47 protein-coding genes (1 of these 47 only partly in view) are annotated in these 57,671 nt (G+C 70.4%); 18 read left to right on the top strand and 29 right to left on the bottom strand.

The features are described 5' to 3' along the window. From ASE44_RS14910 to trpS, 3 genes are all read left to right on the top strand, one after another. A protein-coding gene (locus ASE44_RS14910; RefSeq protein ID WP_056781612.1) for a YihY/virulence factor BrkB family protein crosses the window boundary here: on the top strand, positions 1-813 show its 3' portion. 471 nt of this gene lie to the left of the window's left edge; 813 of the gene's 1,284 nt are visible here — the last part of the coding sequence; its start codon lies beyond the left edge, outside the window; it ends in the stop codon at positions 811-813. Positions 814-861: 48 nt separating this feature from the next. Then, a complete protein-coding gene (locus tag ASE44_RS14905) occupies positions 862-1,707 on the top strand; it encodes an exodeoxyribonuclease III (protein ID WP_056012940.1) in 846 nt (281 codons plus the stop codon). Between the two features lie 70 nt (positions 1,708-1,777). Beyond that, the gene (trpS, locus tag ASE44_RS14900) at positions 1,778-2,782 is read left to right on the top strand and encodes a tryptophan--tRNA ligase (protein WP_082456119.1); all 1,005 of its coding nucleotides are present in this window, start codon (positions 1,778-1,780) and stop codon (positions 2,780-2,782) included. A 116-nt stretch (positions 2,783-2,898) separates the two neighbouring features. Here the strand turns inward: trpS and glpK are convergent, their stop codons facing one another. From glpK to ASE44_RS14885, 3 genes are all read right to left on the bottom strand, one after another. After that, positions 2,899-4,413 (bottom strand): glycerol kinase GlpK, encoded by a 1,515-nt coding sequence (gene glpK, locus ASE44_RS14895; protein ID WP_056781610.1) that lies wholly within the window; start codon positions 4,411-4,413, stop codon positions 2,899-2,901. Positions 4,414-4,511: 98 nt separating this feature from the next. Continuing rightward, positions 4,512-5,264, bottom strand: a complete 753-nt coding sequence (locus ASE44_RS14890; protein WP_082456118.1) for an MIP/aquaporin family protein — start codon at positions 5,262-5,264, stop codon at positions 4,512-4,514. Positions 5,265-5,413: 149 nt separating this feature from the next. Then, positions 5,414-7,150: a glycerol-3-phosphate dehydrogenase/oxidase gene (locus tag ASE44_RS14885; protein ID WP_056781608.1), complete on the bottom strand. Its 1,737-nt coding sequence runs from the start codon at positions 7,148-7,150 to the stop codon at positions 5,414-5,416. Between the two features lie 134 nt (positions 7,151-7,284). Between ASE44_RS14885 and ASE44_RS14880 the strand changes: the two genes are divergently transcribed. The 7 genes from ASE44_RS14880 (at position 7,285) to ASE44_RS14850 (ending at position 15,883) form a co-directional block, all read left to right on the top strand. After that, the gene (locus ASE44_RS14880; protein ID WP_056012949.1) at positions 7,285-8,271 is read left to right on the top strand and encodes a sugar-binding transcriptional regulator; all 987 of its coding nucleotides are present in this window, start codon (positions 7,285-7,287) and stop codon (positions 8,269-8,271) included. Positions 8,272-8,611: 340 nt separating this feature from the next. Beyond that, a complete protein-coding gene (gene ribD / locus ASE44_RS14875; RefSeq protein ID WP_235522660.1) occupies positions 8,612-9,730 on the top strand; it encodes a bifunctional diaminohydroxyphosphoribosylaminopyrimidine deaminase/5-amino-6-(5-phosphoribosylamino)uracil reductase RibD in 1,119 nt (372 codons plus the stop codon). Then, the gene (locus ASE44_RS14870) at positions 9,711-10,409 is read left to right on the top strand and encodes a riboflavin synthase (RefSeq protein ID WP_056781604.1); all 699 of its coding nucleotides are present in this window, start codon (positions 9,711-9,713) and stop codon (positions 10,407-10,409) included. Before ribD ends, ASE44_RS14870 begins: the two co-directional genes overlap by 20 nt. Next, positions 10,406-11,683, top strand: coding sequence for a bifunctional 3,4-dihydroxy-2-butanone-4-phosphate synthase/GTP cyclohydrolase II (locus ASE44_RS14865; protein WP_056781601.1), 1,278 nt, complete (start codon positions 10,406-10,408; stop codon positions 11,681-11,683). The genes ASE44_RS14870 and ASE44_RS14865 overlap by 4 nt, the downstream gene beginning before the upstream one ends. A 79-nt stretch (positions 11,684-11,762) precedes the next feature. After that, positions 11,763-12,233 carry a 6,7-dimethyl-8-ribityllumazine synthase gene (gene ribH / locus ASE44_RS14860; RefSeq protein WP_056781598.1) on the top strand — a complete coding sequence of 157 codons (471 nt, stop codon included), beginning with the start codon at positions 11,763-11,765 and terminating at the stop codon, positions 12,231-12,233. Positions 12,234-12,437: 204 nt separating this feature from the next. Further along, positions 12,438-13,784 (top strand): MFS transporter, encoded by a 1,347-nt coding sequence (locus ASE44_RS14855; RefSeq protein WP_056012961.1) that lies wholly within the window; start codon positions 12,438-12,440, stop codon positions 13,782-13,784. A 170-nt stretch (positions 13,785-13,954) separates the two neighbouring features. Then, positions 13,955-15,883, top strand: a complete 1,929-nt coding sequence (locus ASE44_RS14850; protein WP_056781595.1) for an ABC transporter ATP-binding protein — start codon at positions 13,955-13,957, stop codon at positions 15,881-15,883. Positions 15,884-15,952: 69 nt separating this feature from the next. On the opposite strand, the gene ASE44_RS14845 is transcribed toward ASE44_RS14850, so the two are convergent. Together ASE44_RS14845 and ASE44_RS14840 are read right to left on the bottom strand one after the other, a co-directional pair. Beyond that, complete coding sequence (locus ASE44_RS14845) at positions 15,953-16,705, bottom strand: hypothetical protein (protein ID WP_056781593.1); 753 nt, start codon at positions 16,703-16,705, stop codon at positions 15,953-15,955. Positions 16,706-17,082: 377 nt separating this feature from the next. Beyond that, positions 17,083-18,894: a phosphoenolpyruvate carboxykinase (GTP) gene (locus tag ASE44_RS14840; RefSeq protein WP_235522676.1), complete on the bottom strand. Its 1,812-nt coding sequence runs from the start codon at positions 18,892-18,894 to the stop codon at positions 17,083-17,085. Between the two features lie 177 nt (positions 18,895-19,071). Between ASE44_RS14840 and ASE44_RS14835 the strand changes: the two genes are divergently transcribed. Further along, positions 19,072-20,529: a helix-turn-helix domain-containing protein gene (locus tag ASE44_RS14835; protein ID WP_056781587.1), complete on the top strand. Its 1,458-nt coding sequence runs from the start codon at positions 19,072-19,074 to the stop codon at positions 20,527-20,529. On the opposite strand, the gene ASE44_RS14830 is transcribed toward ASE44_RS14835, so the two are convergent. Further along, on the bottom strand, positions 20,514-21,701 hold the full coding sequence (locus tag ASE44_RS14830; protein WP_056781583.1) for a DUF4192 family protein: 1,188 nt from the start codon (positions 21,699-21,701) through the stop codon (positions 20,514-20,516). The two genes, ASE44_RS14835 and ASE44_RS14830, sit on opposite strands and share 16 nt — an antisense overlap. A gap of 223 nt (positions 21,702-21,924) precedes the next feature. Between ASE44_RS14830 and ASE44_RS14825 the strand changes: the two genes are divergently transcribed. Beyond that, entirely contained in the window at positions 21,925-23,631 is a 1,707-nt protein-coding gene (locus ASE44_RS14825; protein ID WP_056781580.1) for a thiamine pyrophosphate-binding protein, read from the top strand. Between the two features lie 64 nt (positions 23,632-23,695). Beyond that, positions 23,696-24,490: an alpha/beta fold hydrolase gene (locus ASE44_RS14820; RefSeq protein ID WP_235522659.1), complete on the top strand. Its 795-nt coding sequence runs from the start codon at positions 23,696-23,698 to the stop codon at positions 24,488-24,490. Between the two features lie 25 nt (positions 24,491-24,515). Here the strand turns inward: ASE44_RS14820 and ASE44_RS14815 are convergent, their stop codons facing one another. From ASE44_RS14815 to ASE44_RS14805, 3 genes are all read right to left on the bottom strand, one after another. Continuing rightward, positions 24,516-26,777, bottom strand: coding sequence for an efflux RND transporter permease subunit (locus ASE44_RS14815; RefSeq protein ID WP_056781577.1), 2,262 nt, complete (start codon positions 26,775-26,777; stop codon positions 24,516-24,518). 92 nt (positions 26,778-26,869) lie between these two features. Next, complete coding sequence (locus ASE44_RS14810) at positions 26,870-27,445, bottom strand: isochorismatase family protein (RefSeq protein WP_056781574.1); 576 nt, start codon at positions 27,443-27,445, stop codon at positions 26,870-26,872. A gap of 96 nt (positions 27,446-27,541) precedes the next feature. Further along, positions 27,542-27,736 carry a hypothetical protein gene (locus tag ASE44_RS14805; protein WP_056012984.1) on the bottom strand — a complete coding sequence of 65 codons (195 nt, stop codon included), beginning with the start codon at positions 27,734-27,736 and terminating at the stop codon, positions 27,542-27,544. A gap of 77 nt (positions 27,737-27,813) precedes the next feature. On the opposite strand from ASE44_RS14805, the gene ASE44_RS14800 reads away from it, so the two are divergent. Both ASE44_RS14800 and ASE44_RS14795 read left to right on the top strand, forming a co-directional pair. Next, complete coding sequence (locus tag ASE44_RS14800) at positions 27,814-28,674, top strand: endo alpha-1,4 polygalactosaminidase (RefSeq protein ID WP_056781570.1); 861 nt, start codon at positions 27,814-27,816, stop codon at positions 28,672-28,674. Continuing rightward, entirely contained in the window at positions 28,671-29,576 is a 906-nt protein-coding gene (locus ASE44_RS14795) for a LysR family transcriptional regulator (protein ID WP_056781564.1), read from the top strand. The genes ASE44_RS14800 and ASE44_RS14795 overlap by 4 nt, the downstream gene beginning before the upstream one ends. A 12-nt stretch (positions 29,577-29,588) precedes the next feature. Here the strand turns inward: ASE44_RS14795 and ASE44_RS14790 are convergent, their stop codons facing one another. The 14 genes from ASE44_RS14790 to ASE44_RS18280 all read right to left on the bottom strand — a co-directional run bounded on the left by ASE44_RS14790 (position 29,589) and on the right by ASE44_RS18280 (position 47,309). Further along, positions 29,589-31,055: an LCP family protein gene (locus tag ASE44_RS14790; protein WP_082456116.1), complete on the bottom strand. Its 1,467-nt coding sequence runs from the start codon at positions 31,053-31,055 to the stop codon at positions 29,589-29,591. Positions 31,056-31,144: 89 nt separating this feature from the next. Further along, complete coding sequence (locus ASE44_RS14785) at positions 31,145-32,290, bottom strand: CPBP family intramembrane glutamic endopeptidase (RefSeq protein ID WP_235522658.1); 1,146 nt, start codon at positions 32,288-32,290, stop codon at positions 31,145-31,147. A gap of 74 nt (positions 32,291-32,364) precedes the next feature. Continuing rightward, positions 32,365-33,354, bottom strand: coding sequence for a LacI family DNA-binding transcriptional regulator (locus tag ASE44_RS14780; RefSeq protein WP_056781561.1), 990 nt, complete (start codon positions 33,352-33,354; stop codon positions 32,365-32,367). A 77-nt stretch (positions 33,355-33,431) separates the two neighbouring features. Beyond that, positions 33,432-34,352: a hypothetical protein gene (locus ASE44_RS14775; protein WP_200921125.1), complete on the bottom strand. Its 921-nt coding sequence runs from the start codon at positions 34,350-34,352 to the stop codon at positions 33,432-33,434. A gap of 117 nt (positions 34,353-34,469) precedes the next feature. Next, positions 34,470-35,882: an L-fuculokinase gene (locus tag ASE44_RS14770; RefSeq protein ID WP_082456115.1), complete on the bottom strand. Its 1,413-nt coding sequence runs from the start codon at positions 35,880-35,882 to the stop codon at positions 34,470-34,472. A gap of 437 nt (positions 35,883-36,319) precedes the next feature. After that, positions 36,320-38,728: a hypothetical protein gene (locus tag ASE44_RS18600; RefSeq protein ID WP_157580014.1), complete on the bottom strand. Its 2,409-nt coding sequence runs from the start codon at positions 38,726-38,728 to the stop codon at positions 36,320-36,322. A 170-nt stretch (positions 38,729-38,898) separates the two neighbouring features. Continuing rightward, positions 38,899-39,957, bottom strand: a complete 1,059-nt coding sequence (locus ASE44_RS14760) for a DUF4432 family protein (RefSeq protein WP_056781556.1) — start codon at positions 39,955-39,957, stop codon at positions 38,899-38,901. An 84-nt stretch (positions 39,958-40,041) separates the two neighbouring features. After that, positions 40,042-40,809: an SDR family oxidoreductase gene (locus tag ASE44_RS14755; RefSeq protein ID WP_235522657.1), complete on the bottom strand. Its 768-nt coding sequence runs from the start codon at positions 40,807-40,809 to the stop codon at positions 40,042-40,044. Between the two features lie 67 nt (positions 40,810-40,876). Continuing rightward, positions 40,877-41,623 carry an SDR family oxidoreductase gene (locus ASE44_RS14750; RefSeq protein WP_056781550.1) on the bottom strand — a complete coding sequence of 249 codons (747 nt, stop codon included), beginning with the start codon at positions 41,621-41,623 and terminating at the stop codon, positions 40,877-40,879. Continuing rightward, positions 41,620-42,462 (bottom strand): class II aldolase/adducin family protein, encoded by an 843-nt coding sequence (locus ASE44_RS14745; RefSeq protein ID WP_082456114.1) that lies wholly within the window; start codon positions 42,460-42,462, stop codon positions 41,620-41,622. The genes ASE44_RS14750 and ASE44_RS14745 overlap by 4 nt, the downstream gene beginning before the upstream one ends. Next, positions 42,459-43,940: a rhamnulokinase family protein gene (locus tag ASE44_RS14740; RefSeq protein ID WP_056781546.1), complete on the bottom strand. Its 1,482-nt coding sequence runs from the start codon at positions 43,938-43,940 to the stop codon at positions 42,459-42,461. The genes ASE44_RS14745 and ASE44_RS14740 overlap by 4 nt, the downstream gene beginning before the upstream one ends. After that, positions 43,937-44,941, bottom strand: a complete 1,005-nt coding sequence (locus ASE44_RS14735; protein WP_056781543.1) for a 1-phosphofructokinase family hexose kinase — start codon at positions 44,939-44,941, stop codon at positions 43,937-43,939. Before ASE44_RS14735 ends, ASE44_RS14740 begins: the two co-directional genes overlap by 4 nt. Further along, on the bottom strand, positions 44,938-45,723 hold the full coding sequence (locus tag ASE44_RS14730; RefSeq protein ID WP_056013003.1) for a DeoR family transcriptional regulator: 786 nt from the start codon (positions 45,721-45,723) through the stop codon (positions 44,938-44,940). Before ASE44_RS14730 ends, ASE44_RS14735 begins: the two co-directional genes overlap by 4 nt. Next, complete coding sequence (locus tag ASE44_RS18280) at positions 45,720-47,309, bottom strand: FGGY-family carbohydrate kinase (RefSeq protein ID WP_056781542.1); 1,590 nt, start codon at positions 47,307-47,309, stop codon at positions 45,720-45,722. Before ASE44_RS18280 ends, ASE44_RS14730 begins: the two co-directional genes overlap by 4 nt. 132 nt (positions 47,310-47,441) lie before the next feature. On the opposite strand from ASE44_RS18280, the gene ASE44_RS18595 reads away from it, so the two are divergent. Together ASE44_RS18595 and ASE44_RS14715 are read left to right on the top strand one after the other, a co-directional pair. Then, complete coding sequence (locus ASE44_RS18595; RefSeq protein ID WP_056013009.1) at positions 47,442-48,212, top strand: DeoR/GlpR family DNA-binding transcription regulator; 771 nt, start codon at positions 47,442-47,444, stop codon at positions 48,210-48,212. A gap of 55 nt (positions 48,213-48,267) precedes the next feature. Further along, positions 48,268-49,086: a class II fructose-bisphosphate aldolase gene (locus tag ASE44_RS14715; protein WP_056781539.1), complete on the top strand. Its 819-nt coding sequence runs from the start codon at positions 48,268-48,270 to the stop codon at positions 49,084-49,086. 38 nt (positions 49,087-49,124) lie between these two features. Here ASE44_RS14715 and ASE44_RS14710 read toward each other — a convergent pair whose 3' ends face one another. The 6 genes from ASE44_RS14710 to ASE44_RS14685 all read right to left on the bottom strand — a co-directional run bounded on the left by ASE44_RS14710 (position 49,125) and on the right by ASE44_RS14685 (position 54,771). Beyond that, positions 49,125-49,424, bottom strand: a complete 300-nt coding sequence (locus ASE44_RS14710; RefSeq protein ID WP_056013012.1) for a hypothetical protein — start codon at positions 49,422-49,424, stop codon at positions 49,125-49,127. Positions 49,425-49,574: 150 nt separating this feature from the next. Beyond that, the gene (locus tag ASE44_RS14705) at positions 49,575-50,570 is read right to left on the bottom strand and encodes an ABC transporter substrate-binding protein (protein WP_056013014.1); all 996 of its coding nucleotides are present in this window, start codon (positions 50,568-50,570) and stop codon (positions 49,575-49,577) included. Positions 50,571-50,641: 71 nt separating this feature from the next. Further along, a complete protein-coding gene (locus ASE44_RS14700; protein ID WP_056013017.1) occupies positions 50,642-51,727 on the bottom strand; it encodes an ABC transporter permease in 1,086 nt (361 codons plus the stop codon). Continuing rightward, complete coding sequence (locus tag ASE44_RS14695; RefSeq protein ID WP_056013020.1) at positions 51,724-52,485, bottom strand: ATP-binding cassette domain-containing protein; 762 nt, start codon at positions 52,483-52,485, stop codon at positions 51,724-51,726. The genes ASE44_RS14700 and ASE44_RS14695 overlap by 4 nt, the downstream gene beginning before the upstream one ends. 133 nt (positions 52,486-52,618) lie before the next feature. Continuing rightward, complete coding sequence (locus ASE44_RS14690; protein WP_056781536.1) at positions 52,619-53,713, bottom strand: class I mannose-6-phosphate isomerase; 1,095 nt, start codon at positions 53,711-53,713, stop codon at positions 52,619-52,621. Next, on the bottom strand, positions 53,710-54,771 hold the full coding sequence (locus ASE44_RS14685; RefSeq protein WP_056013025.1) for a LacI family DNA-binding transcriptional regulator: 1,062 nt from the start codon (positions 54,769-54,771) through the stop codon (positions 53,710-53,712). The genes ASE44_RS14690 and ASE44_RS14685 overlap by 4 nt, the downstream gene beginning before the upstream one ends. A gap of 332 nt (positions 54,772-55,103) precedes the next feature. Between ASE44_RS14685 and ASE44_RS18275 the strand changes: the two genes are divergently transcribed. Then, positions 55,104-56,312 (top strand): HAD-IA family hydrolase, encoded by a 1,209-nt coding sequence (locus ASE44_RS18275; protein ID WP_082456112.1) that lies wholly within the window; start codon positions 55,104-55,106, stop codon positions 56,310-56,312. Positions 56,313-57,671: the final 1,359 nt, after the last annotated feature.

Here is a 57,671-nt window from a genome sequence, read left to right as displayed (position 1 = left end):
ACGGGCGTCATCGCCGCGGTCGGTCTCATCTGGACGGCGATCGGGTGGCTGTACTACACGCGGCAGGCCGTCAGGTCGATCTTCGCGCTGCCGAAGGTCGCGGCGAGCTTCTTCCTGTTGAAGGTCGTCGACCTCGTCCTCGCCCTCGCCTTCGGCGTCCTGCTCCTCGTGTCGGCGACCCTTTCGGTGGCCAGTACCCAGGCACTGAGCTGGCTGCTGTCGCTCGTCGGACTCGACGGCACCTTCTGGCTGACGGCCGGGAGTCGCCTGGTGGGTCTGATCGTCGCGGTGGTCGTCAACCTCGTCACGCTCGGCGCGATGTACCGGGTGCTCAGCCGCATCAGGATCCCGTGGCGGAACCTCTTCGGGGGCGCGCTCCTCGGCAGCCTCGTCCTCTCGCTCCTGAGCGTCGCGAGCAGCGCGGTGATCGCCGGCGCCTCCCGGAACCCGCTCCTCGCGACCTTCGCGGTCTTCATCGGTCTGATGCTGTGGTTCAACCTCGTGAGCCGCGTGATCCTCCTCTCCGCGTCGTGGATCGCCGTCGGCCTCGAGGACCAGGGCGTCAACGTCCGGACGACGACGCCCGAGGAACAGGCAGCCGAGGAGGCCGCCGCCAGACGCCTCCTCGCCGAGGTCGAACTGCGCGAGGCACGGGACGCCCGCCGACGTGCGAAGGGCCCGGCGGTCTGGTTCGCCCGACGGCGCCTGCACCGCGCCGAGGAGGCCGTGGCCGAGGTCGACCGACAGCAGCAAGCAGGCTCCGGCGGTGCCGTGACGGACGGCCCCATCGCGCCCCACCGCCGTCGCTCCTGACGGCCTCCGGGCCGGAGCGTTGTCAGCCCCCGCGACTAAGCTGGTGGCATGTCTGCACCCCTCCGCATCGCCAGTGTCAACGTCAACGGAGTCCGCGCGGCCTTCCGGAAGGGCATGGGCGACTGGCTCGAGCACCGCGGGGTCGACATCCTCGCCCTGCAGGAGGTCCGCGCCGCGACGAGCGACCTCGAAGGCCTGTTCGGCCCGGAGTGGAACATCCTCCACGACGCCGCGACCGCCAAGGGACGCGCCGGCGTCGCCATCGTCAGCCGCCGTTCGGCCGGGATCCACCGCGTCACCCTCGGCGACGACGACTTCGACAGCGCCGGTCGCTGGATCGAGGCCGACTTCGACGTCGACGGCACCCTCGTCACCGTCGTGAGCACCTACGTGCACTCCGGCGAGGTCGACACCCCCAAGCAGGTCGAGAAGTTCCGCTTCCTCGAGGCGATGCTCGAGCGGCTGCCAGCGTTGCGCGAGCACAACCCGCTGTCGCTCGTCGTCGGCGACCTCAACGTCGGCCACACCGAACTCGACATCAAGAACTGGAAGGGCAACGTGAAGCGTGCCGGCTTCCTGCCCGCCGAACGCTCCTACTTCGACCGCTACCTCGGCCCGGACGGCGAGACGGTCACGGGTGTCGACGGCGTGACCGGGACGGGCCTCGGCTGGGTCGACGTCGGGCGCCAGGCCGCGGGCCAGGTCCCCGGGCCCTACACCTGGTGGTCGCAGCGCGGCCAGGCCTTCGACACCGACACCGGCTGGCGCATCGACTACCAGCTCGCCACCCCGGAGCTCGCCGCCCGGGCGTCCGGCTACACGATCGACCGTGCGGCGGCGTACGACCAGCGATGGTCCGACCACGCCCCCGTCGTCGTCGACTACTCCCTCTGACCACCGGCACCGCGCCACCCATCACCCCGTGCCACCGGCTCCGGCCGCTCACCCCTCTGCGAGAATCCACATGACCAAGCCACGCCTCTACTCCGGTATGCAGCCCTCCGCCGATTCGCTCCACCTCGGCAACTACATCGGCGCCCTGCTGCAGTGGAAGCAGATGCAGCAGGAACACGACGCCTTCTTCAGCATCGTCGACCTCCACGCGATCACGGTCCCGCAGGATCCCGCCGAGCTGCGCGAGAAGACCCGCCGGACTGCCGCCCAGTACATCGCCGCGGGCATCGACCCCTCGGTCTCGACGCTGTACGTGCAGTCGCACGTGCCCGCGCACGCCCAGCTCGCCTGGGTGCTCAACACCATCACCGGCATGGGTGAAGCCGCGCGCATGACGCAGTTCAAGGACAAGTCGGCCAAGCACGGCCGCGACGCCTCCTCGGTCGGGCTCTTCGCGTACCCGATCCTCATGGCCGCCGACATTCTGCTCTACCAGACGGACATCGTGCCGGTCGGCGACGACCAGCGGCAGCACATCGAGCTCACGCGCGACCTCGCCGAGCGCTTCAATTCGCGCTTCGGCGAGACCTTCGTCGTACCGAAGGCGCAGATCCAGAAGGAGTCCGCGCGCATCTACGACCTCCAGAACCCGACGTCGAAGATGTCGAAGTCGGCGGAGACCCCGGCCGGGATCGTCTGGTTGCTCGACGAGCCGAAGGTCACGCAGAAGAAGATCATGCGCGCCGTGACCGACACCGACGGCGTCATCGCCTTCGACGCCCAGGAGAAGCCCGGGGTCTCGAACCTACTGAGCATCTACTCCGCGATCACCGGCTCCCCCATCGAGTCCGTCGTCGGCGAGTTCGAGGGCCGCGGCTACGGCGATCTCAAGAAGGGCCTGGCCGAGGTGGTCGTCGGCGAACTGGAACCGGTGCGCGCGCGGGCACTGGAACTCCTCGACGACCCGGCCGAACTCGACCGCCTGCTCGCCGTCAACGCGGCTCGCGCCTCCGAGGTGGCCGAGCAGACCCTCGCCGAGGTCTACGACCGCGTCGGCCTCCTCCGCCGCGCCTGATTCCACCGTCCGCCCGGCTGGGGCGAGTGCGCCGGAGATCTCCCACGGGAGATGATCCCGAACGACAGAACGGCCCGCCCTCCACGAGGAGGACGGGCCGTTCCGGTCTCTCGGGACTACTGCACGTCGTCGTCGACCCAGTCGAAGGTCTTCGTGACGGCTTTCTTCCAGTTGCGGTAGAGGCGGTCGCGCTCCTCGGAGTCCATGTTGGGCTCCCAGCGCTTGTCCTCCTGCCAGTTCTTCGCGAGGTCGTCGAGGTCGGACCAGAAGCCGACAGCGAGACCGGCCGCGTAGGCCGCGCCGAGCGCCGTGGTCTCCGCGACGACCGGTCGGATGACCGGGACACCGAGGATGTCGGCCTGGAACTGCATGAGCGTGTCGTTGGCGGTCATGCCGCCGTCGACCTTGAGCTCCGTCAGCGGGACACCCGAGTCGGCGTTGACGGCGTCGATGACCTCGGCCGTCTGGAACGCTGTCGACTCGAGGGCGGCACGAGCGATGTGGCCCTTGTTGACGTAGCGGGTGAGCCCGACGAGCGCACCGCGGGCGTCCGGGCGCCAGTACGGCGCGAACAGCCCGGAGAACGCCGGCACGAAGTACGCGCCACCGTTGTCCTCGACGGTCTTGGCGAGCGCCTCGACCTCGGGAGCGGAGGAGAACATGCCGAGGTTGTCGCGCAGCCACTGCACGAGCGAACCGGTCACCGCGATCGACCCCTCGAGCGCGTAGTGCGGCTTCGCGTCGCCGAGCTTGTAGCCGAGCGTCGTCAGCAGACCGTTCTCGGAGTGGACGATCTCCTCACCGGTGTTGAAGATGATGAAGTTACCGGTGCCGTAGGTGTTCTTGGCTTCGCCCTGCTGGAAGGCGGCCTGACCGAAGGTCGCCGCCTGCTGGTCGCCGAGGATGCCGGCGATCGGCGTCTCGCGGAGGAGGCTGTCGTCGGACGCGTGGCCGTAGATCTCGGAGGAGCTCTTGATCTCCGGGAGCATCGACTTCGGGACGTCGAACGCCTTGAGGATCTCGTCGTCCCACTGCAGGGTCTCGAGGTCCATGAAGAGCGTGCGCGACGCGTTGGTGACGTCGGTGACGTGCACGCCGCCGTTGACACCACCGGTGAGGTTCCAGATGACCCAGCTGTCGGTCGTGCCGAAGAGGAGGTCGCCCGCCTCGGCCTTCTCGCGCGCACCCTCGACGTTCTCGAGGATCCAGACGATCTTCGTACCGGAGAAGTAGGTCGCCAGCGGCAGACCGACGGTCTTCTTGAACCGCTCGACCCCGCCGTCCTTCGCGAGGCGGTTCACGATGTCCTGCGTGCGCGTGTCCTGCCAGACGATCGCGTTGTAGACGGGCTGACCGGTGGTCTTGTCCCACACGACCGCGGTCTCGCGCTGGTTCGTGATGCCGATCGCCGCGATGGCGTGCCGGGTGATGTTGGCCTTGCTGAGCGCCTGGCCGATGACCTCGCGGGTGTTGTTCCAGATCTGGTTCGGGTTGTGCTCGACCCAGCCGGCCTTCGGGAAGATCTGCTCGTGCTCGAGCTGGCCCGTCGAGACGATCGATCCGCTCTTGTCAAAGATGATGGCCCGGGAACTCGTCGTCCCCTGGTCGATTGCGATGACGTAGTCCGCCATTGGATACTCCTTCGTTGCATGCGTTACGAGGTGAGGCACCGGAACCGGTACCCCGGGGTGCCGCGACGGCCGCGTCAGCGCACCGTCGCGGCGTCAGGTCAGACGGCCGGGAGGAGCACCATCGAGGCGAGCGCGGCGAGGACACCACCGAGGAGGGGGCCGACGACCGGCACCCAGGCGTACGACCAGTCGCTCTTGCCCTTGCCCTTGATGGGGAGGAGGGCGTGGGCGATGCGCGGGCCGAGGTCACGGGCGGGGTTGATCGCGTAGCCGGTCGGGCCACCGAGTGAGGCACCGATACCGACGACGAGCAGGGCCACCGGCAGGGCGCCCAAGGCGGCGAGTCCTCCAGGGACGCCCTCGATGACCACGGCGTCGGGTCCGGTCTTGCCGAAGGACATCACGACGAAGACGAGGACGAAGGTCGCGATGACCTCGGTGACGAGGTTCCAGCCGTAGCTGCGGATCTCGGGGCCGGTGGAGAAGACACCGAGCTTCTTGCCCGGGTCCTCCTCCTGGTCGAAGTGCTGCTTGAAGGCGAAGTAGGTGAGCACGGCACCGATGAAGGCACCGACCATCTGCGCCGCCCAGTAGACGAGCGCCGTGACGAAGTCGATCGACCCGGTGGTGAGGAAGCCGATCGTGACGGCGGGGTTCAGGTGTCCGCCGGAGGCGTAGGACACCGTGACACCGGCGAAGACCGCGAGGCCCCAACCGAAGTTGATGAGCAGCCAGCCGCCACCCAGACCTTTGGATTTCGTGAGGATCGCCGTGGCGACCACACCGGTACCGAGGAGGACGAGCATCGCCGTCCCCACGGTCTCGGAGAGGAAGATGGTTCCGAGGTTCATGTCTTCATTGACCTTTCATAGGTGTGGTCCCCGACGGGGGCTGCGCCTGCGCGCGAGCCCCCACCGGGCGAGGGTTTCACTGACCAGTTGTTTGTAAGGTAGTCAGCTGGCCTTGCACAGGACAAGGCCCTTGCCTGCACGTTCGTGCATTATGAGAACGCCGGGGCCTCCTGGCTCGTGCCGAGGCGCAGGTCGACCTGGTGCGCGTCGCGCAGCCGGTCGAGCGCCGCCTCGATCTCGGCCGTGCGCTCGGCGTCGTCCCAACCGAGGACGCCGCCCACGACGCGGGCCAGTTCGTCGACGAGCGCGGCCGTCAGCGAGCCGGTGAACGCGAGGCTCGTCCGGCGGTGCAGCACGTCCGACAGGTGCACGACCTGCTCCTGCTCGACGAGGTACTCGAGCTCCTGCACGCTGTAGTCGGCCGCGCCCTGCAGTCGGTCGTCTCCGTGCTCGGCCAGGTGCTCCAGGAGCGCTGCGGCCTTCGTGCCGTAACGGTGCAGGAGCTGCTCGGCGCGCTGCACGCCGACACCGTCCTCGTGTGCCGCCACCCAGGTGCGCGTCGCGGAGTCGGTGCGGGGGAACCCGGCGCCGCCACCGATCGCGAGCCCGAGGGTCTCGACCGGACGCGGGGCGCCGATGACCTGCAGCACGTCGCCCGCCAGGTGCTCGGCGAGCGCCCGGAAGGTGGTCCACTTGCCGCCGACGAGGCTGAAGACGGTCGTGGACGGACGTGCAGCGGCCATGCGTCGCTCGATCCGGTAGTCGCGCGACACGAAACCGGGGGCCTCGTCGTCGTGCTTCGGCAGCGGGCGGATGCCGGAGAACCGGTAGACGATCTGCTCGCGCGAGGTCGCGATGGTCGGGAAGACGTGCTTGACGAGGTCGAAGAAGTAGTCGACCTCCTCCTCCGTGCAGACGCTCGGCGTGCTCGGGTCGGCCTCGATGTCGGTCGTTCCGACCATGACCTTGCCCTTGAGCGGGTAGATGAGGACGATCCGGCCGTCCTCGTGCTCGAAGAAGATCTCGCGGCCCTTGGTGGCGGCGTAGAGCTCCGGGTTGTCGAGCACGATGTGCGAGCCCTTGGTGCCGCCCATGTACCTGGTCGGCTCGCCGAAGCCGGCGTTCGTCAGGTCGGTCCAGGGACCGGAGGTGTTGACGACGACGTCGCTCGCGACGGTGAAGGTCTGGCCGGTGACGGTGTCGCGCAGCTCGACGCCGTCCGCTCCCATGCCGACCGCTTCGACATAGTTGACGGCGCGGGCGTGCGGTCCGGCGGCGAGCCCGTCCATGAGCACGTCGAGCGCGAGGCGCTCCGGGTCGTGCATGGAGGCGTCGTAGTAGGTCGCCGTGTACTTGAGACCCGGGTTCATCTTCGGCAGGTCGGCGAGCGACTTCTTGCGGCCGTGGAAGCGGTGGCGCGGGACGCTGCCGCCGTCGCGAGAGAAGGAGTCGTAGGCGGTGAGGCCCACCTTGATGAGCAGCGCACCACGCTCCTGGGGCTTGCCCTGCTTGTGGGTGAGGAAGCGCAGCGGGGCGGAGAGGATGCCGGAGAAGGTCGAGAAGATCGGGACCGTGGTCTCGAGCGGCTTCACGTAGTGGGGCGCGATCTTGATGAGCCCGTTGCGCTCCTGCACCGACTCCTGGACGAGACGGAACTCGCCGTTCTCCAGGTAGCGGATGCCGCCGTGGATCATGTGGCTCGACGCGGCCGAGGCACCGGAGGCCCAGTCGTTGCGCTCCACGAGCGTGACGTCGACGCCCTGGAGGGCGAGGTCGCGGAAGGTCGCGATGCCGTTGATGCCGCCGCCGACGATGAGGACCGACGCCTGCGGGCGGTCGATGACGGACTGGACGGTCGGACGGGGAGCTGACGACTTGAGGGACATGAGATGCCTCGCTTCTTCGCGGTTGGAACGCGACGCCGCCGGGTTTGCGCGCCGCTGAATGATGTGACTGAATACATCGTGACAGCACCTGCAACTCTGAACAGCCCTAGTGAACAAACGTGCAAGGAGACCCGATGTCGCTCGCAGACGCGCTCAGCCAGCCGGACCGGACGGCTGAGGCGCTCCGTGCGGCACAGCTGTACTACGTGCAGGACCTGACCATGGAGGCCATCGCCCAGGAACTCCACACCTCGCGGTCGTCGGTGTCGCGCCTGCTCGGATACGCGCGGGAGAGCGGGCTCGTCGACATCCAGGTCCGGTCGCCGCACGACATGCCCTCGCGGCTCGAGGCGGAGTTCCGCGACCGGTTCGGGGTGACCGCCCACATCGTCCCCGTCCCCGACCACACGAGCGACATCGACCGCCTGGAACGCGTCGCCCTCTCGGCTGCACGTTTTCTCGGCTCCGTGTTCGACTCGAACATGACGCTCGGTCTGGCATGGGGGTCGACCGTGAGCGCCGTCGCGCGCCACCTCACCCCGAAGCGGACCCACAACTCGCAGATCGTCCAGCTGAACGGCGCGGCCAACACCCGGACCTCCGGCATCCTCTACGCGAGCGAGATCCTCCACCGCTACGCGGACGCGTACGGCGCCTATGCGCAGCAGTTCGCCGTGCCCGCGTTCTTCGACGACCCGGCGACGAAGCTCGCGCTCTGGCGGGAGCGCAGCATCCGCCGGGTGCTCGAGATCCAGCGGCGGATGGACGTCGCGCTCTTCGGGCTCGGATCGCAGCTCTCGGGGGTGCCGAGCCACGTGTACGTCGGCGGCTACCTCGACGACAGCGACTTCGAGGCGCTCGCGAGCGCCGGTGCCGTCGGTGACGTCGCCACGGTGTTCTTCCGCGCCGACGGCTCATGGCGGGACATCCCCTTCAACAACCGCGCGTCCGGACCGGACCTCGACGTGTTGCGCGGCGTCTCCCGCCGGATCTGCGTGGTCGCCGGGGCGGCCAAGGTCCCACCGCTCCTCGGCGCACTCGCCGGCGGGCTCATCTCCGACCTCGTGGTCGACGAGGGCACCGCGCGCGCGGCCATCGACCAGCACGACGCCCAGCGCTGAGGGCGACCACCCCGCAGGACGGAGCCCGGCAACGGGGCGTCATCCGAGCCGGGAATAGGGCGGCCACTCAGCCCGTTGACCTAGACTCGACAACACGTAACGTGCTCCGGGGTCGGTGAGAGTCCGAACCGGCGGTGATAGTCCGCGACCCGTGCAACGCGCAAGCGATGCCCGGTTGACCTGGTGGAACTCCAGGACCGACGGTTATGAACGCGTCTGATCGCAGGCGGCGTTCGAGTCCGGATGGAAGGAGGCACGGGCGTCGGCCGATGGTCGACGCCTGCGAGCACCTGCCCGCGACCCCGGATTCCGTGTCAGTACCGACCGAGAAGACGGACCGATGGACGCAGGACCCGCGACACCCACGGCGACGAGCCGCGAACGGCAGGCGATGCTGCGCGCGCTCGAACTCGCCGCGAACGGGCCGGCCCGCGGCGTGAACCCACGCGTCGGGTGCGTCATCCTCGACGCCGACGGAGCCGTCCTCGCCGAGGGCTGGCACCGCGGTGCCGGCACCGCTCACGCGGAGGTCGACGCGCTCTCCCGGCTCGCGCCGGGGGCGGCTCGCGGCACCACCGCCGTCATCACCCTGGAACCTTGCAACCACACCGGACGGACCGGCCCCTGCGCCGTCGCGCTGATCGAGGCCGGCGTCGACCGCGTCGTGTTCGCCGTCGACGACCCCGGCCATCATTCCGGCGGGGGCGCCGAACGGCTGAGGGCCGCGGGCGTGGCGGTCGTCTCCGGTGTACTCGCCGACGAGGCCGAGGCCTTCCTCGACGACTGGCTCACCGTGGCCCATCTCGGACGCCCGCTGGTCACCGTGAAGTGGGCCTCGACCCTCGACGGCCGGATCGCGGCGAACGACGGCACCAGCCGGTGGATCACCGGCGAGGCCGCACGGATCGACGTGCACCGACGACGGGCGGCGCACGACGCGATCCTCGTCGGCACCGGCACCGTCCTCGCGGACGACCCGAGCCTCACCGCACGACACGCGGACGGGACCCTCCTCCCGGAGCAACCGGTCCCCGTCGTCATGGGCGACCGCGCCATCCCCGCCGGCGCAGCGGTGCACCGCCACCCCCGAGCGGCGATCCTGCACCACGGACACGACCCGGCGGCGCTCCTCGCCGAGCTCCGCAGCACGGGAGTCCGCAGCGTGTTCGTCGAGGGCGGTCCGACCGTCGCCACCGCCTTCCTCCGGGCCGGGCTCGTCGACACCGTCCTGACCTACCTCGCGCCGGTCCTCCTCGGCGGCCCTCGACTCGCGATCGGCGACCTCGGCGTGGAGACCATCCGAGATGCGATCCGCCTCGAACCCGTCGGTGTCGAACACCTCGGTGACGACCTCCTCATCATCACGACCCCCACCCGCCACCCGGTCGAGTCGGTTCCAGCCGGCCACACCGTGTCGCACCCAGAGAACGGACTAAGCCATGTTCACGGGCATCGTTGAAGCACGCGGCACCATCGTCGCCATCGACCACGGCGAGGCGTCCGCCCGGTTCACCGTCCAGGGTCCGGTCGTCCTCGAGGGCACCCGCCACGGTGACTCGATCGCGGTGAGCGGGGTGTGTCTCACCGTCGTCGAGCAGACCGCCGACACCTTCACCGCCGACGTCATGGCGCAGACCCTCGCCATGAGCATGCTCGACGGCGCCACCGTCGGCAGCGCCGTCAACCTCGAGCGCGCCGCACGCGTCGGCGACCGCCTGGGCGGCCACATCGTGCAGGGCCACGTCGACGGCACCGGCACCATCGTCAGCACCGTCCCGGGAGACGCGTGGCGGATCGTCCGGATCTCCCTGCCGGACGACCTCGCTCCGCTCGTGGTCGACAAGGGGTCCATCACCGTCGACGGCGTCTCCCTCACCGTCAGCGCGGTCAGCGGACCCGACGCCGCCGAGCAGTGGTTCGAGGTCTCGCTCATCCCCGAGACGCTCACGGCGACGACCCTCGGTGACCGCGTCCCCGGCGACCACGTGAACCTCGAGACCGACATCCTGGCGCGCCACGTCGAGCGGATGCTCGCCTACCGTCACCGTGCCGGAATCGACCTCCCCAGCAGTGCCGACGCGGAGCCGCGCACCGCGGACCCGCTCGCCACGACCGCCACCGAAAGGGGCAACGCATGAGCATCGCCAGCATCCCTGAGGCCCTCGAGGCGCTCCGTCAGGGTCGACCCGTCATCGTGGCCGACGACGAGGGGCGCGAGAACGAGGGCGACGTCATCCTCGCCGCCGAATCCGCGACGCAGGAGTGGATCGCCTGGACGGTCAAGCACTCCTCCGGCTTCATCTGCGCCCCGATGACGAACGAGATCGCGGACCGACTCGCCCTTCCGCCCATGGTGGCCGTGAACGAGGACGCCAGAGGCACCGCCTACACGGTCACGGTCGACGCCGCCGACCGCCTCAGCACCGGCATCAGCGCCGCCGACCGCGCCCACACCCTCCGGGTGCTCGCGGACCCGGCCTCCGTGCCGGCGAACCTCTCACGGCCCGGACACATCGTCCCGCTCCGTGCCGTCGACGGCGGCGTGCGCGAGCGCGACGGACACACCGAAGCCGCCGTCGACCTGCTGAAGCTCGCCGGTCTCGTCCCCGTCGGTGCGATCTCCGAGATCGTCGCGGACGACGGCGAGATGATGCGGTTGCCCGGCCTCATCGCGCTCGGTGAGCAGGAGGGGGTGCTGGTCACCACGATCGCGGCGCTCATCGCCTTCCTCGAGGACAACCCCGACGCGGCCGCCGTGTGCGCCGAGGAACGCGCGAACCAGGCGACCATCCCCGAGTCCTCGAACGTGTCGTTCGAAGTGGAGACGACCGTCCCGACGACGCACGGTTCCTTCCGGCTTCGCGCCTACCGCGACCGCCGCACCGGTGCCGACCACCTCGCCATCATCGCCGGCGACCCGCAGGCCACCGGCGCGCTCGTCCGCGTCCACTCGGAGTGCCTCACGGGTGAGGCGTTCGGCTCGCTCAAGTGCGAGTGCGGACCCCAGCTCGACAGCGCCCTCGACACCATCCAGCGGCACGGCGGTGTCGTGGTCTACCTGCGCGGACACGAGGGCCGCGGGATCGGGCTCATCAACAAGCTGCGCGCCTACCGGCTCCAGGAGGACGGCCTCGACACGCTCGACGCCAACCTCGCGCTCGGGCTGCCGGCCGACGCCCGCGACTACACCGCGGCGAGCGCGATCCTGACGGACCTCGGGATCACCTCCGTCCGCCTGCTCTCGAACAACCCCGAGAAGGAGCGGCAGCTCACCAACCACGGCATCGCCGTGAGCGAGCGCGTCCCGCTCGTGGTCGGCGTCGGTCTGTACAACGAGGGCTACCTCGAGACGAAGCGCGACCGCATGGGACACAGCATCGGGTTCGACCTCGAGCCGGAACCGCACCAGTAGTCCGACCAGCCCCTCGACAGCCTCGGGGAACACCACACCAGCAGCCCCGATCCGTTCGGGAACGACGACAGGAGCCCGCATGAGCGGCGAAGGATCACCCACCATCAGCGTCGACGGCACCGGCCTCGACATCGTCATCGTGGCCGGCACCTGGCACGAGACCATCACGGACGGGCTCATCGCCGGCGCCGTGAAAGCGCTCGACGCCAGCGGCGCCGGCCACCGACTCATCCGCGTCCCCGGCAGCTTCGAACTCCCGGTGGTCGCCAAGGCGGCCCTCGAGGGTGGTGCCGACGCGGTCGTCGCGCTCGGCGTCATCATCCGTGGCGGCACCCCGCACTTCGAGTACGTCTCCGACGCCGCCACGAGCGGTCTCACCCAGGTCAGTGTCCAGACCGGCAAGCCCGTCGGTTTCGGACTCCTCACCCTCGACGACGAGAAGCAGGGACTCGACCGCGCCGGCCTCCCCGGTTCGAAGGAGGACAAGGGCGCTGAGGCCGCGGACGCGGCCGTGGCGACCGCCGTCATCCTCCGCGAGCTCCGCGGCTGAGCCCTCAGCACCGCCGAACGGCGGCGTCCCCGTACCACGGCACCCGGTCAGCGGGATCCGAGTACCGGAACGCCGCCGTTCGGCGTACAGTGTCATGGTCCTGCCACAAGCGGGACATCCTCTGATCCTGCCGTCGTCGGCGGGCGTGCGCGACCGGTGCTGATGCTTCGACGGCACCCATCCCCGAACCGAAAACGCGCACGCATGTCTCTCGAAGCAACACCAGTCACCAAGGCCCCGGTCAATCCGCGATCCCGTGTCGTCCTCGCCAGCCTCATCGGCACGACGATCGAGTTCTACGACTTCTACGTCTACGCGACGGCCGCCGTCCTCGTCTTCCCCCACCTCTTCTTCCCGAGCGAGGACCCCACGGCGGGTCTCCTCGCCTCGTTCGCCGTGTTCGGCGCGGCCATGGTCGCCCGCCCGGTCGGCGCCGTCATCTTCGGCCACCTCGGCGACAAGCGCGGCCGGAAGGCGACCCTCGTCGGAGCGCTGCTCACCATGGGCATCGCGACCTTCCTCATCGGGCTCCTGCCGACGTACCAGCTCGTCGGCTGGGTCGCACCACTGCTCCTCGTGATCCTCCGCATCGGCCAGGGCTTCGCCCTCGGCGGCGAGTGGTCCGGCGCGGCGCTCGTCGCGACCGAGAACGCCCCGAAGGGCAAGCGGGCCCTGTTCGGCACGTTCCCCCAGCTGGGGGCGCCGATCGGCTTCATCATCGCGAACGGCCTCTTCCTCATCATCGCGGCGATCCTGCCGAGCGACGACCCGTCGATGCCGTCCGAGGCCTTCCTCGAGTGGGGCTGGCGGATCCCGTTCCTCTTCTCCGTCGTCATGGTGATCGTCGGCCTGTGGGTGCGCCTGCGACTCGTCGAGAGCAACGCGTTCACGACCGCGAAGGAACAGGGCAAGGTCCAGCGGTCACCGCTCGCCAGCGTCGTCAAGCTCCACTGGCGCAAGCTCCTCCTCGGCACGTTCTTCATGCTCGCCACCTACGTGCTCTTCTACCTGATGACGACGTTCTCCCTGAGCTACGGCCGTGCCCCGGTCGACGCCCCCGTCGCCGGTCTCGGCTACAGCTACACGACGTTCGTGCTCATGCTCATCGCCGGCGTCGTGTTCTTCGGCATCTTCACCCTCGTCTCGGGCCCGTTCGCCGACAAGTACGGCCGACGCAAGACGCTCATCGTGGTGACCAGCGCGATCCTCGTGTTCGGGCTCGTGTGGGTGCCGCTCCTCGACGCCGGGTTCACCGGGGTGATGATCTGGCTGATCATCGGCTTCAGCCTCATGGGCTTCACCTTCGGTCCGATGGGTGCGCTCCTCCCCGAGCTGTTCCCCACGAACGTCCGGTACACGGGCTCCGGCATCTCGTACAACGTGTCGTCGATCCTCGGTGCGGCCGTCGCACCGTTCATCGCGGTCGCGCTCTGGAGCGCCGGTGGCGGGAGCCCCTTCTGGGTCGGCGTCTACCTGTCGGTGATGGCCGCCATCACCCTCACGGCGCTGATCGTCTCGAAGGAGACGAAGGACGTCGACATCGACGCCTGACCCCGGTCGCCTCACCGAGGGCCGGTGCGCGGAGCAGTACTCCGCGCACCGGCCCTCGGTGCATCGGTTGCGGCCCGGGCGTCGGCGGCGGTCGCTTAGAGTTGGAGGACGGTGCGCCGTCGCCATGGACGTCTCCGAGCCCGCGCACCGCACCTCAGAGGAAGAGCACCATGAGCACCCCAGCGCGCCCCGCACGCAGCCGCAGTCCGTTCAGCCGGCCGAAGGACGACGGTCCGCGCGCGAGCCTCAAGCAGCTCATGCCGTACATCTTCGAGCACCGCTCGATCCTCGTCGTGGTCATCATCCTGAGCGTCATCGGGGCTGCGGCCTCACTGGCCCAACCGCTCATCGTGAGCCAGGTCATCGGCGTCGTCGAGGCCGGCAGGTCGCTCGGCAACCTCGCCTGGCTGCTCGTCGGGCTCGTCGTGGTCTCCGGCGTCATCAGCGGGTACCAGCACTACCTCCTGCAGCGGGCCGGCACCGGGGTCGTCTACTCGTCCCGCCGCCAGCTCATCGCGCGCATCTTCCGACTCCCCATCAGCCAGTTCGACACGCGCCGCACCGGCGACCTCGTCTCCCGCGTCGGCAGCGACACGACGATGCTCTACGCCGTGCTCACCCAGGGCTTCGTCGACGCCGTCGGCGGCGCCATCACCTTCCTCGGGGCGCTCATCGCGATGGCGATCATCGATCCCGTCCTCCTCGGGCTCACCCTGCTCGTCGTGATCGTCTCGGTCGTCGTCGTCGTCGCCCTCAGCGGTCGGATCCGGGTGGCGAGCCGCGAACAGCAGACGAAGGTGGGCGACCTCGCCGCCGCCGTCGAGCGCGGGATCAGCTCCATCCGCACCATCCGCGCGTCCAACGCCACCGACCGTGAGATCCACGCGGTGGACGGCGTCGCGAAGGAGGCCTACGGCGTCGGTGTCCGGATCGCGAAGATCTCCTCGCTGGTGGTCCCGGTCGCGGGCATCGCCATGCAGACCTCGTTCCTCGTGGTGCTCGGGGTCGGCGGTTTCCGGGTCGCGTCGGGCGCGATCACGATCGCGAGCCTCGTCGCATTCATCCTGTTCCTGTTCATGATGATCATGCCGCTCGGGCAGGCCTTCGGCGCGATCACCAGCGTCAACCAGGCCCTCGGCGCCCTCGGCCGGATCCAGGAGATCCTCGACCTCCCCGACGAGGGCGACGACGACGCGGCGATCGCCGCGCGCGTCACCCGTGCCGGTTCCGCCACCGCCGACGCCCCCGCCATCGCGTTCGACGAGGTGGTGTTCGCCTACCCGGATGCCGCAGTCATCGAGCGGGAACGTGCGGCTGCGGAGGCACTGGCAGCCACGGTCTCGGATGACGCTTCGGCGCCCTCGGAGACCTTCGCCGCCGACGCTGCCCGGCTCACGGAGGCGCAGTCCGCCCTCGGCCGCCAGGTGCTCCGCGGCGTCTCCTTCGAGGTGCCGCAGGGCAGACGGACCGCGCTCGTCGGGCCCTCCGGTGCCGGCAAGAGCACCATCCTGGGCCTCATCGAGCGTTTCTACGACCCGACCGCGGGCGCCATCCGCCTCGGTGGTGTCGACATCCGCACCATCCCCCGGACCGAGCTCCGGCACCAGATCGGCTACGTGGAGCAGGACGCCCCGGTGCTCGCCGGCACGCTGCGCGACAACCTGCTGTTGTCCTCGCCGGACGCCGACGACGCCGACTGCATCCGGGTGCTGCACGCGGTCAACCTGGGTGCCGTGCTCGACCGCAACCCGCTCGGCCTGTCGGCTCCCGTCGGCGAGGACGGCATCATGCTCTCCGGTGGCGAGCGTCAGCGGCTCGCGATCGCACGGGCCATCCTCGCGGCCCCTCCCATCCTGCTGCTGGACGAGTCGACGTCGAGTCTCGACGGCGTGAACGAGCAGATGATGCGCGAGGCCATCGACGCGGTCGCCACGGGGCGCACGCTCATCGTGATCGCCCACCGCCTCTCGACGGTCGTCGACAGCGACCAGATCGTCGTCCTCGACGAGGGTCGCGTCGTCGGGGTCGGCACGCACAGTGAGCTCGTCACCGAGGTGCCGCTCTACCGGGAGCTCGCGAAGCACCAGCTCCTCGTCTGACCCCGGTTCGTTCGCCCATCTTTGGGCGAACGAACCCTCATTCGCCCAAAGATGGGCGAATGAACGGGATCACGGACGCCATCCTGCCGCGATGAGGCGCTCGCGGGCTCTCTCGACCGCGATGGCGGCACCCGCCTGCAGATGATGTGCGAGGAAGCGGTCGTGGGACCAGCCGAGTCTGGTGACGGCATGGATCCGGTCGACGTCCTTCGCGAACTGCCCCGCATCGGTGGCGTGCTGGCGCCCGTCGTACTCGAACGCTGCACGATACGCCGGGTAGGCGAGGTCGAGACGCGCAATGAACCGCCCCCAGCGATCACGGAGTTCGTGGTTGAGCACCGGCTCCGGGAGACCGGCGCGAACGAAGGCGAGTCGGAGTTCCGTCTCCTTCGGCGATTCGGAACCACCGCGGATCTGCGGGAGCGCGGCACGGAGGAGCCCGGCGCCGAGGTGCCGGGAGCTGTTCAGCGCCGCTGCGAGGTCGTCGATGGAGCAGAGCCCTGGAATGCGCTCATGCCGCCACCGGCCCGAGGCACCTCGCTCACGGACCAGGTGATCGCCGACCGCGACCAGCTCGTCGACGGTGAGACTCGGTCCGAGCTGACACCACATGTCGGCGGGACTCACGACCGCGAGCCCCTCGATGAGGATCGGATCGCCGACGAGGCCGGTCAGGCGATGGCCGACGACCCCGGCGACCCTGGGCGCCCGGTCCGGCGGCCGGACGCCGACGTGGACCTCGTCCCAGCACAGCCGCGCCGGGAGCGGAGCATTCAGGAGGTGTGCGGCCGACAGGTGCGAGAAGAACTGCGCCGGCGCCATTCGCTGCGCGTACGCCCGACACAGCTCCAGGTGCGCGAGATGCCGCTGCCCGGGAGGCAGGTCAGCGCCCCTGCGTGGTGCAGCGAAGCTCCGAACCCCCGGGAACGGTGCTAAAACACGCGTCGTGCGGAGGCGCTCCGGCGAGACGCCATGCTCCAGCGCCGAGCGGACTGAGAACGCGTCGTGATCGGGCAGATCGGTTGGCGTCATGCTTCGATCGTCGCGCGATCCAGCGGCCGACCGAGCAGCGCGGCCACCTCACGACGACCTCTGCCCTCGTTCGCGAGCTGTGGAGCACCCTCGTCGCCGGTTCGTTCGCCCATCTTTGGGCGAACGAACCTTCATTCGCCCAAAGATGGGCGAATGCATGACGAGGATCAGGCCCGGAGGCGGTAGCGGAGGGCGGCGAGTTCGGCCCGGAGGGCGGCCGGGACGCGGTTCCCGAAGGTGTCGAAGAAGGCCTCGGTGAGGTCGCATTCGGCGAGCCAGGAGTCGCGGTCCACGGCGAACAGGGCGTCGAGGGCGTCCTCCGACAGGTCGATGCCGTCGAGGTTCAGCTCGTCGACGAGCGGTAGCCCACCGATGGCCGACGCACGTGACCCGGCCTCGTGCTCCAGGCGGCGGACGATCCACTCGATGACCCGGGCGTTCTCACCGAAGCCCGGCCAGAGGAACGAGCCGTCGGCGTCTTTGCGGAACCAGTTGACCTGGAAGATCCGCGGTGCCTTGCCGTGATCGAGCGCTCCACCGACGCGCAGCCAGTGGCCCCAGTAGTCGGCCATGTTGTAGCCGCAGAACGGCAGCATCGCGAAGGGGTCGCGGCGGAGCTCGCCGACGGTGCCCTCCGCTGCCGCCGTCTGTTCGGAGGAGATCGTGGCGCCCATGAACACGCCGTGCTCCCAGCTGCTCGCCTCCACCACGAGCGGCACGTTCGTGGCCCGGCGTCCGCCGAAGAGGATCGCGTCGAGCGGCACACCGTCGGCCGCGTCCCAGTCCGGGGCGATCGACGGGCACTGCGCCGCTGCGACGGTGAACCGTGAGTTCGGGTGCGCCGCCGGGCGACCGGAGTCCGGCGTCCAGTCCTGACCCTGCCAGTCGATGAGGTGCGCCGGCGGTTCGGGGGTGAGCCCCTCCCACCACACGTCCCCGTCGTCGCGGAGGGCCACGTTCGTGAAGATCGTGTTGCCCCACAGTGTGTCGACGGCCGTCGCGTTGGTCGTCGCTCCCGTGCCGGGCGCCACGCCGAAGAACCCGGCCTCCGGGTTGATCGCGTACAGGCGGCCGTCCTCGCCGGGACGGATCCAGGCGATGTCGTCGCCGAGGGTCTCGACCCGCCATCCCGGGATCGTGGACCGCAGCATCGCGAGGTTCGTCTTGCCGCAGGCCGAGGGGAAGGCCGCGGCGAGGTGGAAGGCACGGCCCTCGGGCGAGGTCACCCGCACGAGGAGCATGTGTTCGGCCAGCCAGCCCTCATCCCGCCCGATGACCGAGGCGATCCGCAGGGCGAAGCACTTCTTCGCGAGGAGGGCGTTGCCGCCGTACCCCGAGCCGAAGGACCACACCTCGCGGGTCTCGGGGAACTGCACGATGTACTTCGTGTCGTTGCACGGCCAGACGACGTCGGCCTGCCCCGCCTCGAGCGGGGCACCGACCGAGTGGACGGTGCGCACCCAGGGCGCACCGTCGGCGATCAGCTCGAGGACGCGGTCGCCCATCCGGGTCATGATCCCCATGCTGAGCACGGCGTAGGCCGAGTCGGTGATCTGCACCCCGAGCTGCGACAACGGCCCGCCGACGGCACCCATCGAGAACGGGACGACGTACATCGTCCGGCCGCGCATGCTGCCGGCGAAGACCCCGCGCAATTCCGCCCGCATGGCGGCCGGGTCGCGCCAGTTGTTCGTCGGTCCGGCGTCCTCCTCCGTCTCGGAGCAGATGAAGGTGCGGTCCTCCACCCGCGCGACGTCGCTCGGGTCGCTGCGGGCGAGGAAGCTGTTCGGCCGCCATTCGGGGTTCAGCTTGATCAGCTTCCCCTCGGCGACGAGCTGGTGGGTGAGCCGGTGCGACTCACTCGCCGAGCCGTCGACCCAGTGGATGGCGGACGGTTCGAGGAGGGTGGCGAGTTCGTCCACCCACGCGTGCAGTTCAGCGAGCCTCGAGGAGGTCGGCGGCTGTACCGCTCGGAGCATCCGCCGCGTCGTGGGGGCGGGGGTCGGATCGGAGAGCAGCTCAGCGATGGACATGTGTTCCTCCGGCGTTGGTGGGACAGTCAAGAAGTGGGTGTGGACCCACTCTGCGCCCGAATCCGAGATTCTTATCGGGGTGAACGTCGTGAAGAACGCCTGATCTTTCGATATGGTGAAGGAATGACCCCGAACCCCTCCGGCAATGCCGCCGCAGACCTGCTCACCCTCGGGCGCCGGATCCGTCACTTCCGGACGCGTCGTGGACTCACCCTCGACGATCTCGGTGAGCGGGTCGGTCTGGCCGCGAGTCAGCTCTCGCTCATCGAGAACGGCAAACGGGAGCCGAAACTGTCGGTCCTGCAGGAACTCACCGCCGCCCTCGGCGTCGAGTTGAACGACCTGCTCTCGACCGAGGCGCCCAATCCCCGTGCTGCGCTGGAGATCGAGCTGGACCGGCTGCAACGGAGCGCCCTGTACAGCGAGTTGACCCTCCCCCAGGTGAAGCCGTCGAAGGGCATCCCGGACGACGCCCTGCGCGCACTCGTCGGGCTGCACCGGGAACTGCAACGGCACGCGAACGAGGCGATCGCGACGCCGGAGGAGGCCCGACGCGCCAACACCGAACTGCGGGAGTGGATGCGTGAGCGCGACAACCATCTCCCGGAGATCGAGGAACTCGCCGAGTCCCGCGTTCTGCGGGCGGGGCACAGCACCGGCGCCCTCACGCACCGCACGGTGAGCGTCATGGCGGAGCAACTCGGCTTCGACCTCATCTACGTCAACGACCTCCCGCACTCGGCTCGGAGCGTCACCGATCTCGAGAACGGTCGCATCTACCTGCCGCCGGCGTCGATCCCCGGCGGACACGGCCTGCGGTCCATGGCGCTGCAGGCGATGGCCCACCGACTGCTCGGACACCAGCGCCCCACGAGTTATGCGGAGTTCCTCCGGCAGCGGCTCGAGATCAACTACTTCGCCGCGTCGGCGCTCATGCCGCAGACGGCCGCGGTGTCCTTCCTGCAGCAGGCCAAGCGCGATCGCAACCTGGCCGTGGAGGACTTCCGGGACGCGTTCGGGGTCACCCACGAGGCGGCGGCGCTCCGACTGACGAACCTCGCGACCGCGCGACTCGACATGCGCCTGCACTTCCTGCGGGTCTCGGAGGACGGCGCGATCTCGAAGGCCTACGAGAACGACGCGCTCCCGCTCCCGGTCGACGTGACGGGCGCCGTGGAAGGCCAGATCGTGTGCCGGAAGTGGAGTGCACGCAACGCCTTCGCCCGGACCAACCGCACCACCGAGCTCTACCAGTACACCGACACCCCGGCCGGGACCTTCTGGTGCGCGACGCAGACCGGTACCACCGAGGCGGGTGAGTTCTCGATCTCGGTCGGCGTGCCCTGGGGCGAGGCGAAGTGGTTCCGTGGGCGGGAGACGACGACCCGCGCAGTGTCCACGTGCCCCGACCCGACCTGCTGCCGACGGCCTCCCTCCGTCCTCGCCGACAAGTGGCGCGAGCAGGCCTGGCCCAGTGCCCGCCTGCACACGCACATCCTGTCGCCACTGCCGAGCGGTACGTTCCCGGGCGTGGACGACTCCGAGGTCTACGACTTCCTCGAGCGTCACGCGGCGGGCTGACCGTTCGCGGCGACAACGGATCCCACGGGCTCGGCCGACGGCCGGAAGGCCCAGGCCGGCAGGTGCCCCTGGCGGATCAGCGACGCGACGGTCGACGCCAGCGGATGGTCCAGCTCAGTGGCGTCGAGCTCGTCGAGGAAGGCGGCAGCACGGCTGCTCTGACCGAGCGCCCAGGCCAGCCAGGCGAGCATCGCGAGCGGCGCGACGCGCGCCGATTCGGATGCGCGCGCCGCGACGCCGAGGAGCAGGCTGCTCGCCGCCCGGATGCGCTGGACGTCGGGATGCGGTCCGTCGCCGACCAGCAGGTGGGCGACCCGGTGGAACACCTCCGGGTCGTCCATCCCGATCGGGAGATGCCCGTACGCGCGTTCGGCGTCGTCGAGTTCCTCCCCCAGGTCTCGCCCGAACGCCCACTGCATGAGCGCGAGATCGCTCGCCCAGGGGCGCTTCAGGCTGAGCAACAGGAAGGCCACCTCCCGAGGGGTCATCGCTCCGACGCCTCGGGCAAGGGCGTCCTCGAAGACCTCGGGGAGGCCGTCGAGTCGTTCCACGGTGTCGCCGACATCGATCCGCCAGCTCGTGCGGGCGTGATCGGTGGCCGCGTCGAGCATGGAGGCCAGCCGTGCGCTGAGCAGCCGGTACTCGAGGTCGACGGCGGCGAACGTCTCCGCGTCCACCGACGGCACCTGGGTGGTGACGAGCTCGGTCGGGAGCGGTGGGACGGGCGGGACCGCCGCCGAGGCCACGATCGCCGGCGACCGCCCTCCGGAGGGGAGTCCAGGATCGAGGTAGGAGCCCCAACCGTCGGTGGCCGAGCACAGCGCATCCTTGACCGTGAACCCGTGCGCGCTCGCCAAGCCGAGGACCGCATCCGCGATGACGCGGCCCGGCGGCTCCGCTCCGGCTCCGAAGGCGTCGTCCGTGTAGACCACCGGCACGATGGCGTCGACACCTGGCGCCCGGCAGGCGAACCCGAGAGCGTGCTCCGCAGCCGCCTCCGCCACCCGCCGGTCGACGTCCGTCCCGGCCGGCAGATGCACCTGGAGGGCGCCGCGACTGCGGGAACCCGCGAACAGGACGACGACGAGACTCGATCTCGGGGTGCTTCCGATGAGTCCGGGGACGAGGGCGAGGAGGTCTTCGGCCGCATGGGCCTGCACGATGTGGGTCATGAGGACAGCCTCCAGCGGACGTCGCCGGGCTGTCCGGCGGGTGTCGCGGATGTCGAGTGGATGACGCGATGACCGCACTGTGCAGCGGGGTCCCCGCGGAGTAGAGTGTGCTCGTCAGACTCCGCGACACCGGAGTCGTTGCTCGAAAAAAGGGCGATAGCGCGGTCAGCACCGGCGAGACACACACGGAATCCCATCCGTCCACGTTCTCGAAGGTCACTCCATGTCCGAACACGCTCTGTCGACCGTTCCCGCGGTCACCCCGTCCACCGTCTCCGCCCGTGTGGCCCAAGCCCTCAGCCGCCACGTCTCCGACGTGTTCGGGGTCATGGGGAACGGCAACGCGCACTTCCTCGACGCCCTCGCCGCCACCGGCACGCGCATCACGGCCATGCGGCACGAAGCCGGCGGGGTCGCAGCAGCCGACGCCTACGTCCGCGCCGGTGGCGCCCTGGCCGCCGCCACGGCCACGTACGGCGCCGGATTCACCAATACGCTGACCCCGCTCGCCGAAGCGGTCATGGCGCGCATCCCCCTCGTCCTCGTCGTCGGGGACGCGCCCACGACCGGCACGAGGCCCTGGGACGTCGACCAGTTCCAGATCGCCGCCGGGCTCGGAGCAGCCACCTTCACCGTCGGCCGCGACGACGCCACCGCGACCACCCTGCGGGCCATCGAACACGCCGTCCACCGTCGGACGGCCGTCGTGCTCGCGATCCCGTACGACCTCGCCGCCGTGGCGTCCGACGAACCACTGCGAGCCGACGGCACGCCGCATCACCCCGCCCTCGTCCGACCGTCACGCGTGGAACCGGTCGCCCGGCGTCTGGACACCGCGGCAGCCGCCCTGCGCTCCGCGCGTCGACCGCTCATCCTCGCCGGCCGTGGCGCCTGGCTGGCCGACGCCGGGCCCGTCCTCGGGGAACTCGCGGAACGTCTGGACGCCTACACCGCGACCACGGCGCTCGGGCTCGGACTGTTCGGGGTGAGCGACCGCGACCTCGGTGTCGCCGGAGGCTTCGCCACGGAACGCGCGGCGCGGACCATCGCCGATGCGGACGTCGTCCTCGTCATGGGCGCCGGTCTCAACCAGTTCACGATGCGGTTCGGTGAGGCCTTCTCCCCCGAGGCGCACGTGATCCAGGTGGACCTCGCCGACGCCCCGACGAACGCCAGGGTCGACGAGCTCGTCCGCGGCGACGCGGCGCTCGCCGCCGCCGGCCTGCTCGATCGCCTGGACGGTGCGGCCGGTTCCGGCTGGTTCACCGCCGGAGGCGCCGTCCGGCCGGCACCCCACCTCGACCGCGATCCCGGCGTCGGCGTGTGCGCCGACGGCCGACTCGACCCCCGCAGCCTCGCGCACCGACTGAACGAGTTGCTGCCGCAGGACCGCACGGTCGTCCAGGACGGCGGCCACTTCATCGGTTGGGCACCGAGCTATCTCGACATCCCCTCCCCCGACCGCCTCGTCATGGTCGGCACCGCCTACCAGACCATCGGGCTCGGCTTCCCGAGCGCGGTCGGTGCCGCAGCGGTCGGGCACCCCGGCACGACCGTCCTCTGCACGGGCGACGGGGGCGGGCTCATGGCGCTCCCCGACCTCGATACCGTCATCCGCACGGTCCGGAGCGGTGTGGTCGTGGTGTTCAACGACGCCGCGTACGGCGCCGAGGTCCACCAGTACGGCTCACGCGGGCTCGACCAGGCCCCCATGCTCATCGACGAGGTGGACTTCGCTGCACTCGCCCGTGCGCTCGGCGGCCAGGGCCTCACGATCGACACCCTCGCCGACCTCGACGGCCTCACCGACTGGGTCCACGCCGGGGCGGACGGCGTCCTCCTGCTCGACTGCCGCATCTCCACGAGCGTCGTCGCACCGTACCTGTCGGAGATGATGCACCAGGGGCCCCGCCCGATCGCCGTCGACTGAGGCACGCCGCGACGGCGCCTCCGACGCGTGCCGAGCCGCTCCCCGCGGCGAGTATCGTGGTCGGGTGCTTCCCCAGCCTGAGCCGATCGCGCCCACCTACGTCATGTCGTCGGACGGGTTCCGGATCGCCACCTACGTGCACGAGCCGGCGGCCGACGCCGACCGTGCGGAGACGGTCGTCGCCGTCCACGGCTTCGCCTCGAGCGCTGGGCTCAACTGGGACCTCGCGGGGTGGACCAGGACCCTCACCCGAGCCGGGTATCGGCTGGTGACGATCGACCAGCGCGGACACGGGGCGTCGGACAAGCCGACGGACCCGAGCGCCTACCGACTCGACGGCCTCGTCGACGACGTCCTCACCGTGCTCGACGGCTACAGCGTCGACGAGCCGCACTACCTCGGCTACTCGCTCGGCTCACGGGTGGGCTGGCGGTTGGGTGTCCGGCATCCCGACCGCGTCCGCTCGCTCAGCCTCGGCGGGCTCCCCGAGGGCGACTCGCTCCGCGGCTTCGACCTCGACGAGGCCCGGCTCCGGGTCAGGACCGGCGCGACGATCACGCACCGGCTCACCGAGACGTACGTGTCGATGGCGGAGGGGGTCCCCGGCAACGACGTCGAGGCCCTGATCGCCCTGGTGGAGGGCCTCCGCGGCGGTCCGCAGCCGACCACGGCCGAGGTGCCGCCCCTCCCGATGCTCCTCGTGACCGGGGACGACGACGCGGTCGCGGACGGCAGTCGGCGCCTGGCCGAGGCGGCCGGAGCGCGGTATGTCGGACTGCCCGGCCGCGAGCACTTCAACGCCGTGTCCTCCCGGGTGTTCAAGGACGCGGTCCTGGCGTTCCTCGCCGAGCAGGGGTAGGACGTCCGGGCGCCCCCACGCCCGCTCAGGCGGCGTGTCGGTGCTCGCCGCGACCCTTCGCGAGCTTCGACGGCCACCAGATGGCGCTGCCGATGTCATGGCTGAGGGCCGGGACGAGCAGCGTGCGCACGATGATCGTGTCGAGGAGGACGCCGAACGCGACGATGAACGCGATCTGCGCGAGGAACAGGATCGGGATCACGCCGAGCGCCGCGAAGGTGGCCGCGAGCACGAGGCCGGCCGAGGTGATCACCCCGCCCGTGATCGCGAGACCGCGCAACACCCCGGCTCTCGTGCCGACCCGGAGCGACTCCTCGCGCACCCGCGTCATGAGGAAGATGTTGTAGTCGATCCCGAGCGCGACGAGGAAGACGAAGCCGTAGAGCGGCACGCTCGGATCCGCGCCGGGGAAGCCGAGGACGTGCGTGAACACGAGGGCGGAGACCCCGAGTGCCGCCCCGAAGGACACCACCACGCTGAGGATGAGCAGGACCGGCGCGAGGACCGACCGCAGGAGCAGCATGAGGATGAGGAGGATGACGACGAGCACCACGGGGATGATGAGGTTCCGGTCGTGGATGGCGGCGTCGTTCGAGTCGATCGCGGTCGCGGTGACCCCGCCGACCGGTGTGTGGGTGCCGACGGCGGCGTCGATGGTGGTGCGCAGCTGTCGCACGGTCTCCTCCGCGGCTGCGGAGTCGGGTGCGGTGTCGAGGGTCGCCTGGAGCACGATCCGGCCGTCGTCGACGGTGGGCTCGGCCGGCGACGACGGGGTCCCCGGAGGACCGGTCGGCGGCGCGGTGAACACCGCCTCCCCGTCGCGCACCGTCGCATCCGCGGTGCCGGTCGCCGTGCCGCTCGCCAGCACCTGGACACCGTCGAGCCCGTCGGTGTCCTCCAAGATGGCGATGACCTCGGCGGCGTCGTCCTTCCCGGTGAGGACGGAGACCGGACTCGCCGACCCGGCCGGGAAGTGCTCACCGAGCGCGAGCTGCCCGTCGCGCGCCTCGGAGGTCCCGAGGATGAGGTCGCTCTGCGCGACGCCGTCCGCCTGGAGTTGGACGACACCGAGACTCGCGACCAGGAGGAGGAGGGTGCTCCCGATCCAGACGACGCGGGCGCGGCGAGAGATGAGGCGGGCGATCCCGCCCCACAGCCCGGTGGTCGGCACCGCGTCGTCGTCGGCCGTCGCGGCCTGCACCCGGTGCTCGCTGCCGACCTTCGGGCGCAGGGGCCAGAAGGAGCTGCGACCGCAGGCGAGGAGGAGGGCCGGCAGGAAGGTGAGTGCTGCGAGCACGGAGAAGACGATGCCGATCGCGGCCACCGGCCCGAGTGCCTTGTTCGAGTTCAGGTCGCTGAGCAGCAGGCAGAGCAGCCCGGCGATCACGGTGCCTCCGGAGGCGACGATCGGTTCGAGGGAACCGCGGAGCGCCGCCCACGTCGCATCCCATCGGCGCTCGTGGTCGCGGAGCGCCTCCCGGTACCGCGAGACGTACAGCAGCGAGTAGTCCGTCGCCGCGCCGATCACGAGGATGAACAGGATGCCCTGCACCTGACCGTTCAGGAGCACGACGCCGGCCTTGGCGAGCCACCACACGGTGAGGAGCGCCGTGCAGAGCGCGAAGAGCGAGGTGCCGAGCACGAGGAACGGCAGCACGGGCGACCGGTACACGACGATCAGGATGAGGAAGACGGCGCCGAGGGCCGTCAGGAGCAGGATGCCGTCGATGCCGGCGAAGGCGGCGGTCAGGTCCGCGGTGAACCCGGCGGGACCCGTGACGAAGACCTCCACCCCCGACGGCATCGCGTCCCCGAGCTGGGCGCGCAGGGCCTCGACGACGTCGCCGACCTCCGCATCGCCGCTGATCGGCACGAAGGCCTCGAGCGCCTCGCCGTCCTCGGAGGGGATGGCCGGTGAGACCCCGTCGGCGACGCCCTCGGTCGAAGCGATCGTCGCGAGTTCGTCGTCGATGGCGGAGCGGTCGTCGTCGGTGATCCCGCCCTCCCGCACGAACAGGACGAGGGCCGGGATGTCGTCCCCGTCACGGAACCCGTCGAGCGCGGCCTGCACCTCCGTGGCGTCGGCGCTGGCGGGGAGGAAGCTCGTCTGGTCGTTGGTCGCGACCTCGCTGACCTTGCCGAAGTACGGCCCGCCGACGCCGGCTGCGGTGAGCCACAGGAGGATGAGGACCGCTGGCAGCAGGATGCGCAGCCAGCGCGGTGCCCCGTTCCGATCGCGCCGCGGCGCCGTGGTCGTCGATGCCTCACCGTGTCGCCCGTGCGTCATGCGCGTGCCCCGTCCTCGCCCTGTCCCGAATATTATGCAGCTAGCTTACTATCTGCGACGGGTGGCGTGTGCGAGTCCGATCCGGCGGGGTCTCAGCGCGTGACGAGCACTCCCCCGGCCTCGACGATCTCGGCGAGCGCCGCCGCTCCGGCGGCCTCGTCGACCGGCGCCACGAGGTCGGTGAGCACCCGGACCTGCAGGCCGTGCCCGATGGCGTCGAGCGCACTCCGGCGGACGCAGTAGTCGGTCGCCAGGCCGACGACGTCGACCTCCGTGACCTGGGCGTCCGCGAGGACCTCCTCCAGGCGCCGGCCCTCCGGGGTGACGCCCTCGAAGATCGAGTACCCGTGGGCTCCCTGCCCCTTCCGGATGTGGGTGTCGACCGCCTTGGTGTCGAGCGCGTGGTGATACTCGGCGCCCTCGCTCCCGGCGACGCAGTGCACGGGCCAGGTGGTCGTGTAGTCGGGCTCGCCCGCGGCGAAGTGGCCGCCGTTGTCGCCCTCGGCGTCGTGCCAGTCGCGGGAGGCGAACACGTGCGCATAGTCGTCCCCGTGATCCGCGAGGAGCTGCGTGATCCCTCCGGCGACGTTCTCGCCGCCGGTCACCCCGAGCGCACCGCCCTCGGTGAAGTCGTTCTGTACGTCGATGATGAAGAGCGCGCGCGCCACGAAGCCTCCCGGTTGTCGTCCTGCCTCGGCCGAGGCGGGTGGCTTCGAGGGTAACGCGCGGGATCGGGCGGCGTCAGGTGCTTGCGCCGGCGGGCGTCAGAGGCGGCGAGCCCGCTCCCGACGCCGGTCGAAGAACTGCAGGCCGACGTTCACGCCCATCACCACGGTGCCGAGCAGCATGGCGACGAGCCCGGCGATCCGGAACCCGACGGGCAGCTCGAGGAGCAGCGCGAAGACGATCCCGAGCAGGATGAGCGCGGCACCCGCGGCGAACAGCACCAGATACTTCATGCCCCCAACGGTACCCGCTCCGTGGACGTGTGGTCGGCCCCTCCGGCGTGCCCGGGCCCGGGACCTAGGCTGGTCGCATGCCGTTCCCCCACCTCCGAGCCCGCACGGCCCTCGCGGCCGCCGGCGTCCTCGCCGTCGTGCTCGTCGCCGCCGGTTGCTCATCTCCCCAGAGCGAGGCCGCCTCCAGCAGCGGATCGGCCACCGCGGCCAGCGGGTTCCCAACGGACATCGTGTTCGACTACCAGCTCGGCGGCGGATACGAACCGGCCGCCGGCGTGGGTGGCGTCGTCCGCGACAGCACGGACACCCCGGACCCGGACCGGTACTCGATCTGCTACGTGAACGGCTTCCAGAGCCAGCCGGCCGATCGCGACGCGTGGCTCGCCGAGCCGGACCTCGTGCTCACCGACGAGGCGGGCGAACCGATCATCGACGAGAACTGGCCCGACGAGCTGATCTTCGACCTCTCCACCGACGACCGCCGCGCCCGCATCGCCGAACGGGTCGGCACGAGCATCACCCGCTGCGCCGACGCCGGCTTCGACGCCGTCGAGATCGACAACCTCGACTCGTACACGCGGTCCGGCGGCCGACTCACCGTGGACGACGCGATGGCCCTCGCCACCCGCTACGCCGACCTCGCCCACGACGCGGGTCTTCTCATCGGGCAGAAGAACGCCGGCGACCTCGGCACGCTGGGACGGGACGACGTCGGATTCGACTTCGCCGTGGCCGAGGAGTGCCACCGCTTCGACGAGTGCGGCACCTACACCGAGGTGTACGGCGGGGCCGTGCTCGACATCGAGTACACCGACGATCTGCGCGGCACCTTCGACGAGGTCTGCGCCGACCCGCAGGTCCCGTTCTCCACGATCCTGCGCGACCGCGACCTCGCCCCGGCCGACGCCGCCGACCACGTGTACGAAGCCTGCCGGTGAACCTCGAGCAGCTCGAAGCCGTCGTCGCCGTCGTCGACTACGGCTCGTACGCGGCCGCCGCCGACGTCCTGCGGATCTCCCAGCCCTCGCTCACGAGACGCATCCAACGCTGCGAGGCCGAGCTCGGGCTCGCGCTCTTCACCCGGGTCGGACGCCGGATGCAGGTCACCGAGGCCGGACGGTCGGTGCTCGGCCCGGCGAGGCGAATGCTCCAGGAGGCGAACGGGCTCCGCGCACTCGCCGACGCCCAGCACGCGCTCACCGCCGGCACGCTCCGGATCGGGGCACTCCCCTCGCTCGTCGCGACCCACGTCCCGGAACTCGTCGCCCGGTTCCACGCCGCGCACCCCGACGTCCGCATCGAGGTCACGGGCGCCGTCGACTCCGCCGAATTGCTCGAGGCCATCGACCTCGGGCGCATCGACCTGGGCGTGGCCGATGTGGCCGCCGTCGGGCCCGGCGTCGAGGTGCGGCTCCTGGAGGAACAGCGGTTCGCGATCGTCCTCCCCGGCCTCGGGACCGCCGACGAGCGCGAGGCCGACCACACCCCGCCGACCATCACCGCCGACGAGCTGGCTGCGCACACCCTCGTGACCCTCCCGCGCGGGACGTCGATGCGCGCCGTGACCGACGAGGCCTACGCCAGCTTCAGCGTGCAACCACCGCGCATCGTCGTGACGACCCAACGCGACGCGCTCACCCGCTTCGCGACCGCGGGAGTCGGCCTGACGGTGGTGCCGGAGCGATTGGCGGACTGGGCCGCGGCGAACGGTGCGCGCGTCCGCCGGTTCCCGACCCCGGTCACCCGGAGCATCGGGCTCCTCGTCCGTCACGACACCGTCGGGACGCCCGCTGTGAGCGCGTTCCTGCGACTGACGGAGCAGGTCTCGCCCGGGCGGTGAGGCGCTCCCGCGTCAGCCGCAGAGGTCCGCGGCGGCGTTGCGGGACTCGACCTCGACCGGCGCCGGCGCGGGCGCCGCAACAGCGGCCTCGGTCAGTGCGGCGAAGTCGTCTCCGATGACGAGCACGACGTCCTCGTCGTCCGGTCCCGGTTCGCCGCTCACGACGACCGCGATCCCCAGCTCCTGGGCGAGGGAGGCGGCTGTCGCCCGGGCCGCGTCCGAATCGCGCGCGAGGAGGACGGTGACCGGGGTGTCCGTCTCCGCGTCGCCGATCGTCGCGACGGCGTAGCCGAGGGCGGTCAATCGGTCGGCCGTCGCCGTCGCGACCCCGTTCGTCTGCGAACCGTTGAGGACGCTGACCGCCTCGACCCGCACCGGTTCGACCGGGGTGACCGGCTCGGCGGGTGACGCGTCGGCGGCTCCCGCGATCGGCACCGGGACATCCGTGGCGAGGCTCGAGAACACCGTTGCGGCGTCATCGCTCGGCACCACCCGGTTCGCGTCCGACGGCGCCTCGGTCCACGGCATCGTCAGGAAGGTGATGGCCGTGGCGGGCACCTGTGAGACCCGGTGCGCGAGGGAGGTCAGGCTCGCGAGGTCGCCGAGTGCCGTGTCGACCGTGAGCGAGGACGTGACCGCGTCCAGGAAGCGGATGAGTCGGTCCGGCCGGGTGAGCACCTCGGCGCTCAGCGCCCGCTGCACGATCGCGGACATCACCATCTGCTGGTTGCCGAGGCGCGAGATGTCGCTGCCGTCGCCCACCGCGTGCCGGGTGCGGGCGAGCGCGAGCGCCTGCGTCCCGTCGATGACCTGTGCCCCGGCGGGCAGGGCGAGGTTCGAATACGGGTCCTCCATGTCCGTCGGCAGGCACACCGCCAAGCCGTCCATGCCGTTGACGATCGCTTGGAAGCCGCCGAAGTCGAGCTCGACGAAGTGGTCGATCGGCACACCGGTCATCGCCTGCACCGCGGCGACCGAGCAGGCGGCCCCGGAGTTCAGGGCGGCGTTCACCATGCCGTAGTCGTCGGGTGTCCCCCGCCCGGTGTCCGTGCACATCGACAGGTCGGTCAGCGTGTCACGTGGGATCTGCATCGCGTCGATCCGGGTGTTGCCCGCGGACACGTGCACGAGCACCATCGCGTCGCTGCGCTTGGTGCCGGTGTCCTCGCCGTAGTCGCCGAGCGCGAGGTCACGACTGTCGGAGCCGAGGAGGAGGACGTTGACCGCCGGGTCCGGCGCGCCAGGCTCCGCCGGCTGCGTCGCACGGCCGGTCGGAGCGGCGATCGCCTCGGAGCTGAGGTTCCCCTGCAGCCGGAGCGCGAGGGCACCGAGACCGCCGAGCAACGCGAGCACGAGGCCGCCGGCGATCCCGACGACGAGGCGGCGCCGACGGACCCGCTGGCTCGCGTCACCACCGCGGCGGCGAGCGTGGGAGGCGTGCGGGCGGCTGGGAGCCTCGGGGAGGTCGGGTCTGCGCATCGGACCAGTGCACCAAGTGCCTGCTCGGAAGACAAGCACCCTCCGCGGCACGACGCATGCACGACGCGCATGCGGCCGTCCGAACCGCGCTAGGCGGGCGTCCGCTCCGCGACCTCGGCGGCCCGGAGCCCCGGAACCGCACGCCGACGGAACTGCCCCGTCACCACGAGGAGGAGGGCGGTCACGGCGAGGAGGATCCAGCCCGGCCAGCCGAGCAGGGTGCCGAACACACTCCCGGTGTCCTGCATGGACGTGGGGCTGGCGAACAGCAGGAGCGCCCCGACGGCGGCGTTCACGGCACCGTGCGCGATCACCGCCGGCCAGACCGAGGCCGAGCGCAGTCGCAACCACCCGATGACGACGCCGAGGAGCATGCACCAGCCGACCATCAGGAGGAGGCCCACGCCGTCCGTCCGCTGGTAGTTGTAGCCGAGGAGGATGAGCGGCGCGTGCCACACGCCCCAGACGGCCCCCGAGATGAGGAGGGCGGGCCAGGTGCCGAGCGGCAGGAGGTTCGGCAACAACCAGCCCCGCCACCCGAGCTCCTCACCGAACGCGGACAGTGAGGCCACGAGCACGCTGATCGGCAGAGTGAGGATCTGCACGAGCGCGACGGTGGTGAGCTGGTCACGCGTCGGCTCCCCGGCGCCGGACGCGGCCATGATGGCGGCGAGACCGGAGAGGTCGACGAGGTCGAGGGAGATGAGCCCCATGGCCTGCCCGAGCAGCATGGCGCCGAACGCGAGCACCGGGAAGCCGACGAGGGCGGCCGCGCACAGCCCGAGGGTGCGGGCGAGCGGACGCAGGGGCGCGAGGCCGAGCAGCCGCGGGATGCTCCGCGGTCGGGCGACGAAGCAGACCACGACGACCGCCGCGATCGTCGGCGTGTACATCATGCCGAGCGCGATGAGCTGGAACCACGGGTTCGCGAGGCCCTCGCCGGACAACCACAGCGGGGACGCGACGAGCCAGGCGAGCCCGATCGCCAGGACCGTGAAGACGGTCACCGCGACCCACGGGACCCGCGACGGCAGGATCGGCGCCGCCTCCCGGTTGCGGCGCCGTTGGCGGTCGGCGGCCGACTCGGGTTGCTGGGCGAGCGCCACTCGTCCGGCGGCACCGAGCACCGGCGCTCCGGCCGGTTCCGCTGCTCCGACGCCACTCGGCGGTGCGACGGGCGGTCCGACCGGCGCCCAGCCTCCCCCGTTCGCCGTGCTGTCCGAACCCTGCATCATGTCTCCCCCGACCGTCGCGTGCAGCCTCCAACGCTACGGACCGAGCGGCACGGCCGCATCCGTCGGGCGGGGGATCAGCCGTCGAGGTGGCAGCCGCAGGACTCCCGCAGCAGCAGCCCGACGGGCACGACGGTGCTCCGCTCGTGCGAGGCGTCCGCGTCGCCGAAGCGGGCGAGCGCCCGGGTGGCGGCCAGCCGCCCCAGCCGGGCGGGGTCCTGCTCGATGACGCTGACCGCGGGGTCGAGCTGGTCGGCCATCGGGAAGTCGCCGAAGCCGAGCGAGGCGATCCCCCGCGAGCGGAGCGCCGGGACGAGCGCCATCGTCACGCGCGCGTTCGCCGAGAACAGGGCCGTCGGCGGGTCGGCGAGGGCGAGCAGACCGTCGAGGACGGTGGCGGCCGGCGCGCGGTCCGTCGCGTCGAGGCTCACGAGGCGGTCGTCGAGCTCGACACCCTGCTCGGCGAGTGCGGATCGGTAGCCCTCGAGCCGGCGCCGGGTGCTGGGTGGGTGTGCGGCGTCGGCGACGAAGGCGACCCTGGTGTGACCGTGCTCGAGGAGATGCCTCGTCGCGAGGTAGGCGCCGCGGTGGTCGTCCTCGACGAAGCTGTCGGCGTCGAGTCCCCCCGGCGCCCGGTCGACGAACACGATGGGCGTGTGCTCGGCCCAGGGCGCGAGCCACGACTGGTCCTCGGCGACGGGGGCGAGGACGAGCCCCATGAGCTGCGAGCGCAGCAAGGAGTCGAGCACGGCGCGCTCACGCGAGGGGTCGTCGCCGATGCTCGTGACGAGCGTGGTGATGCCCGAGCGGGAGCAGACCTCCTCCACCGCCCGGACGACCGCGGCGAAGAACGGGTCGACGACATCGGGGACGGCGACGCCGACGGAGGAGGATCGACCGGCACGGAAGGTGCGTGCCAGCACGTTCGGGACGTAGTTCAACTCGCGCATCGCCGTCTCGACCCGCGACCGCGTCTCCGGGAGGACGTGCGGATCGTCGTTGAAGACCCGCGAGACCGTCTTCGAGCTCACCCCCGCGAGGGACGCCACGTCCTGCATCGTGGCCATGGGTGCTCCTCGGGGATGGTGCCGGTTCGACGGGTGGACGTGCGCGGGCGGTGACCTCGGCCACCGCCCGCGAGGCGTCAGCGTCCGGCGAGGGCGGTCTCGATGACCTGCTCGAGCTCGCGGAGGCGGGGCAGCGCACGGTTCGTGAGCAGTTCCTCGCGCGTGGCCGACGAGATCGAAAGGCTATCCTTCCACAGCGAGCGACCGGCCATGGCGCCACCGGCACCGTTCTCGACCGCGGTGCGGACCTGACCGACGAAGGTCTCGTGGTCGACACCGGCCGAGAGGACCGCCCACGGCACACCGGCGGCGGCCTCGGTCACGGCGGCGGCCGCCTCGGCGGAACCCGGGTACTGGAGCTTCAGGACCTTGGAACCGGCGGCGACGGAGATCTCCGCGGCACCACGGACGAGTTCGGGGAAGATCTCGGCGTAGGCCTCGTCGCTCTCGCCGTCGAGCTGGTAGACGAGGATCTCGACGATGAGGAGCACACCCTCCGCCGAGCACTCCTCGACGAGGCGGGCGATCTCGTCGATGACGACCTGCTCCGCCTCGCGCTGGTCGGAGCGCAGGTAGAAGAGCATCTTCGCGGCGTCGCCACCGAGCTCACGGACCTTGCGGGCGTCCATGCCGGGCACGTACTTGGTGCGACGCAGACCGTTCTCGGTGTCGAAGCCGGAGGAGTCCATGCCGACCACGAGGCCCGTGGTGCGGGAGAGGGTGCGCTCGTCGACGACGAGCGGGAGGGCGACCTCGGGGTCGAGGAGGATGGCGGGCGCGTGGTTGCCGAGGAAGCGCACGAGGTCGCTCTTCGCCTCGGCGAGCTCGTCACGGCTGATGCCGGCTGCACCGTTCGGCGCATCCTTCATGACGGCCTTCATGCCGTTGCGCTGGTCGCCGGCGACGATGAGCATGCCACCGGCCGGGGTGCTGATCGTGGACATGGCGCGGCGTTCGAGCGTCGTGAGCTCGTTGGTGCGGGTGGCTACTGCGTTCATCAGGTGCTCCTTGTGCTTCGGATGGGGTCTGTGCCGACGCGGTCGCGTCGGATGCTGCGGGCCGGCCGTGGTCGACCGGTGGGTGGGTTCGGTGGGTGGGCTGGACGGACGGACGGGTCAGGGACGGGCGCGGCCGGCGACGGCCGGCTCGAGGAGGGAACGGGCGAAGACGGTGGCACCGTAGGCGGTGTCCTGGGAGCGGTCGGAGACCTGGATCCCGGGCAGGACGGCGGCCCGCGCGCGCTGGACCGAACGCATGCCGGCCCACCCGCCCGTGAGGAGGGCCGAGCTCGCCGGGGGCACCTCGCGGTCCATGGCCTCGATGAGCACGCGGAGTTCGTCGTTGCCGTGGCGGAGGACCGCCGCGAAGACCTCAGCGGGGTCGGCGCCGTCCGCCCGCACCGTGAGGTGCAGGACCCCGTCGTCGTTGCGGGCACCGGAGACGACGATGTCGCCGTCAGCGAGACGACCCTCAGCAGGCAACTCCATCACCGCGTCGTCGAGGCGGTCGCGGCCGGACCGCTCGGACACGCCGACGAGCTGCAGGGTACGGCGCATGAGGAGTCCCGTCTTCACGCCGGCGACGAGGACCCAGGTACCGGGGACGACGTGGCGGACGCAGTTGATGAACACCTCGGCGAGCCGCTCACGAGCGGCGAAGGGCAGGGGCGCGTCGAGCCGGCGCAGGAGGACCTCGGCGGTGCCCATCGACACGTGGTACCGCTCGGCGGGGAACGAGCCGGTGGACACGGCGGAGACGAGGTGGTCGTGACCGGCGACGGTCAGCGCCGCATCGGCGAAGACCTCCGGCACCCAGGGGGCCGAGGCGGAGCCGAGCGGGGTGCCGGCGTCGACGAAGGGCGGCAGGAACGTGGCGTCGACCCCGAGGTGCTCGAGCAGTTCGGGCCAGGGGGCGCCGGTGTCCTGATCGAGGAGTCCGGTGCGGGACGAGAGCGAGTACTCCGCGGCCTCCTCGCCGCCGAGCGCTGCGACGAGGTACTCGGGCAGGTTGAGCCAGCGGGTCCCCGCGAGGTCGAGTCCGGCGTCCCGCAGGTGCAGGAGCTTGACGACGGAGACCTGGACGCCGAGCGGGAGGCCGGTCCGGCCGGCGAACTGCTCCGCGATCGTGGCCGGGAGCGCGGCGAGCTGTTCGGCGCCGCGCGGGTCGAACCAGGCGATCGCGGGGGCGACGGGCCGACCGACGGCGTCGAGGACGATCCCGGACTCCCCCATCCCCGACACGGCGAGCGCGCGGACCCGGACGGTCGGTCCGAACCGGTCGGCGAGTTCGGCGGCGACGTGGTCGAGGAGCTCCCGGACGGTCGCGATGAGGGAGGCGGCCTCCATGACGGTCGTGCCGCCGGCACCGGCGAGCCACGGGGTGGGGAGCTGGTGGATGAGGACCTCGGCACCGTCGGCGTCGGTCACGAGGATCTTGACACCGGTGCTTCCGAGGTCCAGGCCGGCGACGAGTCCGTCGGGGGCCACGGACGCGACGGTGGTCGGGTCGAGGTTCGCAGCAGGGTGCACGGCGGTGTCCGTTCAGGGTCCGACGTCCGTGTCGGCTTCCGACGATGACTCCATGTCATCGATGTCATGGCGAGCATACCCCGTTCATGTCATCGATGACATACCCCAGCCGAAAAAAGCCAATCTGCGCGGTTGACACCGCAGGTCCCACCCGGCGACGCAACGACCCGACCAAGTCGATGGGGCCACCCTCCAGCGCCCCCGGAAGGGACCGAGCATGGCTTCGATCGCTCAGCAAATCCGGAACGACCGACCTGCGGTGCTGTCAAATATCGCACTAAAGCAAATGATCCCTGTCAGCACTAGAGCCAATCCACGATTGGTACGGGCCTGTCTGGGCTTACCGACCCCGATCACCTGACCAGTCCTTGCCGCGGCCGCGCGCGGTCTCCGGGCTTCGACCGCGTGCGCACGCCCTACTGCTCAAAACCAAACAGCTATCCAGCTGCGACCTCAACGTCAGAGTCATGCGATGGTCTTTCCTCCGCAGCAGGCGTACCCGGCCCACTTCGCCTTCGTCTCGGATACTCCGTCCACATAGCCGAAAACTCACTCTCGAACCGGCGCGTGAAACGCAGGACCTCGTTCGGGTCGCCAAAACTCGCCGCCCGGAGTAAATACTGAGGCTCTGTCAGACGCGGCAAGCCCATCCAGTCCAAGTTCGTCGGACGAGTGAAGGTGTGCTCGTAGCTGCGTGGCCCGACAAATTCGTGTCTACTCTGCCCCCAGCGATCGGTTGACACCGCAGCCGGCATAAACAACAACCTACAGAATCCCAAATTCTCCATTCTCGTCACGCTTTGACGAATCGCCTCAAGCGCGCGTTCGACTCGCGAGATATCCGGCGCCGTTCTGCGATAGTGCGCGTAATCATTCCTAACCGTCGAGACGTCAGCTGCGGCAAGAGAAATAGAAATCTGACGAAGGCCTTCGACTATACGATCTTGACTGGGCCGAGAGAGATCCAAAAACGGGACGGTTGACCTGAGCAAGAATCGTTTGAGTTCCGTCTTCCCATCATAGGGTGGATACTCAACCGAGGGGCGCTCATACAATTGAGCCTCATCTCGACACGAGTCAAGGTGTTTCGCCAATGTACGGAACCCTTCAATCAGGTTTCGAAGCTCAACGCGCTCACTCACGTAATCTGGAATATGCGCGTTATCGGTCGGCTCCACGGACAGAGCGCTTTGCAGTAAAGATAGACCAGCTAGCCGATCGTCTTTGTCATCATAAGCGAACGGCGAGCTGCTCTTTGTGTGGTCGCTCAACAGTGCCCAGCTAGTGAACGCTAACGAATCGAGCAGCAGCCCCTCTAATTGCGCGAAGTATGGGCTGGCAGCTTCCAGGAATCGTTCGGAATTTCCAATTGCCGACGACTGCGTGAGCGCCCAGAGGCGTTCGTGCTTGCTCCAAAAGGTCTGATGCGGATCCTCCCCCGTGTGGATTGGGAAACCGAGCTTCCAAAGAATAGCCTCGACGAGTTCGAGATCCGTGAATTCAAAATCAGCATCGATGCCAACCTCATGACAGGCTGTGATCATGTTAGTTCGACGCGCGAGTACCAGCCTTTCGAGGGCCTCCTGGGGAGCCCGGGACTGGAAGAAGTGCTCCAACCTCTCGTCGAGATCTTCAATGTCAATGCCACGCAGCTGCCACTCCAGCTCTTGGACATCCGACTCGGGCTCGCGTAGATACAATTTGCCCAACAGCCGGCGTTCCCTCAATATGGCGAGTCCGGGATCGTCGGAGATGAAGCGAACTCCGTAGTGGCCGAGCTCAGCATGCAGACGGAAAGCACCTGACCGAGTATTCCGGTTGATGACAGGTCGGCGAACATCACCGCGGGGTACCTCAACCTTTCGCGAACGCACCAGTTTATCTAGCGATATGCCAAGCGAGTCCTCGGTCGAGACCAAGCATATTTGCAACAGCTCAGCTCTCCCCAGGCCAGAAACGGCTTTATCCGCGGATTCGATTCGGACGAACTTACTGAGCGCACTCCGGAGCTCGCCTCGCGTGGTATCCAGTAGCTCGACCACAAGAGCGCGCAGTTCACGATCCGACAATGTGTCGCCAATCAGCGGAATCAGTACGCCCGACTTTCGGTCTCCGTAATAGGAGTCCGTGTACCCGCTCAGCTGTTCGGCAAAAGACCACCACTCGGCGGGCTCTCCGTCCAGACTCTGGAGGTAGGTCTCTAGCTTCTCCCTGTCCCGATTGATTGATGCGTTCAAGCCCGTCTGGAGCGCCACTGGATGTATCGCATGACAGGTAGGCGCCGCACAGTGATAAGCGGGAACCCTCCTGCGGCCCGGCACGCTCCGGTGACTGAGGCTCCTTTGAAGTCCATATGGCCCTACAGTGAAGGTTCCGTATTGCACCACTCCAACCGGCAAGGTGCTAAGCAGCTTGATGGTGTCCTCGTTAGTGAGGACATCCTTCTCGTCCTCGTGCAGTTCGGCATAAGCATCGTATAGATCTCGTCCCCAGGTATACGGGAACCGTATCCTACCCGCCAGAATCTCAGTGTGGATGGATTTTGCGAGGCGTTCTATCTCGGTGGCATCGATGTCCACAAACAACTCTCGGTGCCCGAGAGCCAGTGCACACATGAGGCGCGCATCTTTCGCGTTGACCTTCTCCTTGCGAGTGAGTCGATCTAGGACCGCGTTCCCCGCTTCACTCAGCTTGATGGCGGCGTTTAGTTCGTCTGGAACAACGAAGTCTTCGGGGATGATGCAGTCCCCAAGAAGGTCCATCAGGTCACAAAGGTCAACGAAACGTGATTGCCAGGACTCTTCCGGGTACGCGCTTCTGAGTTCCTCTACGGTGCGACCGACCATGCTATCCCCCACTTGCCTGTTTGGAGGATCATAGCGGCCCCCTACCCCGCACGCGCAGGAGGTTTACCCCCAGCCAGGGCTCGGTGCGATAGGAACACCGTGTGCAATTTGGGCTTGGTTTCCAACCATGCCTTCAGCTCGGGCAGCACCAACACTGCAGGCCGGTGGATTCAGTCGCCGACGTCGTCCGTCGCCGGCTCGAACGCGATCTCGAGGTCGACCTCGAACGACTCCCCGGGCTCCACGATCCGCCCGACCTTCCCGCGGTCCGGGCCGACGGCGTGACTCGGCCAGCAGGTGCCCGGTTCGACACCAAGGGCGTACGAGCCGGCAGCCGTGCTCCGCCACACGGTGAGGAAGGGCAGCTGTTCAGGGCAGAAACGGATCGAGACCGTGCCGGCCTCGCCGACCAGCGTCGCGGTGGACCAGCCGTCCGGCCCCGCGACGGCGTCGAGGGCGTCGACCCGCTCATCGGCCGCGGGCTCCGGCTCTCCCATCACCCGTCGCCATCGGCCGTCGTCCTGCGGCCCGCTGGAGTCCGCTCCCCCGGGCGGCTCGGCCTCCGCCGCCACGACCGCGCCACCGTGCAGCAGCGGCCACCCGAGGTTCACGTGGTAGAGCAGCCGGACCGGCTCGGCGACGAAGCCCTCGTTGCGGACGACGTCGTGCAGGCGGATCCGCGCGACACCGACCTCGGCGCGGATGCCACGGGTCACCGTGAGGTTCTGCTGGAAGACGGCACCCTCGCGCAGCAGCCCGTCGACGAGGAGCTCGTACCGGCCCTCGGGGGTCCACCGGCCCTCGCTCCGGGTGAGCGTCGCCGGGATCCTGGACGCCCGACCGTGCATCCCACCTTCGGCCTCTGACGCCACCCCGACCGCCGTGAGCCCGCAGGTCGTCAGCAGGCCGCCCTGCCACCGCCTGGCCCAGCTCTCCGCATGCGGTGCGGTCGTCGGCGCGACGAAGGACACGACGTCCCCGTTCCAGGACGCCTCGCCGAGGTCGAGGAACTGGTCGACCTCGACGGTCGTCTCCAGCCCACCGAGGTGGCGGAGTTCGATCTGCCGCCGACCGATCGACGGGCCGTCGTCGACCCGGACGGGACGCGGAGCCCAGGCTCGTTCGACCGCGCCGGAGCGCGCCTCGACGAACCGCCGCCGACGCGTCCCCCAGGCGGCGTCGCCGGCGAGGTCGGGTGCGGGGTCACCGTGCGGGTCGGGGTCGGTCATGGTTGGTCCTCGGGTCTGGTGGGCGGACGGTCTGGTGGGGTGGGGGGGGGAAGAGGTGCGGGATGGTGACGGGACGACGGGCGCTCAGAGCGCCGTGTAGCCGCCGTCGATCACGAGACTCTGGCCGGTGAGATAGGACGAGGCGTCCGAGGCGAGCAGCAGCACGAGCCCGTGCAGATCCTCCGGCTGTCCCATGCGTCCCGCCGGGATGGCGGCCGTCCACTCGGCGGCGAGGTCCGGGTTCGCCTCGGTGAACTCACGGGTCATGTCGGAGAGGAAGTACCCCGGGGCGATCGCGTTCACCCGGACACCCGAGGGCGCCCACTCCACGGCCAGCGAGGAGGCGAGGTGACTGACCGCCGCCTTCGAGGTGTTGTACGAGGCCTGGAACTGCGGCTGGTTCACGATGAACGCCGACATCGAGGAGATGAAGACGGCCGACGCCGGGCGGCCGGCGGCGATCGCGCGGCGGGCGAAGGACTGCGCGGCGAAGAAGGTGCCGTCCAGGTTCACGGCGAGCACCTTCCGCCAGGTCTCCGGCGCGACGTCGACGCTGTCGCCCCAGATCGTGATGCCCGCCGCGGTCACGAGCAGCGACGGCGCGCCGAGCTCGGTCTCGGCGGTCGAGAAGGCCGCTTCGACGGCCTCGGCGTCGGTCACGTCGACCGTGATCCCGACACTGCGGACGCCGTGCTCGGCGGCGAGCCGCTCGGCCGACGCGTGCACGGCGGGCAGCAGGTCGAGGAGGGCGACGTCGACGCCCTGAGCGGCGAGCGCCGTCGCGATCGAGAAGCCGAGCCCGCGGGCCCCGCCGGTGATGACCGCGGTGCGGCCGTTGAGGTCGGAGAACATCAGGACTCCCTGCTGGTGGGTGGCTGGTGGATGGAGGTGTGGCTGGAAATCGGTCCGGGCACGGCGGTCAGATCTCCTGGTCCGTCGGGAGGATCACGAGGTCGCGGATGGTGACATGGCGGGGGCGGGTGAGCATGAAGCGCACCGCGTCGGCCACATCCTCCGAGCGGATGCCGGTCCGTGCAGCGACCTGGTCCTCCACGCCGGAAGCGCCCTCCGCGATCCCCCACAGCTCGTTGAGCACCACGCCGGGGGCGACCGCGCCCATCCGCACCCCCGACCCGACGAGGTTCCGCCGGGTGGTGTGGACGAACGACTGCATGGCGTGTTTCGTGGCGGAGTACACCGGCTCCCAGTGGATGTCCTGGTGGCCCGACACCGAGCTCGTCACGAGGACGTCGCCGGACCCCTGCCCGATGAGGTGGGGCAGCGCGGCCCGCACAGTCGCCATCGCGCCGAGGACGTTGACACCGACGAGCTCCTGGATCGCCGTCATCGGGGTGTCGGCGACGTCGCCGCCGACGTAGAGCCCGGCGTTCGCGAGGACGATGTCGAGGCGACCGAAGGCGGCGAGGGCGAGCGCGACGGCCTGTTCGGAGACGGCGGGATCGGCGAGGTCGCCGGCGAGGAACACGCTCTCGGTCGGGAGGGCGTCGGCGACGGCCGTGAGCCGCTCGGTGGAGCGACCGACGAGGACGGTGCGCACGCCCACCGCCGCGAGCGCCTGCGCGTACGACCGGCCGATGCCGGAGGAGGCACCGGTGATGATGGCGACCTGCCCGGCGAGGTCGATGGTGCCGTTCGGTCCGGTCATGCGTCGGCCCCGTCCTGTGCCGTCGTGGCACGGTTCGTCGTCGGTCCCGGCGACGCCAGGGCGGCGCGCCGGAGGAGTTCGTCGGGTCGCGTGTCGATCCGCGCGACCGCGTCGTCGTCGAGGTACACGGGGCCGCCCACCGCCAGCGCGCCGAGGAGCACCTGGGCGACCTTGACCGCCATCTCGGTGATCCGCAGGACCTCTGCGCTGTCGGATCCGAGCGCGAACATGCCGTGGTTGCGCAGGTAGACGACCTTGGGCACCCGGCCGGTCGCCTCGATCCGCTCGCGCAGGAGGCGTCGGACCACGCGGGCGAGCCCCAGCCCCGGGTCGACGTAGGGCACGAGCAGCGGATCGGGGCCGAGCACGACGATCTGGTCGGGGAACAGCGAGCCGCGGGTCAACGCCTCCGCCGACACCGAGCAGAGGAGCGCGTTGACGGGGACGGGATGGGTGTGACCGACCGCGGCGACGCCGGGCAGATCGAGACAGACGGCGTGGAGGATGGCCTCGACGGAGGGCCGTCTGCCGTTCCCGGCACTGGCCACCGCGTCGAAGAGCGCACCGACCTCGGCGTCGCCTCCCGTGTCGGCGTCGACGAGTTCGAGGACGGGTGGGAGCTCCAGCCGGACGGCGTCGTCGGGGGTCGCGGTGGCCATCGACGTGCCACTCGCCTTCACGAGCATGGTCGGGGTGTCGGCGCCCGGGAGCAGGAGCGAGGTGTTGCCCTCGGCGAGCAGCGCCCACGCACGATCCGGGCGGCCGAGTTCCCGGGAGAAGGTCGCGAGCCGTGCACGCGGCTCCGTCTCGATCTCCGGCCGGTCGGTGGGGTGTGTCATGTCGGTCCCTGTCCCTGATCGTCGGCGGGGTCGTCGCGGTGACCGCGGTACACGGCGTCGAGCGACGGAGCGCGGCCGGCGGCCACGAGTTGCACGGCGAGGTTGCCGAGCGCGGAGGCTTCGGCGGGGCCGGCGGTGACCGGCAGGCCCGTCAGCTCCGCGGTGCGCGCGCAGAGCAGCCGGTCGCGGGATCCGCCGCCGACGATGCGGACCGAACGGATCGGGACGCCGGTCAGGGCCGCAGCGGCCCGCCCGGTCGCGGCGTACGCGGCGGCGAGGCTCTCGATGACACTGCGGACGAGGTCCACGCGACCGCTCGGCGGGGTCCCTCCAGCCGCTCGGCAGAGCGCCGTGATGCGGGCCGGCATGTCGCCGGGGACGAGGAGCCGGGGGTCGGCCACGTCGAACACCGTCGGCGGGACGGCCTCGGCCGACTCGGCGGCCACCGTCGCCGCGGCGACGAGCGCCACCGCGTCGACGACGTGTCCGTCCTCCTCCGACCAGGCCCGCGCGCACTCGGTGAGCAGCCACATCCCCGAGAGGTTGCGGAGAAGGAGCGACGATCCCGCGGCGCCCACCTCGTTGGTGAAGCCGGCCAGCCGCGCCGGTTCACTGAGGACCGGCTCGGCGAGACACACGCCGGCGAGCGACCAGCTGCCGCTCGAGACGAGCAGCTCGGCGCCGTCCGGGCGGGCGAACGCGAGCGCCGACGCCGTGTCGTGCTCGGCGACCCGGTGGACGGGGATCGCGGCGCGCGCGCCCAGGCGGGCCGTGATCTCGGGGGTCGTCGAGCCGACCAGGGTGCCCGGTGCGACCACGGGCGGGTAACGGAATCCGCCGAGCCCCCACCGCTCGACGAGCGATCCCGCCCAGTCGCCGGAGCGCTGGTCGAGCAGCTGCGTCGTGGAGGCGATCGTCCGCTCGGCACCGACGACGCCGGTGAGCAGCCACACCCAGAGGTCGGGGACGAGCAGGACGGTCGGTGCCTGGGACGGCGGTGGCCCGGCCTTCGAGCCCGCAGCGAGCGACCGGAGCTGGAAGGCGGTGTTGATCGGGTGTTCGATCACGCCGGTGACCGCGTACGCCGCGGCGGGGTCGACGAGGGCCGCGGCGCGCTCCGGCTCGTACTCGTCGGCACCGCGATGGTGCCGGACCTCGGGGACGGACGAGGCACGACGCGAGGTGCCCAGAACGGGCAGGCCGACGTCGACACCCCAGCTGTCGATCCCGATGCCGTCGAGCGCGCCACCCGCCGCCTCCGCGTGCCGGACCGCCGCTGCGAGCCCGATCAGCGTCTCCTCGAACAACCGCTCGGCGTCCCACACGAGCCGTCCGTCGCGCACGACCGGGCCGTTCGGGAAGCGGTGCACCTCGACGAGCCGGAGATGCTCGCCGTCCCACCGCCCGAGGATGACACGACCGCTCGACGCACCGAGGTCGACGGCCGCGTGGAAGCTCGGGACGGCGGAGGCGGTCATCGCGGCTCGACCTCCGACCGGGGTGGGGTCGCCGGTTCGCGCAGGGGCGTCGCCGCGTCGGGGTCTCGGACGGCGATCGGGAGCGGTGCGCCGTCGAGCGAGGTGAGGACCGTCGTCGCGCTCGACACCGCGAGCGCACCCCAGGCGGCGGCCGTCGCGACGGCGGTCGCCGGATCGTCCTGCCCGTCCCGCCCGCGGAGGCCGACGAGGAAGCCGGCAAGTGACGCGTCTCCGGCACCGGCGGTGTTCACGACGGTTGCGGCGGTGTGGGCGTGCCACAGGCCGGCGGACGACCGCACGAGCGCACCGTCGGCGCCCATGCTCACGTAGACGAGGTCGCAGCCGGCCCGGTGCAACTCATCGGCCGCCGCGGCGACGTCACCGATCGTCAGCAATTCCCGGCCGGTGAGTTCGGCGAGTTCGTGGGCGTTCGGTTTCAGCAGGTGCACGAGGTCGAGGTTCGCGACGGCGGTCTCGAGGGCCACGCCGGCGGTGTCCACGGCGACGCGCGCTCCGCGACCCCCGGCCTCCCGCAGCAGCTCGAGGATGTCGACGAGCCCGCCGCCCTCCACGACCGTGGGGATCGTCCCGGAGAGGACCAGCCAGTCCGCGCCGATCCGGTCGATCTCGCGCACCGACGCCACGACGACCGCTGCCCAGTCGGCGGCCCGCAACGGGATCGCCGGCTCGTTCACCTTGGTCGTCCCGGTCGCGTCGTCGAGGATCGTCGTGTTCACCCGGGTCCGTCCGTCGGTCGGAACCACGGCGAGCAGGGGCTGCAGGGCGGGGTCGGCCGCGAGGATCCGGCCGTCCTCCCCCATCGGGACGACGGCTCGGACGGGCAACCGTGAGAGGGTGACGGCCCTGGCGACGTTGACGCCCTTCCCGCTCAGCTCGGTCGAGACGCCGACCGCCCGGTTGACGTCGCCGAGTCGCAGCCCGTCGACGCGGTAGGTCTGGTCGATCGCGGCCGCCGGCGTGACCGTCACGATGCCGCTCATGCGCCGACCCCGATCGTCTCGACGCGGACGCCGGTCGTGAGGAGGGCGTCGAGGGTCGGTTCGTCGACGCCATGATGCACCACCGCCACGTCGAGGCGGGCGGCCGGGACGGACGCCGCGAGGCCGTCAGCCCCGAACGTCGCGGGGTCGCCCAGCAGGATCGCCGTGGAGGCGAGCTCGACCGCGGCCGCGACGACCGCCGCCTCCTCCGGCGAGGCGTGGAGCAGTCGGCCGTCCGCGGAGACACCGAGCGCCTCGACGACCGCGACGTCGAGGCGGAGGCCGGCGAGCTGCTCGCGCGCCCAGGCGCCGGTGAGGACACCGCGCCCGTCCGCCGTCCCGCCGACGAGGTGGACGACGGCCGATTCCTCGGCAGCGGCCGCGGCCAGCGCGACCGGCACCGAACCGGTCACGATGACGGTCCCGGCGGTCGTCGCGAGGCCGGCGGCGAGCGCCTCGCAGGCGGATCCCGCGCCGAGGAAGACCGCTGAGCCCGGATCGACCAGGGTCCTCGCCCGCGCGGCGAGCGCACCGGACGCCCCGGAGTCCTGGCCCGGGTCGAGGTCGACTCGCACCGCACCGCCGTGCGCGCGTCGGAGGCGTCCGTCGAGTTCGAGGACGCGGAGGTCGCGTCGGATCGTCTCCTCGGTCACGCCGAGGCTTGCGGCGAGCACGCCGACCTCGACCCGCCCGTCCTGATCGAGTCGGGTGAGGATCTCCCGCCGCCGGTCGTCCACCGGGCTGGACGTGGCAGTGCCACGACCGCCGACGGAGGCGCTCATCGTCCCGCCCCGGCACGGTCGTCGCGTTCGGACGCCGGACCGTCGGGGCTCGACTCCTCGCCCCGCCGTCGCCACCAGGGGCCGATGGCCTCGACGAGCTCGTCGAACGCGGTTCCGACCCCGGCCCAGTAGGCGGCCGAGGCGTCCGTCGGCAGGACGGCGGGTGCGTGTCGGACGACGTCGTGCTGGGCCTGTTCCACTGACGGCAGGAGCCCGGTCGCGACCCCGGCGACGATCGCGGCGCCGAGGGCACCTGCCTCCTCGGAGTCGACGACCGTCACCGGCGCTCGAAGCGCGTTGGCCACGAGTTGCACGTACAGCGGCGACCGCGCGAGGCCACCGCCGAGGACGATCGGCTCGTCCCACCGGAACCGTTCGCCGAGCGCCCGGGTGTGCCAGCGGTGCATGAGCACGATGCCCTCGAGGGCTGCGCGCAGCACATGCGCCCGGGTGTGCCAGTCACGGACCCCGGCGAGCGTGGCAGACGCTTCGGCGCCGAGCGGCGAGTCCGATTGGAAGGGCAGCACGAGCGGCACCTGCTCCTCCGGAGGGAGCGCCGCGGCCTCGGCGATCAGCGCGTCGCGGCCGGCGGCGTCGGTCACGCCGAGCAGCCGGAGCGTCCAGTCGAAGGAGGGCGATGCGGTCGCCGAGGTGGACATCGCGATCCGCAGGTCCGGGGTGATCGAGAGGCGGGACTGCCACCGCGCGTCCACGTCGGGCTGGGTCGTCGTCACACCGTTGGTGCTGAACGAGCCGGCCACGAGGGCGAGTCGCCCGGGGACGAGCGCTCCCATGCCGATCGACGAGGCCTGCACGTCGTGGAGCCCCGAGACGACCGGCGTCCCGGCGACGAGGCCCGTGCTCGCGGCGGCCGCTGGGAGCACCCGCCCGACGATCGTGCCACTCGGGTTGATCGGCGGCAGCAGGCGGAGCAGTTCGGCGGGCAGGCCGTAGGCGTCGAGGACCTCGGCGCTCCAGGTGGCGGTCCCGACGTCCAGGAAGGAGGCGCAGGCGTCGGAGTAGTCGGTGGAGATCTCACCGGTGAGCCGCAGGCGGACCACGTCCTTGCAGAAGAGCATCGCGTCCGCCTGCTCGACGCGTTCCGGGTCGTGCCGGAGCAGCCAGCGGAGGAGGTTGCCGGCGGCGCCCGGCGTCGGCAGCTGTCCGGAGCGTTCGAGCACCACGCGCAGCCGGTCCAGATCGGCCGCGAGTTCAGCGGCCTCGACGTGCGCCCGGGAGTCCATCGCCGTGATGGCCGGGCCGACGGGCGCTCCCGCAGCGGTCACGAGGTGCAGGCCGTCGCCGTGGCCCGTGATCCCGACGGCGGCGACCAGGTTCGGGTCGACACCCGCCGTCGCCATCACCTCCGAGACCGCGTCGGCGACCGCGGCCCACAGGGCGTCCTGCGACCGCTCGGCGTGCCGGGCGACCGGACGGTCGACGGGGCTCGCGCGCCGAGCGACGGCGACCGGCCGCAACCGCTCGTCGTGCAGGACGGCCTTGACGGCGGTCTGCCCGACGTCGATCCCGAGCAGGAACCGCGACCCCGACTCGTGGGGTGCGCTGTGCGGCCCGTGCTCAGCCATCGGCGGCCTTCCGTTCGTCGTCATCGTCGTCGTCGGGTGCGCCCGATCATGTTGATCTTTGCACCGATCCCACCGAATCGGAAGGGATATCGGACAGATTCGGATACGCTGGCCGGACCGGACGGAGTAGTCATGTACCCAGCAGAGCGTCACGCCGCGATCCTCGCGGGCGCCCGCCACGGCGACGGTGCTCTGTTGGTCGCCGAGCTGAGCAGCCGACTCGGCGTCACGCCGGAGACCATCCGGCGCGACCTCGCGGTGCTCGAGCGACAGGGGCTCATCCGCCGCCACCATGGTGGCGCGGTCCTCACCCGACGATCCGCATTCGAGCCCAGCCTCCAACGACGCCGCGAGGGCGAGCGCATCGAGCGCGCCGCCGTCGCCCGGCTCGTCGTCGAGCAGCTCCCCGCGGAAGGGGTCGTCCTCCTCGACTCCGGCGCGATGACCCTCGAGGTCGCCGCACTCCTCCCCCACGCCAGCCGACTCCTCGTGGTGACGAACAGCCTGCCGATCGTGGCCCTGCTCGGTGGCCGACCGCGACTCACCGTGCTCGCCCTGCCCGGACGGGTCCGCGCCGTCACGCAGGCGACCGTCGGCGCGTGGACCGTCGAACGGCTGTCGGGCCTCCATGCCGACGTCGCCGTGCTCGGCGCCAACGGGGTTGGGCTCACCGCCGGAGCCACGACGACCCTGCCCGAGGAGGCCGAGGTGAAGCGGGCGATGCTCGCTATCTCCAGGCGACGCATCCTCGCCGTCACCGCCGCGAAGTTCGGCACCACCTCGTTCCACCGCGCCGCGGGGCTCGACGAGTTCGACCAGATCGTGACCGACGACGGGATCGACCCTGACACCGTCGACGCGCTCGCCGAGAGCGGTCCCGAGCTGCTGCTGGCCACCACCTGACCATCCACACCGGCACCGGGTTGATCGTCCCGTGTGCATCCCGAGAGGAACCACCATGACGCTCGTCTCCACCGCCGCGCTCCTCGACGCGCAGCGCGCCGTGCTCGCCTTCAACGTCGTCCAGCTCGAACACGGCGAGGCCATCCTCCGCGGCGCCGAGCTCGCGGGCCGGGGCGTCATCCTGCAGGTCTCGGAGAACGCGGCGAAGTACCACGGCGGCCTCGCGCCGATCGGGCTCGCGAGCCTGGAGCTCGCACGTGGGGCCGGCACCGCGACGGCCGTCCACCTCGATCACGCCGAGGACGAAGCGCTCGTGGAGGAGGCGGTCCGGCTCGGCTTCACCTCGGTCATGTTCGACGCCGCGACCTTGCCCGACGCCGAGAACCGCGAACGCACCGCAGCGGTCGCCCGCGCGGCGCAGGCGCAGGGGGTGTGGGTCGAGGCCGAACTCGGGGCGATCGGCGGCAAGGGTGGCGCGCACACGCCCGGCGTCCGCACGGACGTGGACGACGCGGTCGCGTTCGTCGAGGCCACGAGGGTGGACGGGCTCGCGGTCGCGGTCGGCAGCTCGCACGCGATGACGTCGCGGAGCGCGACCCTCGACTTCGGGCTCATCCGCGAACTCGCGTCGGCCGTCCCGGTCCCGCTCGTCCTGCACGGTTCGAGCGGCGTGAGCGATGCGGACCTCGTGCGGGCGGTGGACGCGGGCATGCGGAAGATCAACATCTCGACGCACATCAACGGGATCTTCACCCGCGCCGTGCGCGAGCGGTTGGACGCCGACCCGTCGCTCGTCGACCCGCGGAAGTACCTCGGGCCCGCCCGTGACGCCGTCGCCGCCGAGGTCGCGCGGCTCCTCGCCCTCGTCGCCTAGGACTCGTCGCCGACGCGACCGTCAGTCGATCGAGTCGTTCACAACCAGTGGACGATGTCCGGGTCCAGGCAGACCCCGCCGAGGCCCTCGGTGGTGGTGACGCCGTCCGCGAAGCGGACCTCCACGGTTCGTCCCTCCATACGCACGTACTCGGCCCGGAGCCCGAGTCGGAACGGGACGTCGGTCGACGCGGTGGCCGCATGGCTCGCGCGTTCGGGGACCGTGATGACCAGGCGGTGGGCTCGCCCCGCTGCATCCACGATCTCGGCCTCGATCCGTCCCGGAGATTCGTCGGACATCCGCTGCACCGCGGTCGCCGCGACGATCACCTGGGTCATGTCGCGATTCTCGCACCCCGTGGAGGGTGGCGTCGAGGCGGAGCGAATCGCCCGCTCATCGGGAACGGATGCTTCCGGACGCAGCGCGACGGCGCCGGAGCTCGAAGCTCCGACGCCGTCGCGGTCTGTGGTGCGGGGTGGCCTTCGGGCCTAGCCGCACTTGGACTGGTAGACGGCATCCTTCGCGTCGCCGTCGACGTTGTCCTTGGTGATGATGGTGAAGCCGGTCTCGATCTTGGCCTCGACCTTGTCACCGTTGAGGGCCGCGATCGCCTGGGCGACGCCGTCCTTGCCGATGGTGGCCGGCTCCTGAGCGACGAGCGCCTGGACGGTGCCCTCCTTCAGCTGCTTGACCTGGGCGGGACCCGCGTCGAACCCGACGATGGTGACCGAGTCCTCCTTGCCGGCCTGCTTGACACCGGTCGCGGAGCCTTCAGCCGCGAACAGGTTCGCTGCGAAGATGCCCACGATGTCGGGGTCCTTCTGGAGCGCCGCGGTCACGATCTCAGCAGCCGTGGACGGCTCGTTGTGGCTGTACTGCACACCGAGGTCGGTGAACTTGTCATCGCCCTTGACCGCTTCCTGGAAGCCCTCGGCACGGGCGTCCGTGGTCGAGATGCCGGGGTCGACCGAGACCACGAGGACCTTGCCGCCCTCGGGGTGTGCTTCCTTGATCGCGTCGAACGCCGCAGCGCCGCCGCCCTTGTTGTCGCTCGAGATCTGCGAGACCGCGAACGACGGGTCGTCGACCGTGGTGTCGACGAGGACGACCTTGATGCCCGCGTCGGCAGCAGCCTTCAGCGGAGCCTCCATGGCCTTCACATCGGTCGGGGCGACGAGGATCGCGTCCGGCTTCGAGGCGACGACCGAGTCGACGAGCGGCTTCTGCAGCGTCGGGTCGAACTTCTCCGGGCCCTGGGTGGTGACCGTGGCACCGGCGTCCTTCGCCGCCGACTCGATACCGCACTGCATCGAGATGTAGAACTCGTCGCCTGCAACGCCCTGGATGAACGCGATCTTGTAGCCGTCGGAACCTGCGCCTGCGCTGCTGCCGCCCGAGCTCGCGCCACCGGAACACCCGGTGAGCATGAGGCCTGCCGACGCGCCGAGCGCGAGGACTCCGAGAACTGACTTCTTCCACTTCATTGTGATTACCCGTTTCTCTTGAACTGCTGGACTACTAGGGATGGTGCTGGGGAGGATCGAACTGTTGGGGGCTATTTCTTCTTCCTGCTGACGAGGGCTCGCCAGAAGCTGGTGGATCCGCCGCGGGCTGCGGAGGAACGACGGACCTGGTCGACGTAGACGGCCAGGATGAGGACGGCGCCGACCGCGACCTGCTGCCAGAAGGGCTGCACGCCGGTGATGACGAAGCCGTTCTGGAGGACGGCGGGGATGAACAGACCGACGACGGTGCCGAAGATCGTGCCGTAGCCACCGAAGAGCGAGGTGCCACCGATGACGACCGCGGCGATGACGTTCAGATTCGTCTGCGACTGACCGGCGATCGCGGTCGTGCCGAACTGCGACAGCGACAGGATGCCGGCGAGACCCGCGAGTCCACCCGAGATGGCGTAGATGCGGATGAGGTGACGGTCGACCTTCACGCCGACGCGTCGCGCCGCCTCTTCGCTCGAGCCCACCGCGTAGGTGTAGAGGCCGAACTTCGTCTTGTGGAGCACGAGGGCGCCGATGATGACGACGACGAGCGCGATGACGGAGATGATCGGGACGGCGCCGAAGATGTTGCCGTAACCGATCGAGTCGGTGAGCACCGACGGCACCTCGCGGATGTCGACACCGCCGGTGAGGATCTGGGCGAGGCCGAGCGCCATGCCGAGGCTACCGAGGGTGACGATCAGCGGCGGCACCTTCGCCTTGGAGATGAGGAGGCCGTTGAACGTGCCCCAGACGATGCCGACACCGATCGACACGAGGATGCCGACGATCGCGGTCCCCCAGTCGTCGCCGCCCATGGCCCGCATCGTCGTCGCGGACACGACGCCCGAGAAGACGAGGACGGAGCCGATGGACAGGTCGATGCCCGAGGTGATGATGACGTACGTCATGCCGACGCCGAGCACCGCGAGGATCGACGCGTTCTGCACGACGAGCCGCAGGTTCGACAGCTGCGCGAAGGTGTCGGGGGCGATCGCGGAGAAGATCGCGATGACGACGAGGAGGACGATGAAGATCTGGAAGGCCTGCGCCTTGAAGAGCTTCCGGATCGGGGTCTCCCGATCCTTGGCCGTCTCGATGGCGGTCGTCTCCGGCCCCATCTCGGCTTGCTTCACCGCGCTCATGCGACGTTCCTCGTGCTGGCACCGGTCATCAGACCGACGAGTTCTTCCATGTTCGTGTCCTTCGTGTCGACCGTCGCCGCGCGGTGGCCGAGCCGGAGCACCTGCACCCGGTCGGACACCTCCATGACGTGCGGCATCGAGTGGCTGATGAAGACGACCGCGATGCCCTTGTCGCGGACGCGGCGGATCGTCTCGAGGACGTTCTTCGTCTGGCGGACGCCGAGGGCGGCCGTCGGCTCGTCGAGGAAGACGACCTTGTTGGCCCAGTGCACGGCGCGGGCGATGGCGATCGCCTGGCGCTGACCACCGGACATGGCACCGACCGGGTCGGTGAGCGAGCGGACGGTCGCGCCGAGTTCGTCGAAGGCGTGACGCGACTGCTTGCTCATCTCCTTCACGTTCATGAGGCCGAGCAGGCCGCCGAGGCCCGGGCGCATGATCTCGCGGCCGAGGTACACGTTCTGCACGGGGTCGAGGTGCGGGGCGAGGGCGAGGTCCTGGTAGACCGTCTCGATGCCGAGCGAGCTCGACTGCATGGGCGAGGTGAGGGTGATCGGTTCGCCTTCGAACTTGATCACACCGCTGTCGACCGCGAGGTTGCCGGAGAGGGCCTTGACCAGCGTGGACTTGCCGGCGCCGTTGTCGCCGATGAGGGCGGTGACCTCGCCGGGGTAGACCTCGAAGTCCGCTTCGTCGAGGGCACGGACGTGCCCGAACTGCCGGGTGAGGCCTCTGGCCTCCAAGACGGGAGTCGTCATGTCGTTCTCGTTCCTTTCCAGCCGGTCCCGGTGGATGGGTCCGGCGTGTGGTGGCTGTCGTACCGCCGTTCGGGGCGGTGGTGTGGGGTGTTCGGGTGACTGGTGGTCCTGGGTCCTGCGTTCAGCGGGGGCGTCATCGGATGCCTCCCGCGGTGAGGCTCGCCGGCCAACCGGCTCCGGGTCCTGCGACGAGCACGGTGGCCTCGCCGGTGACGGTCCACGGACCGAACCCGGCGGGCACCGCGAGGACCTCGCCGGCGGACACCGCGACCGGTTCCGCGCCGTCCTCCGGCGTGAGCGACCCGGCGCCGCTGAGCGCGAGGGCGACCGAGAAACCGGCGTCGACGGGGTCGCTGCCGTCCGCGCCCGGTGCGACCGCGAACAGCTGGAAGTAGGGGTCCGCGGCGGCGGGGAGCAGGCTGACGGGCGTGTCCGTCCGGGCGTCGAGGTCGTGCTGGACGACGAGCCCGGCGATCTCCGACTCGGGCAGCGCGGCCGTCGACACCGCCCCCATCACCGTGTCGAAACCGAGCCCGAGGTGGGACTCCTCGCGCGTCGAGGTCGTGACCGACCACTCGAGCAGGATGGAGAGGTCGGTGGGTTCCTGCACCTCGGCGAGGAAGATCCCGCCGTCGATCGCGTGTGCGGTGCCGGCCGGGACGAGGATGCCCATGCCGCGTTCGACGACGATGCGGTTCATGTGGGCGAGCATCCACTCGCTGTCCTGGGCGTCGCGGCGACGGTCGAGTTCCTCGGGGTCGACGTCCTCGCTCCACCCGAGGTGGACGGCCGAACCCGGCTCGGCGTCGAGGATGAACCAGGCCTCCGTCTTGCCGTAGGCGCAGTCGAGGTGCGAGGCCGCGAAGGCGCGGTCGGGGTGCACGTGGACGGGCAGGCGCTGCCTGGCGTCGAGCAGCTTCACGAGGATGCCGGTGTCGGCGGCGTCGGTGCCGTGGTCGCGTCCCGCGCCGGTCCACTGCTCGGGGTCGGCGGCGACGAGGTCGCGGAGGAGGACGCCGTCGACGGTGCGGGCGAGGCCGATGGCACCGCCGGGCTCCTGATCGGCGCGGCTCACCGTGGCACCGAGCCACTCCTCGGGCTGGAACTCGCTCTGCTGCTCGATCCCGCGCAGGGCGGCGATCCGGTCGCCGCCGCGGTAGAAGTGCTCGATGAGGTTCGGTGCGAGTCGCGTGGGCTGGGCGAGCCTCGTGGGCTGGGTCGTGCTCATGCTGCTGGTCCTCCGACCATGGTCGTGGTGGATGCGGTGTCCGCATCGACGGTGTGCTGCCGCATCGGTCCGGCGATCTCGCCGGAGCCGCGGGGGACGAGCGAGGTCGGGACGATCCATTCGCGCGGCTCGTCCGTCGGCGACTCGCGCAGTTCCAGCAGCCGTTCGATCGCGGCGGTGCCGATGACGAACGGGTCCTGGTTGATGCAGCTGACGGCCGGTCGCAGCACGTCGGCGAGGATGAAGTCACCGAACGCGATGTGCGCCGTCCCCTCGCGCCCGATGCGGTGGAGGGACGTCGTCAGGCCGATCGCGGCCTTCGCGTTCGAGGCGAAGAAGGCGGTGGGCGGGTCGTCGAGGCCGAGCAGTCGCTCCGTCTCGGCAGCGTAGTCGAGGGAGCCGTCGATGGTCCAGGAGACGAGGGACGGGTCGAGCTCGATGCCGGCCTCGGCCAGTACGTCGGTGTACCCCTGGTAGCGGCGGCGGATGGTGAGGAAGCGCTCGTCGCGGTCGTAGAACGCGATGCGGGTGTGACCGAGCTCCACGAACTGGCGGATGGCGAGCTGCGTGGCGGCGTAGTCGTCGACCACGACGCTGTCGAAGGCGGCCAGCGGGCGGTCGACGGCGACGACGGGGGTCACGTTCCGGAAGGCTTCGAGGTAGGGCAGCTCCGCGGCGACCGGGGCGATGATCACGCCGGCGACCTGGTGCCCGGCGATGAAGCCGGTGAGCTGGTCGCGTTCGCGACGCTCGTCCAGCCCGGTGCTCGCCACAAGGACGCTGAGGCCCTCCTTGAGCGCGCGGGCCTCGATGGCGCTCACGAGTGAGGCGAAGAAGGGGTCGGCGAGCGAGTCGATGAGCACACCGATCGCGCCACCGGTGCCGGACTTCAACGAGCGGGCGGCCGTGTTGGGCACGTACCCGAGGCGATCGATCGCCTCGAGCACGCGGCTTCTGGTCTCGGGGTGGACGGACGCTTCGCCGTTCACCACTCGCGAGACGGTCTTGATGCTGACGCCTGACTGCGCAGCGACATCCTTGATCCCGGGCGGCCGCATCAGCGGGTCCACCGGTCATGCGACGGAGCGGTTCCGACGGTGCGGTCGGGGTGGAGCGGCAGCGCGTGCGCACCCGTCCGGTTCGGACTGGTCGCGGCGTTCGCGGGGTTGCAGGTGCCCATGGGCTCCACCTCCTGACAGCGTTGTCATCGTTCGGAGTGGTGCAGCTGCAGAACCCCGTCGTTCCTTCGTGCGCCTATACTGACCGCACACCGACAACGTTGTCAAGCAACGTTGTCTGAAAGAGATCAAATTCATTTGGAACTCGCATCGATGAGGCGTTCAGGCCCCTCGGATGTGGGTCGCCACCCCGGAATCATCGAGGAGTCAGCGTGATCGTCGTCGTCGCAGGAGCAGCCGGAAGCGGCAAGACCACCCTCGGACGTGAGCTCGCGCGAGCCCTCCGACTGCCGCTGCTCGACCTCGACACGATCACCAATCCGCTGCTCGACGGCCTCGGCCCGGTCTCCGACCCCGAGGGCGCCGAACCGCGGCACTGGAACGACCCGGTGCTGCGTCCGACGATGCGGCCGGCGCGATACGCGGCGCTCCGCGCGGTCCTCGCCGACCAGCGCGACAGTGGCGTCGGCGCGGTGCTCGTCGCCCCCTTCACCGCGGAACTGCGAGGCGGAGCCGAATGGGACGCGCTCGTCGAGGCGGCAGGGGTCGTCCCGAAGGTCGTCTGGCTGCACGCTGACGCCGCCACGCTGGCCGCCCGTCGGGCCGAGCGCGGTGCCGAACGCGACTCGCACATCGTGGATCCGGCGACCGACACGCCACCCGCCATCGAGCACCTGTCGATCGAAGCGGCGTTGTCCACCTCGCAGCAGCTCGCCGCCGTCCAACGTGCGCTCGGCCTCGGACGGACGATTGAGGCGACGGCGCCGATCTTCGGCCAGGTCTTCGCCGCCGGGCTCTTCGACCTCGATGGGACGCTCATCGACTCGACGCCCGCTGTGAACCGGTCTTGGGCGCAGCTCGCCCGCGAGTACGGTCTGGAGGTCGACCTGCTCGCCGAGGGGCACGGCCAGCCCGCGGCCCAGGTGCTCGCTGCGAGCTTCCCGCCGGAGCAGGTCGCTGGAGCGCTTGCACGGATCATCGAGATCGAGGCCGAGGAGGTCGCGGACGTCATCGCGCTCCCCGGGGCGGCGGAGGCCCTCGCGGCGCTCGGTGACGATGCGAAGGCGATCGTCACGAGCGGCACCCGACTCATCGCGGGGAACCGGATCGCCGCCGCCGGACTCGTGCGGCCTGCGGTCGTGGTGACCTTCGACGACGTCACGAAGGGCAAGCCGGATCCGGAACCGTTCCTCCTCGGCCGCTCGCGGCTCGGCATGGAGGCGCAGCCGTGCGTCGTGTTCGAGGACGCACCGGCGGGGCTCGCCGCCGCGCGGGCCGCGGGATGCTGGACGGTCGGGATCGCGGGGACGCACGAGGCGCACGAGCTCGACGCCGACCTCGTCATCGACGGCCTGTTCCAGCTGCGACTCGAACCGGCGGCCGAGGGTGGCTTCCGGCTCGTCCCGGCGTCGCTCGGCTGACCCCGGCCGGTCCTGATCCCGCGACCCGGCCCCTGAGCTTGTCCGGCCCCTGAGCCTGTCAAAGGGCACTCCCGGCCTCGTTCCCCGGCCAAGCGTGACTCCGGTCCCTGAGCTTGTCGAAGGGCCATCCCGATCTTTGAGCTTCTCCGGTCACTGAGCTTGTCGAAGGGCGATCCCCGGGGCCATGAAGGCACCCATCATCAGACTCCATCTGTCGGATAAATACCCAGATCAGCAGGATATTCGTCACCCGCTCCAGTGTCGGTGGTCCGTGTTTGGATGGAACCATGACCAGCACCGCACCGAACCCCCTCGCCGCCGCCGCGGCCGGGTTCGATGCCGTGTGGAACGGTGCGCTCGACGCGATCCGTGCCGGCTCGGGTGTCGCGGAGCAGCTCGAGAACATGAACGGTGAGGCCCTGTTCCGGGTCCTCGACGAACTCGGTGCCATGCAACACGCGGTCGAGGTGCTCGCCGCCCGGGTCACTGGGGCGATCGCGCTCCGCCCATCGCCCACGGGCCGCGACGGGAACCTCGTCCGGGCGGCCGGCTACGCCAACCCTGGCGTGATGGTGTCGGAGCGGTGGCGGGTGGCACGTGCCCGTGGCTCCGTCATTGCTGAGGTCGGCGCCGCGATCACGCAGCCGCGCGGGCTTCTCGGCGAGCTGGAGGAGTGCCCCTTCCCGAGCATCGCCGCCGCCCTCGAGGCGACACCAGCCGCCGACGATTCCTCCGTCTCTGCCGAAACGGACGGTGCCGGGCCCGCACAGGCCGAGGCTACTGGCACGGTGCCCGCCCCGCTCAGCATCGACGGCGCAGCCGTCATCATCCGGGAGCTCCGGAACGCGGGCCGTATCTGTGCCACGGCCGAGCTGCAGGCCGCGACCGTGATCGCGGTCGAGCACGCCGCGCACGCACCTTTGCAGGACGTCGTCCGGATCGCGAAGCTCGTCCGCACCCGCCTCGACCAGNCCGCGACGAACTCCTCCGCCGAGCCGAACGCGCCACCCTCCGAGAACTGCCCTCCGGCATGACCCTCCTCCGCGCCGAACTCGCCCCCGAAAGCGCCGCGTTCGTCCGCGCCGGCCTCGACGCCCTCATCAGCGCCGGACTGCGCCGACCACAGTTCGTCGGCCCTGACACCGCCGCCGACACCGCCGGCGATCAGCCCGACGGCTCCGGCACGCCCATGCCGGAGGGCCCGTCGGTGATCCCCACCGACCGGCGCCGCGCGATCGCGCTCACCGAGATCTTCCGCCACACCGCCGGATGCTCCAGCGCCGCGACCGAGCTCGCACCCGTGTCCGTCGTCATCCGCGTCGACCACGACACCCTCGAAACCGGCCTCGGCACAGCCAC

The sequence above is a fragment of the Plantibacter sp. Leaf1 genome (genome assembly GCF_001421315.1).
In the GTDB taxonomy this organism is placed as follows: domain Bacteria; phylum Actinomycetota; class Actinomycetes; order Actinomycetales; family Microbacteriaceae; genus Plantibacter.
The sequence above is the reverse complement of the archived record's forward strand: the minus strand, read 5'-3'. Positions and strand labels throughout refer to the sequence as shown.

Excerpts from the sequence above, each read along its gene's own strand:
- ASE44_RS14880 (WP_056012949.1), top strand. The coding sequence starts at position 7,285 with ATGTCGCTCGCAGACGCGCTCAGCCAGCCGGACCGGACGGCTGAGGCG.
- ASE44_RS14750 (WP_056781550.1), bottom strand. The coding sequence starts at position 41,623 with ATGACCGGACCGAACGGCACCATCGACCTCGCCGGGCAGGTCGCCATC.
- ASE44_RS14745 (WP_082456114.1), bottom strand. The coding sequence starts at position 42,462 with ATGACACACCCCACCGACCGGCCGGAGATCGAGACGGAGCCGCGTGCA.
- ribH (WP_056781598.1), top strand. The coding sequence starts at position 11,763 with ATGAGCGGCGAAGGATCACCCACCATCAGCGTCGACGGCACCGGCCTC.
- ASE44_RS14825 (WP_056781580.1), top strand. The coding sequence starts at position 21,925 with ATGTCCGAACACGCTCTGTCGACCGTTCCCGCGGTCACCCCGTCCACC.
- ASE44_RS14790 (WP_082456116.1), bottom strand. The coding sequence starts at position 31,055 with ATGCGCAGACCCGACCTCCCCGAGGCTCCCAGCCGCCCGCACGCCTCC.
- ASE44_RS14760 (WP_056781556.1), bottom strand. The coding sequence starts at position 39,957 with ATGACCGACCCCGACCCGCACGGTGACCCCGCACCCGACCTCGCCGGC.
- ASE44_RS14715 (WP_056781539.1), top strand. The coding sequence starts at position 48,268 with ATGACGCTCGTCTCCACCGCCGCGCTCCTCGACGCGCAGCGCGCCGTG.
- ASE44_RS14885 (WP_056781608.1), bottom strand. The coding sequence starts at position 7,150 with ATGTCCCTCAAGTCGTCAGCTCCCCGTCCGACCGTCCAGTCCGTCATC.
- ASE44_RS14695 (WP_056013020.1), bottom strand. The coding sequence starts at position 52,485 with ATGACGACTCCCGTCTTGGAGGCCAGAGGCCTCACCCGGCAGTTCGGG.
- ASE44_RS14815 (WP_056781577.1), bottom strand. The coding sequence starts at position 26,777 with ATGACGCACGGGCGACACGGTGAGGCATCGACGACCACGGCGCCGCGG.
- trpS (WP_082456119.1), top strand. The coding sequence starts at position 1,778 with ATGACCAAGCCACGCCTCTACTCCGGTATGCAGCCCTCCGCCGATTCG.
- ASE44_RS14855 (WP_056012961.1), top strand. The coding sequence starts at position 12,438 with ATGTCTCTCGAAGCAACACCAGTCACCAAGGCCCCGGTCAATCCGCGA.
- ASE44_RS14755 (WP_235522657.1), bottom strand. The coding sequence starts at position 40,809 with ATGTTCTCCGACCTCAACGGCCGCACCGCGGTCATCACCGGCGGGGCC.
- glpK (WP_056781610.1), bottom strand. The coding sequence starts at position 4,413 with ATGGCGGACTACGTCATCGCAATCGACCAGGGGACGACGAGTTCCCGG.
- ASE44_RS14735 (WP_056781543.1), bottom strand. The coding sequence starts at position 44,941 with ATGAGCGGCATCGTGACGGTCACGCCGGCGGCCGCGATCGACCAGACC.
- ASE44_RS14700 (WP_056013017.1), bottom strand. The coding sequence starts at position 51,727 with ATGAGCGCGGTGAAGCAAGCCGAGATGGGGCCGGAGACGACCGCCATC.
- ASE44_RS14850 (WP_056781595.1), top strand. The coding sequence starts at position 13,955 with ATGAGCACCCCAGCGCGCCCCGCACGCAGCCGCAGTCCGTTCAGCCGG.
- ASE44_RS14705 (WP_056013014.1), bottom strand. The coding sequence starts at position 50,570 with ATGAAGTGGAAGAAGTCAGTTCTCGGAGTCCTCGCGCTCGGCGCGTCG.
- ribD (WP_235522660.1), top strand. The coding sequence starts at position 8,612 with ATGGACGCAGGACCCGCGACACCCACGGCGACGAGCCGCGAACGGCAG.
- ASE44_RS14785 (WP_235522658.1), bottom strand. The coding sequence starts at position 32,290 with ATGATGCAGGGTTCGGACAGCACGGCGAACGGGGGAGGCTGGGCGCCG.
- ASE44_RS14905 (WP_056012940.1), top strand. The coding sequence starts at position 862 with ATGTCTGCACCCCTCCGCATCGCCAGTGTCAACGTCAACGGAGTCCGC.
- ASE44_RS14870 (WP_056781604.1), top strand. The coding sequence starts at position 9,711 with ATGTTCACGGGCATCGTTGAAGCACGCGGCACCATCGTCGCCATCGAC.
- ASE44_RS14730 (WP_056013003.1), bottom strand. The coding sequence starts at position 45,723 with ATGAGCGCCTCCGTCGGCGGTCGTGGCACTGCCACGTCCAGCCCGGTG.
- ASE44_RS14890 (WP_082456118.1), bottom strand. The coding sequence starts at position 5,264 with ATGAACCTCGGAACCATCTTCCTCTCCGAGACCGTGGGGACGGCGATG.
- ASE44_RS18595 (WP_056013009.1), top strand. The coding sequence starts at position 47,442 with ATGTACCCAGCAGAGCGTCACGCCGCGATCCTCGCGGGCGCCCGCCAC.
- ASE44_RS14865 (WP_056781601.1), top strand. The coding sequence starts at position 10,406 with ATGAGCATCGCCAGCATCCCTGAGGCCCTCGAGGCGCTCCGTCAGGGT.
- ASE44_RS14805 (WP_056012984.1), bottom strand. The coding sequence starts at position 27,736 with ATGAAGTATCTGGTGCTGTTCGCCGCGGGTGCCGCGCTCATCCTGCTC.
- ASE44_RS14690 (WP_056781536.1), bottom strand. The coding sequence starts at position 53,713 with ATGAGCACGACCCAGCCCACGAGGCTCGCCCAGCCCACGCGACTCGCA.
- ASE44_RS18280 (WP_056781542.1), bottom strand. The coding sequence starts at position 47,309 with ATGGCTGAGCACGGGCCGCACAGCGCACCCCACGAGTCGGGGTCGCGG.
- ASE44_RS18600 (WP_157580014.1), bottom strand. The coding sequence starts at position 38,728 with ATGGTCGGTCGCACCGTAGAGGAACTCAGAAGCGCGTACCCGGAAGAG.
- ASE44_RS14740 (WP_056781546.1), bottom strand. The coding sequence starts at position 43,940 with ATGACCGCCTCCGCCGTCCCGAGCTTCCACGCGGCCGTCGACCTCGGT.
- ASE44_RS14830 (WP_056781583.1), bottom strand. The coding sequence starts at position 21,701 with ATGACCCACATCGTGCAGGCCCATGCGGCCGAAGACCTCCTCGCCCTC.
- ASE44_RS14775 (WP_200921125.1), bottom strand. The coding sequence starts at position 34,352 with ATGAACGCAGTAGCCACCCGCACCAACGAGCTCACGACGCTCGAACGC.
- ASE44_RS14840 (WP_235522676.1), bottom strand. The coding sequence starts at position 18,894 with ATGCTCCGAGCGGTACAGCCGCCGACCTCCTCGAGGCTCGCTGAACTG.
- ASE44_RS14780 (WP_056781561.1), bottom strand. The coding sequence starts at position 33,354 with ATGGCCACGATGCAGGACGTGGCGTCCCTCGCGGGGGTGAGCTCGAAG.
- ASE44_RS14845 (WP_056781593.1), bottom strand. The coding sequence starts at position 16,705 with ATGGCGCCGGCGCAGTTCTTCTCGCACCTGTCGGCCGCACACCTCCTG.
- ASE44_RS14685 (WP_056013025.1), bottom strand. The coding sequence starts at position 54,771 with ATGCGGCCGCCCGGGATCAAGGATGTCGCTGCGCAGTCAGGCGTCAGC.
- ASE44_RS14800 (WP_056781570.1), top strand. The coding sequence starts at position 27,814 with ATGCCGTTCCCCCACCTCCGAGCCCGCACGGCCCTCGCGGCCGCCGGC.
- ASE44_RS14835 (WP_056781587.1), top strand. The coding sequence starts at position 19,072 with ATGACCCCGAACCCCTCCGGCAATGCCGCCGCAGACCTGCTCACCCTC.
- ASE44_RS14710 (WP_056013012.1), bottom strand. The coding sequence starts at position 49,424 with ATGACCCAGGTGATCGTCGCGGCGACCGCGGTGCAGCGGATGTCCGAC.